Genomic DNA, 57671 nt, shown 5'->3' with positions numbered 1-57671 from the left:
TTTTAAGAATCTTGGCTCTCCAACCTGGGCTCGAACCAGGGACCTGCGGATTAACAGTCCGTCGCTCTACCGACTGAGCTATTGGAGAATCTGGAAAAGGATTTTAGGGAGGAAAGAGGGCTGGGTCAAGTCTTAATGACGGAATTAGTCAGAATATCTAATCGTTTGGTTTAAAAATATTCGAAACATTGATTTTATTAAAAATAATAGAAAATTATTAAATGATTAGATAAGAAAAAGCCCGCAATAGATGCGGGCTTTTAGAATCTTGGCTCTCCCACCTGGGCTCGAACCAGGGACCTGCGGATTAACAGTCCGTCGCTCTACCGACTGAGCTATGGGAGATTAGTAGATGGCTCTCCAACCTGGGCTCGAACCAGGGACCTGCGGATTAACAGTCCGTCGCTCTACCGACTGAGCTATTGGAGAATCTGATGCGCATTTTATGGATGAAATCTAAAAGCGTCAATAAGAATATTAAAGAAAATGAATCGTTTGCTTGATTAATATGCTTTTGTTGTATTAAAAATAAAAAAACCACCCAAAATAGGGTGGTTTTTATAAAGAAATAAAATTATTTCTCTACGCCTGCTGGTTGGCCTGCAAGTTTTGCATTTGCATAGTCCCAGTTCACTAGGCTTTCTAAGAAAGTTGCGATGTATTTAGGACGTAAGTTACGGAAATCGATGTAGTAAGCATGTTCCCAAACGTCAATTGTTAATACAGCAATTTGACCATGTGCAAGTGGAGTGTCTGCATTAGAAGTTTTAGTAATAGATAATTTACCGTTTACTTCGTCAGCAACTAACCAAGCCCAACCTGAACCGAATTGAGTTGTTGCAGCAGCAGCAAATTCTTCTGCAAATTTTTCGTAGCTACCAAAAGCTTCTTCAATTTTAGCAGCGATTGCGCCAGTAGGTTTACCACCACCATTTGGCTTCATAGAATTCCAGTAGAATGTATGGTTCCAAACTTGAGCAGCGTTGTTGAAAATACCAGCTTTAGATGCATCACCAGCAGTTGCTTTGATGATTTCTTCTAAAGTTTTACCTTCAAGGTCAGTTCCTTTGATTAAGTTGTTTAAGTTAACAACATAGGTATTGTGGTGTTTATCGTGATGGTATTCTAAAGTTTCTTTACTGATATGTGGCGCTAAATCATCATAGCCATATGGAAGTGCAGGTAAAGTAATGGTTGTCATGTTCCTATTCCTTGCATTTGCTGGGTTATACAATATTAAGTGGCTCTATTGTAAATGATTCTGTTCACAATAGGGCATCGTTTTAAAGAACTATACACAATAAAGATCTAATTAATACGCATAACACAGATTGAAAAAAAGACTTAATTAAATCGGATTATTCAATTCAAAATATTCACTTTCAATAGCGAACTGCTGTGAAATTGCTTGTGCCAATCGCTGAACTCCATAACGTTCAGTTGCATGATGACCACAAGCAAAATAGTGAACACCTAATTCTTTTGCTTCATAGAAAGTTCGTTCACTGACTTCGCCTGAAATATAAGCATCACAATTTTGCAAAGCTGCTTTAGCAATAAAATCTTGAGCGCCGCCTGTACAGAAACCTACTTTTTGAATGCTTTGTTTTCCTGCTGGTAAATGAATCACCTTAAAATCAAAACTGTTTTGTAGTTTTGCTTTAAATTCGTCCACAGAAAGTGCTTGCTCTAAATACCCAATATTACCAATCGGATGTTTCTCGGTTAAATCAAGTGGTTCTAAATTCTGTAAATTTAATTTCTCTGCAATGGCTACATTGTTGCCCAAAGTTGGGTGGGCATCTAACGGCAGATGGTAAGCGACTAATGAAATATTATTTTGAATAAGTTTTTTAATGCGGTTACCGCGCATTCCTGTAATTGGGTACGGTTCGCCTTTCCAAAAATAACCATGATGTACAAGTAATAGATCCGCATTTTGAGCAATTGCTGCATCAATCGCGCCTTCGGAAGCAGTAACCGCACAAACGATACGTTTTACTTCAGTTGAACCTTCAATTTGCAGGCCATTTGGTGCGTAATCTTTAAATTCTGCTGCTTTTAAGGTTTGGTCGCACCACTGAATAATTTCATGCAAATTCGCCATGATATTTCCTGAATTGAGTAGTAAATAATTGCTAAAGCTATAGAAACATATTTTGTTGTGTAACTAAAGCTAGACAAATCTTTTTTGAGTTTTTTGTGTATATCGACATATTTAATTTAAAATGCTTAACTGAAAACTCTTTTTGTTCAATATATTAATTTAATTAAAAACTTCTTTTCGTAGAGGATATAAACGTGCGCCGCACCTTTACATGGTTACCTTGGGTGTTACTTATTATTGTAATTGCCAGTTTTATTGCATGGCAAAAATACCATCAACCGAAACCAACTGTTGCAGTTGATGGGGTACAAATGCCTGCCGAGAAAGTTGAGCCATTGGTTGATACTTCACGAACGGGCGGGGTGGTGTCTTATAGTGCTGCGGTAAAAGTTGCAGCGCCGGCAGTTGTTAATATTTTTACGACCCAAAAAGTTAAACAAAATCATCCATTGTTAAGCGATCCAGTATTCCGCGAATTTTTTGGAAATCAGGTTCCTGAACAACAACAGCAAAATGAAAATAGTTTAGGCTCTGGGGTTATTGTACGTGCTGATGGTTATATTCTTACCAATAATCATGTGATTGCTCAAGCTGATCAAATTGTAGTTGCATTACGTGACGGACGTCGTGCGGAAGCAACGATTGTTGGAACGGATCCAGATACAGATTTAGCAGTCATTAAAATCGATTTAGATAAATTACCTGTGTTGCCATTTAAGTTAAGTGGTAATGAAGTGGGTGATGTTGTCTTAGCGATTGGTAACCCATTTGGTGTAGGGCAAACGGTAACTCAAGGTATTATTTCTGCCACTGAGCGCTCTGATTTAGGCATTAATACCTATGAAGACTTTATTCAAACCGATGCCGCAATTAATCCCGGTAACTCAGGTGGTGCATTAATTGATGTTGCTGGTAATTTAATTGGGGTAAACACAGCTATTTTCTCTCAGTCAGGTGGTTCTTTAGGTATTGGCTTCGCAATTCCAGCTAAAATTTGCCAACAAGTATTAAACTCGATTTTGAAAGATGGTCGTGTAGTTCGTGGATGGTTAGGCATTAGTTTAGTACCACCTACACAAGACGATGTCTTGGCACCAAAACAGCAAATTGGTGTAGTTGTTGCTGATGTATTAAAAAGTGGTCCAGCGGCTTCAGCAGGTATAAAAGTTGGCGATAAGATTGTTCAAGTAAATAATGAACCAATCACATCGGCATCTCATTTGATTAATTACGTTGCATTACAAGCGCCTAATAGCGAAATTAATGTAGTGGTTGAGCGAGCTGGGAAGCAAGAAAACTTTGTAGTAACAGTTGGCGAAAGAAAAAACCAAAATAGTCAATCTCAATATATACCGTTACCTAAACAGTAAAATAAAAAAAGCCTCGTAATGAGGCTTTTTTTATTAGCTTAAATTAAGAATGTGTGGGTGTCTGATGTTGATGTTTGAACTCAGTTAAAGCATCAATGCGGTACTGAATTAACATTTCGCCAATTTCAGCACCCTTAATATTTTCTGGTAAATCCTGAACCTTAATAGAGCGAACCACTTGCATTGCATCTAACATATATTGAGCTTGAGGATAAGGGCGATCTTCTAGACCTAGTCTTCCTCTAGCATCGCACTCACAGGCCTGTACAAAAGCCTCGACTCTTTCAGGACGGCGTAATACATCAAGGCGTTGTAATAAACGCCATACTGTTCCTGGTTTTAAAGACATAATTTGATGACATTTTAAATGCTCTTTACACACCGATAATGCCAACTGTCGAGTTTGAGTTGGAACTTTTAAACGTTCGCATAGTTCGGTAACTGGTTTCACGCCACGCTCTTCATGCATGATATGGCGCGGAAGTTCGTTAACTGGCGTTAATGCTTTACCCAAATCATGTACTAAAACAGCAAATCGAACATCAAGCGAGTAGTTTGACTTACACGCTTGTTGCAAAGACATTAGAGTATGTATGCCGCAGTCTACTTCAGGATGATATTCAGGGCGTTGTGGTACACCAAACAGGGCGTCAATTTCTGGGAAAAGATGTTTTAACGCACCGCAATCTCGTAATGTCTGAAAATAAATATCTGCCTGATCTTCTAAGAGTGCACGTGAAGTTTCTTTCCACACACGTTCTGGTGTTAATGCATCAAGTTCACCTGATTCGGCCATCGTTTGCATGAGTTGTAAGGTTTCAGGTGCAATATGAAAACCATATGCAGAATATCGAGCTGCAAAGCGTGCGACACGTAAAACACGTAAAGGGTCTTCAGCAAAAGCTTCTGAAACATGTCGTAAGGTTTTATTTTCTAAATCAGTTTGACCGCCATAGGGGTCATATAATTTGCCATCTTGATCCATTGCTATGGCATTGATGGTTAAATCACGGCGAATTAAATCTTCTTCTAAACTTACTGTGGTATCAGTAAAAAACTGAAAACCGTGATAACCCTTACCGGACTTTCGCTCAGTACGTGCAAGTGCATATTCTTCTTTCGTTTCAGGATGAAGAAACACAGGAAAATCTTTGCCTACAGGTTGAAAACCTTGGGCGAGCATATGTTCAGGTGTTGCTCCGACCACAACATAGTCTTTTTCTTGATAGGGATGCCCAAGTAGAGAATCTCGGACGGCACCGCCTACTAAATACACTTGCATGAAAAAACCTCTATTCTTCAAGCAATCATGCTACAGAATAGAGGTTTTCTCAAGTCATTAGACAGGCTTTTCGTAAAAAGCTCTTTCTAAATTACTTTTCTTGTTGTTGGATTTCCGCAACAGTTAAAGCAGTCATATTGATAAGACGACGAGTCGTTGCTGTCGGTGTCAAAATATGAACAGGTTTTGCTGCGCCAAGCAAAATTGGACCAATAGTAACGTTGTTACCAGAAGTCGCTTTCAACAAGTTAAATGAAATATTTGCTGCATCTAGGTTTGGCATAATGAGCAAGTTTGCAGAACCTTTAAAACGTGAACCAGGGAATGCAAATTGACGAATGCTTTCGTCTAATGCTGCATCACCATGCATTTCACCTTCAACTTCAAGCTCAGGAGCTTGCTCAGATAAAATACGATAAACTTCACGCATTTTTTGAGCACTTGAATCAGTTTGATCACTACCAAAACTTGAATGAGAAAGAAGTGCTACGCGTGGAGTAATACCAAAACGACGTACTTCTTCAGCTGCCAAAATAGTCATTTCAGCAAGTTGTTCAGCGGTCGGGTTAGTATTTACATAAGTATCTGCAATGAACAAATTACGATCTTCAAGCATTAATGCATTTAATGTGAAGAAGTTGTTCATGCCTTCTTTAAGACCGATAACATTGCGTACAAAGTCAAGGTGAATGTTATAGCTACTGTAAGTACCACATAGCATACCGTCTGCTTTACCGAATTTAACCAGTAGAGATGCAATTAACGTTGAACGACGGCGAGCTTCACGTTGAGCATATTCAACAGTAATGCCTTTACGTTGCATAGTTTGATAGTAGTCTTTCCAAAACTCTTCATACATCGGGTTTTGTTCTTGATCTACAATCTCAATATTTACGCCATGTTGTAAACGTAGGCCTAATTTTTTGATATTTGCTTCAATTACAGCAGTACGACCTACTAAAATTGGTTTAGCTAAATCTTCATCAACAGCAATTTGTACTGCACGTAATACGCGCTCGTCTTCACCTTCCGCATATGCAATACGCTTTGGATCAGCTTTTGCTTGAGCAAAAATTGGTTTCATCAAGAATGCAGAGTTATATACAAACTCAGACAATTTTTGACGATATACAGCGAAATCTTCGATAGGACGAGTTGCTACACCTGAGTCCATTGCAGCTTTAGCAACTGCTGGTGCAATTTCTAAAATTAAACGTTGATCAAGTGGGCGTGGAATTAAATAGTCACGACCAAATGAAGCAGATTTTTCACCATATGTTGCAGCATCAGCTTCAACATGAGCCATACGTGCAATTGCATGTACACATGCAATTTTCATGTCTTCATTAATCGTAGTTGCGCCAACGTCAAGTGCACCACGGAAAATGTATGGGAAACATAATGCGTTGTTTACTTGGTTTGGATAGTCAGAACGACCAGTTGCCATAATGACGTCAGAACGTACTTCATGTGCATGTTCAGGTAAAATTTCTGGATCTGGGTTTGCCAAAGCAAAAATAATAGGGTTCTCAGCCATCTGTTTCACCATTTCTTTGGTGAGAATACCAGCAGCAGAAAGACCCAAGAACATATCAGCGCCAGCCATTACTTCATGAAGCTGAGATGCTGAAATATCTTGAACATAACGTTTTTTAGATTCGTCTAAGCCTTCACGTGAAGTGGTTAATAGACCACGAGAGTCGGCAACAATGATATTTTCTTTTTTAGCACCAAGCGCACAAAGCAAGTCTAAACATGAAAGTGCTGCTGCACCTGCACCTGAAGCTACAATTTTGATTTCTTCAATTTTCTTATTTACAAGTTGCAATGCATTGAGCAAAGCAGAACCTACAATAATACTTGTACCATGTTGATCGTCATGGAATACAGGAATCTTCATACGTTCACGAAGTTTCTTTTCAATATAGAAACATTCAGGCGCTTTAATATCTTCGAGGTTGATACCACCGAAAGTTGGCTCAAGAGAGGCAACGATATCTACAATTTTATCTGGATCGTTTTCTGCAATTTCGATGTCAAATACATCTACACCAGCAAACTTCTTGAAGAGAACGCCTTTACCTTCCATTACAGGTTTAGAAGCCAATGGGCCAATATTACCTAAACCAAGAACAGCGGTACCGTTCGTTACTACAGCAACCAAGTTTCCGCGAGCTGTATATTTAGCAGCAGTTGAAGGATCACGTTCAATCTCTAAACATGGCGCAGCAACTCCGGGTGAGTAGGCTAAAGCCAAATCTCGTTGGTTGACAAGTTGCTTACTTGGGGTAACGCTGATTTTCCCTGGGTTTGGATATTCATGGTAATTTAAAGCGGCCTGTTTTAAAGATTGATCGTCCATCTGAGTCTCTATTTGATACAAAAAAGCAAACTAGTCAAATCACTCATTCAGGGGGAAGGCAACTCAGTTCTTTTACTATGCTTTAATTTTTACCAATTAAGAGAATAGTAGACGAATTGCCAATAGCCCTGTAGTGAGCTAAATGCTAAAGAATATAACACTACTTCTTTATTTCTCACAGTCAAAAACGCTCATTTTTGGAAAAAGCAGCATATGTAAAAATAGAGAGTTGGAACAATTAATAAATATGCGAATCTGTTTGTAGATAAGGAATAATCTGCTCAGCTGGGATAGGGCGGCTAAAGAAATAGCCTTGTAAAAAATCACATTGTTGTTTTTGCAGATAGGCAACTTGTTCTTCTGTTTCCACACCTTCGGCAACCAATTTAAGACCCATACTTTTACCCATTGCAATCATGGCATTTACAATCGCTTCTTGTTTGTGATCACCAATTTTCGAAATGAAAGCACGGTCAATTTTTAGTACATCAATTGGATACTCTGTCAGGTAAGCCAAAGAGGAGTAACCTGTACCAAAGTCATCTAGAGCAATTGAAATATCTCGTTGTTTTATCGCATGTAATAGTGTTTTGACGTTATCCGTATTGTCTAATAAAGCCGACTCAGTAATTTCAAGTTCAAGATCAGAACCTTGTATATTATATTTTTGCAAAACTTCATCTAGATCATTAAGTAATAAGCCACGATGTATTTGCTGAGCGACAATATTTACAGAGACTTGAACGTTTGTGTAGCCTGCGTTTTTCCATTCTTGTAATTGTTTTCCAACTTTATCTAAAACGACTTTGCCAATATCTGAAATCAGGCTACTACGCTCAGCAAAAGGTATAAACATATTTGGCATGACTAATCCTTTTTCAGGATGTTGCCAACGTATTAATGCTTCAAAACCTATAATAGATTGATCTAGTAGATTAATTTTGGGTTGGTAATAAATGACAAATTCATCATTTTGAATGGCTTTACGTAACTCTTGTTCTAAATCAGCAGTTTTATATGGATGTTCTGCTTTATTGCAATAGTAAGAAATGGTGTTGCCCCCTAAGCGCTTTGCTTCTGAAAGTGCTTGCTCTGCATGGTTATTAAGATGGTCAATTTGTCGGCCATGCTCAGGAAAGCATGCCACACCGATAGATGCTGTAATAAAATATTCGTGATTATCAATATAAAAAGGTGCGTTGAGCGCTTGCAGGATGTTTTGGCAATATTGCTCAATATTTGGATGAATTGGAGAGATTTCATAAATAATTGCAAAATCGTCGCTATTTAAATAGGCAACCAAAATTGCATTAATATTGATTAAGCGTAATCGTTGTGCGAACTGTTTAAGAAGTTCATCACCACTATCATTATTTAAAAATTCATTAAAAGCGCGGAAACGGTCAATATTTACTCGTATCAGTGCTAAATTTTTAATGTTATATGAAGGGTTTACAAGATATTGATGCAATTGATTGTAATAGTAAAGACGATTAGGCAAGTGGGTGAGACTATCGTAATTTTTTAAATAGGATAGATGTTGTTCCTGACGTTTTTGTTCAGTGAGGTCACGTGCAAATCCAATATAATTTGTAATTTGATGGAACTCATCTTTGACCACATTGATGTGTAACCACAAATAGACGCTTTTGCCAGAACTAAATTTTTCATCAAATTGACCCATATATTCCCCAGTCTCGAGGAGCTGTTGGGTAATTGAAGTGTGAAATTGTTGTTGTAATTCTTTTTGATTAATCGCAATGCTAAATAATTCTTTATTTAGAAGTTCTGATTTAGAAAATCCGGTTAATTTTTCGTAGTAAGGGTTAATATCAATATAGTTTAGGTGTTCATCTAAAATGAATATGCCTTCGGCTGCTTGTTCAAGCACAATTGCCGATAGTCTTAAGTGTTCTTGGTCTTTTTTCTCTTGATGTATATCTCGGGTCATCCCAACCATACGAAGCGCTTTTTGTGTTTTGGGATCTCTGGTAATGACACGACCTACATCATGAATCCATCGCCATGAACCATCTCGACGTAAAATCCTGAAATTGATATTAAAATGATCTGTAATTCCTTCCAGATGTTGCTTTAAACGCTCGTTAAACAGTTTTTTATCACTTGGATGTACGCGGTCTAAAATAGTATTGAGATGAATAACGGTCGTTTGTGTCTGCTTTTGTTGATCAAAAAACGTAATTTCTAATTTTTGATTTTCAATATCCCAGTCCCAAGGTCGAATGCCTGCCGTTTCATTTGCAAAAGCTAAATTGTAGTGGTGGCTTTCGAGTTGCTCATTCATTTTAGTGAGATCGTATGTGCGTTCACGTACCTTTTGTTCTAGTAAATGGTTATTAAATTGAAGTTGGGCTTCAATATCTTTCGATTTATTCACTTCTTGTTGAAGTTGTACACATAACTCTTCAGCCCACTGGGTATGTTGTTCTGAAATTTGAATGAGCTGTTTATTTCTAAATAATAGTTGAGAAATTTTTTGATAGTTACGTTGAGTTGCGTATGCACAGAGTATGGTAGCTATGAAAGCGATGTTATAGGCGAAATAAAAAGGCAGCTGAGTAATTGGGGTATGTGTAAATTGAGCGATTAATAACGGTAATGTACTGGGAATAAATAAGAGATAAAAGTATCGAGGTTGTTGCGTTAAAAAAGTCAGTCCAATGATATGGGCAGAAGTGATAAACAAAGCAATTAAAATATGAGCATCGGGTAGGGTAACTAGCTCTTGAGGAAGATAAAAATGAATAACCGTAACGGTTGCCCCTAGTAAAACTCCTGAAATAAAACAAATACTTTGTAAGATAAGATCAGCTTTTTTAATAAAATTAATAGTACGATAGTGCGTTAAAATATTTGGAACAAATAATAGGCAGGTAAGAGATGCAATAGTCAGGCCCATAGACCAGTTAAATATTGTTATTGAAGATAAAAAATAATAAGAAAAAATAGCGTATGAGATGAGACATAGCAGTATTAAGCTAACTAAATACCAGCGTATATATTGAATTGAAAGTTTTAGCTGCTCAATTTTTGTTTGATGCTGTAAATATTCTTCCTGAAGCCCAGACATAAGATTTTTCTATCCTATTTTTTTACATATATACAGAAAGAATCTGATTTATCAGTGATAAAGAATTTGAAATTTTATTCATACAATAAAAGTAAATTAACTTTAAATAGCGATTTAATCAATGTTCAATGAACTTAGGTGGATAAAAACCGATAATTTAAAATAGATAAGGCGACGACTGGCGCAGTTTCTGTACGTAAAACACGGTCACCAATACACCAGTTCATAAAACCAGCTTGATTGGCTTGAGTAATTTCATTCTCGCTTAAACCGCCTTCTGGTCCAATTAACAAGGCAAGTTCAGGTTGTATGCCTGCTAATACATCTTTTTGTTCTTTTTCTGGCGCTAAAACGAATTTAGATTGAGGAAGTTCTGAAGAACTTAACCATTCATTAAGAGAAATAGGTGCTAATACTTCTGGGACTAAGTTCAAGCCACATTGTTCGCATGCTGCAATTGCAACAGCTTGCCAGTGATCTAATTTTTTTTGATCTCGGTCGTATTTTAAGCGCATTTCACAGCGGTCGCTTGTAAGTAACTGAATTTGACTTACACCAAGTTCAGTGGCTTTCTGAATGGCATAATCCATTCGGTCGCCTTTACTCATGACCTGACCCAGAACTGCTTTAAATGGGGCATTACGGTTATTAGGGTTGAAATTCTCAATTGTGACAAACGCATTTTTTTTATTAATTTCGCTCAGTGTCGCGAGATATTCGCCACCTTGGCCATTAAAGAGAGTCGCTTGTTCTTGTAATTGTGCACGTAAGACACGCACCCAATGATGAAATACTGATTCAGTTAGTTGAATAGTTGAACCAACTGTAAGTTCAGTTTCGATAAAAAAACGATTCATTGGGTACGCCTTACAAAATTAATTTAAACCAAGATCAACAACGAGTTGATGAGTTGGTTCGACTTGATTCATTGAATAGAAATGTAAGCTTGGTGCACCACCTGCGATCAGGCGTTCACATAGCTTCACAACAACTTCATGACCAAAAGCTTTAATACTCTCGCTGTCATCACCATAGGCTTGTAATTGTTTACGGATCCAACGAGGAATCTCTGCACCAGTACCATCAGCAAAGCGAATTAAATTGCTGGCATTGGTAATCGGCATGATGCCAGGAGCCACCGGAATATTAACTCCAGCTTTTTCCAGACGCTCAATAAAATAAAAGTATGAGTCTGGATTAAAGAAGAATTGTGTAATTCCTGCATTAGCGCCAGCTTGTACTTTTTCAATAAAACGTTGGATATCTGAATCAAGGTTTTCAGCTTGAGGGTGCATTTCAGGATAAGCTGCAACTTCAATATGAAAATGATCACCTGAGTGCTCACGAATAAAACGTACTAAATCTTGAGCATAAGGAAGTTCGCCAAGCCCGACTTGACCAGAAGGTAAGTCACCGCGTAAAGCGACAATACGGTTAATGCCTTGGGTTTTATATAAATCTAGTAACTCAGCAATACGCGCTTTATCATCACCAATGCATGAAAGGTGAGGTGCAACTGGTGTACCTTTACCATTGAAATCGTCAATAGCAGCAAGAGTACGTTCGCGAGTAGAACCACCAGCACCATATGTAATCGAGAAGAAATCTGGATTTAATAGTTGTAATTCTTGATGAACAATACGAAGTTTTTCAGCACCGGCATCAGTTTTCGGTGGGAAAAACTCAAAAGAAATGGGTATACGTTTAGTCATGTCAAATCCTTGTAAACAGCGAAACAATATTTTTAGAAAAAAGGGCAGTCGGTTCACCGTCTGCCCTTAAGTTCTTAGTATTTGTAAGCGTCAGACTTGAATGGTCCCTCAACAGCAACACCTAAATAGCCAGCTTGCTCTTGAGTTAATTGAGTAAGTACACCACCAAAACCTGCAACCATTGCCGCAGCAACTTCTTCGTCAAGTTTCTTCGGAAGAACTTCTACACGAATTTTTGCAGCTTTTTCACTTGCAGGAAGGTCAGCAAATTTCTCTTGGAATAAGTGAATTTGACCTAGCACTTGGTTAGCAAAAGAACCGTCCATCACGCGTGATGGGTGACCAGTTGCATTACCTAGGTTTACAAGGCGACCTTCAGAAAGAAGAATGAGGTAGTTATTTTCATCTTCAGAACGATAAACTTGGTGAACTTGTGGCTTAACTTCAACCCACTTATAACCACGTAAATAAGCTGTGTCGATTTCTGTGTCGAAGTGACCGATGTTACATACAACTGCACCAGCTTTTAAGCTATCTAACATTGCAGCATCACATACGTGGTAGTTACCAGTAGTCGTTACAACAAGGTCAGTGTTGCCAAGTAAGTCGTGGTTAATATCTTCTTTTTTACCTGTTTGTACGCCGTTTTTGTATGGAGATACAACTTCGTAGCCGTCCATACATGCTTGCATTGCACAAATTGGGTCAACTTCAGTTACACGAACAATCATGCCTTCTTGACGTAAAGATTGAGCAGAACCTTTACCAACGTCACCGTAACCGATCACAAGCGCACGACGACCAGATAAAAGCATGTCAGTTGCACGTTTGATTGCATCATTTAATGAGTGACGGCAACCATATTTGTTGTCATTTTTAGATTTAGTAACTGAGTCATTTACGTTAATTGCAGGTACTTTCAAAGAACCGTCTTTCCACATTTCAATAAGACGTTGAACACCTGTAGTCGTTTCTTCAGTAATACCGTGAATGCGTTCTAAAAGAGCAGGGTATTTTTCATGAACAAGAGCAGTTAAGTCACCGCCATCGTCCAAAATCATGTTGGCATCCCAAGGTTGACCATTAACATTCACTTGTTGTTCAAGGCACCATATATATTCTTCTTCAGTTTCGCCTTTCCAAGCAAAAACAGGAATACCGCGAGCAGCAATTGCAGCAGCAGCATGGTCTTGAGTCGAGAAAATGTTACATGAAGTCCAACGAACTTCAGCACCTAATTCAACAAGCGTTTCAATAAGAACCGCTGTTTGAATGGTCATGTGAATACAACCAAGGATTTTTGCACCAGCAAGTGGTTTAGACGCTGCATAACGCTTACGTAAACCAATTAAAGCTGGCATTTCTGCTTCAGCAAGTTTGATTTCTTTACGACCGTAGTCAGCAAGAGAGATGTCAGCAACTTTATAATCTGTAAATGAAGCATTAACCGCGTTCATCAGGATCTCCTAGGGAAAAAATAGTATGGATCGTTCTGTTCGCGGATGCCGTTGTTGGTTAAAACGAGTGTTTAACCGATTGTCGAGCCTGGCAAATTGATCTTTAGTGCCGATCATTTGTCGCAGCATCCCTCGACTAGCGAAACATTGTACTTGGAAAAGCTTTTAGTGCCAATCCAGTTTTGTTTATTATCTGCCTAATTATCCTTATAGATTCAAATTATGGCAGTAAATATTCCCCAAGCTCTAGCAAACCTCGAAGCAAACTGTGGTGTTTTTGCGGTTTGGATGGTGCTTCAACATCATGGAGTACAAATTGATGTTGCTGAGTTGATTAAAGTTTGCCGACACGACGAAGGGGGTACCTATACTATTGCCTTAGCCGTTGCTTTAAAGAAATTAGGATTTGAAGTGTCATTTCATTCAGATGAAGATTCTAATATTAGGCCAAGCGAACGAATTAGTTATAAAGAAGCAAAGGTATTGAAAATACCGACAGGACCTGCGTTAAGTTATCAGGATATTCAAGCTGAAATTCAAAATGGCAAAATGGTGATTGTCTATTACGATACTTTAGAAGGTGTTGGAAATCAGTCACTCATCTATTCTATTGACCAAAAAGAAATCTGCTTTTTTGATAATTTTGAACCTATGTCTGCGGCAGTTTTTGAAAAGCAACGTCAAGTTGAAGGGATTTGTCGTCAAGCTATCGTGATTGATGACCGTAATTTTCAGATACATCCGACTAAATTGAATTAGATTAAAAAGAGCCAGTAGAGTTCTGGCTCATATTGAAATTATTTTTGTTGATATTCTTGAATCACTTCTAAAGCAGCACGAAAAGCTTCTTGTGTAGCAGGCGCGCCACAATATGGAAGGCTGTGCAATAAAGTTTCTTGAATCTCTTCAACTGTACAGCCATTGTTAAGTGCACCACGAACATGGCCTTTGAGTTCTGTGGGTGACTTAAGTGCAGTTAACATTGCCAAAGTAATTAATGAACGATATTTACGTGGTAATACGCCTTCACGCTGCCAAGTCGATCCCCATGCATGCTCGTTAATCCAGTCTTGTAAAGGCTGAGTAAAGGGTACGGTGTTTTCTTGGGCGCGTTTTACAAAAGCTTCTCCCATCACTTCTGTGCGAACTTTTAATCCATTTTCGTAATCTTGCTTAGACATTAATTTCTCCTAAAAATAAAAGCGTCGATTGACGCTTTTATGGCTGTTTATTAATTAATGCGAATCAAGTGTGATTGCAATAGTGAATTAGTGGAGGCATCAGTCACTAAATTTGATGAGGGTTCGATAAAGGCAGGTCTTTATTTAAATCTTTATCAAATACATCTGTAAGCATGCTGTCAAATCGAATTGCATTGTATTGCAATAATTGTTGAGCTTCGCTTTCAGTAATAAAATCTTCTTTTATTGCTTGTGCAATATTCTCTTCGAAAGTCAATCCTGTAAATTTACCTTTAGATTCAGCTTTTTTGAACTTATCCCAAAGTGGTTCAAGGGTTCGTAGAATTTGAAAAGTATGCTCTAAACGTCCAGTCACATCATCGGCTTTGGTTGAATAAAATACGTGATGCTTAAGCTGCTCTCTAAAAGGATGCTCTTGCATCATAAGTTCAGCGACTTGCTGTTTTAACTCATCGTCAGGTTTTGAAATGACACGACCAAGAGGGAAACAGATCCATTTTACAAATGCCGCTGGAAGTTTAGCTGGGAAGTTTTCAAATAATCCCCAAAATGCTTCCTGAATATTCAAGAACGCTTTTTGTAGAGCTAATTTAGCGTGAAGTTGTTCAGCTTCAGTTTTTTGGCCAGCTTCATAAAATTTTAAAATCGCAGTAGAAATAAAGAGGTGCGCGTGAATATCTGCTAAGCGTCCTGATAACATTTCTTTGCGTTTTAAGTCGCCTGCAAGTAAACCAAGTGACATATCCGAAACAAGCGCGAAGTTAGCACTAAAACGGTTAATCGTCTTATAGTAACTGGCAGTAAATTGATCTACTGATTGAGGGGAATCGTTTGAGCCACCAGTCCAACCATAAGCAAATGATTTTGCCCCACGGTTAAAGGTATAGGCTAAATGTTTAAATAATAAATCATCGAATTTTTGAACCGCATTAGCTTTATCTTCAGATTGAAGAAGTTGCAATTCTTCAAAAAGATAAGGGTGACAACGCATTGAACCTTGACCAAAAATCATCAATGAACGAGTCAAAATATTTGCGCCTTCTACCGTAATTGCAATTGGAATCGCTTGATAGGTAAGGGCAAGGAAGTTACGTGGTCCAAGTTGAATTGCACGTCCTCCAGCAATATCCATTCCGTGATTAACGACTTTACGCATCGTTTCAGTTGCATAATATTTTGCCATGGCAGTCATTACCGCAGGTGTTCCACCTTGGTTTAGGCCACATGTCACTAAATAACGGAATGCTTCGAGCATGTAGGCATCGCTGGCAATTTCACTGGTCGCTTCTTGTACGCCTTCAAATTTACCGACAGAAATATTAAATTGTTGACGAATTTTCGCAAAAGCACCAACGGTTAAATAGCTCATTTCACCTGCTGCTGTTGCTAAAGCTGGAAGGGAAATACCACGACCAACACCTAAGCACTCCATTAGCATTCGCCAGCCTTTACCGGCATTTTCTTGCCCACCAATAATCCAGTCAATAGGAATAAAAACATCTTCTCCTTCTACGGTTCCGTTCATAAATGGAGAGCCTGGAAAATGACGCGCTCCTATTTTCACGCCTGCATGACTGGCAGGAATGAGGGCACAGGTAATACCGTATTCTGTTTTGTTTTTATCGCCGAGTAACCCTTCAGGATCATATAGTTTAAATGCAAGACCTACGACTGTGGCAATTGGCGCAAGGGTAATCCAGCGTTTAGAGAAATTCATACGTAGCCCAAGAACTTGAGCACCTTCATGTTCGCCATAGCAAACAACGCCCGAATCTGGAATCGCACCAGCATCGGAACCCGCTTCTGGACTGGTTAAACCAAAACATGGAATTTCTTCACCTTTAGCAAGGCCCGGTAAATATTGTTGCTTTTGAGCATCAGTGCCGTAGTGCATGAGTAGCTCACCCGGTCCCAACGAGTTTGGAACCATACAACTCACTGCAGTGGTGAGTGAGCGTGAAGCAATTTTGCTCATAATACGGCTTTGAGCAAATGAGCTAAATTCTTTACCACCAAATGACTTTGGAATAATAAGACCTAAGAAACCTTTGTCTTTAATAAATTGCCAAACCTCTGGTGGAAGATCTTTTAAGTGATGATGAATTTCCCATTCATTGAGCATGCTACAAAGGAGCTCAACTTCATTATCGATAAAACTTTGTTCTTCTTCTGACAACGTTGGGTAGGGATACTTTTCAAATTGGGACCAATCAGGTGCTCCCATAAACAATTCTTTTTCCCACCAACTGGTACCTGCCTCTAAGGCCTCTTGTTCAGTTGTACTGATACTCGGCATTGAGTTTGCTAATGTTTTATATGCAGGTTTAGTAATCAGGTTAAAGCGTAATGGTGCAAATAAAATAATGATACTAAGGGCAATGAGGGGAATACCTAAAATGAGAGCCCATGGCGTTAATATGAGTGCAGTAAATATAGCTACCGCAATCGTAATTACACTGCCAATGATTCGGTTCAGGTTAAAAAAGAAAATTGCCCATATTGCAAAAAGCTGAATGACGATGCTTAAAACAAAGAGTAGGAAAATCATACTTGCTCCTTGCTAGATAAGCCCTCAAGTTAGAAGTTACGAAAAAAGCGAGGAGAGATTTAAGGCTTAACTAGCTAATTTTAATGCTGTTTAAATTTAATTTTTTATATCGCAATTGATGTATATGCTAGAGCAGGGATATATCGTACTTTTAGGTATAAGATATTTTTCTGTGAAAGTGTAATGGCTTGTTTTATCGATTTGTCAAGAAATGTTATTGATTTTCTTATACAAATAAAAAGCCCTCTGTGTTAGAGGGCTTTTATAGAAATTTAATTTATTAAGCTTCGACAACTTGAACAGCGATTTTCTTAGCTGGATCTACTTTACGGCGAACTTCTGGTACTGGTTCACCATGGTATTGACGATCAGCAAAGTAACTTGAACGAACCATTGGTGCAGACCAAATATTTCTAAAGCCAAGTTTGCGGCCATGCTCTGCATAACGTTCAAACTCTTCTGGCGTTACAAAGCGGTCAATTGGCGCGTGTTGTTTAGATGGCTGTAAATATTGACCAATCGTCACATAGTCAACATCGTGAGCACGTAAGTCATCAAGCAATGCGATAACTTCTTCTTCAGTTTCACCAATACCGACCATCAAACCACATTTTGTTGGAATATCTGGGCAGTATTCTTTAAACATTTTTAATAAGGTTAAAGAATGCTGATAGTCTGAACCTGGACGCATTGCTTTATATAAGCGAGGCACAGTCTCAATGTTGTGGTTAAATACGTCTGGCGGACATTCAGTCATAATGCGTAAAGCAATATCCATACGTCCACGGAAATCCGGTACTAAAATCTCAAGCAATGTCGTCGGGCTAAGCGCGCGAGCTTCTTTGATACAGTCCACAAAGTGTTGTGCACCGCCGTCAAGTAAGTCATCACGGTCAACCGAAGTAATTACCGCATATTTGAGCTTAAGATTAGCAATTGTCTCTGCCATGTGACGAGGTTCGTCAGCATCGAGTGCATTTGGACGACCATGTGCTACATCACAGAAAGGACAACGGCGTGTACAAATATCGCCCATAATCATGAATGTTGCCGTACCGCCACCAAAACATTCTGGCAGGTTAGGACAAGCAGCTTCTTCACAAACGGTATGGAGTTTTTGAGCACGTAAAGTCGTTTTAATACGCTGAACTTCTTCTGGTGCCGTCATCTTGACACGAATCCAGTCAGGTTTACGCGGCACTTCAACCGTAGGTACAACTTTTACAGGAATTCTTGCGACTTTTTCTGCGCCACGAAGTTTTACACCCTGTTCAGGTTTACGGTGTTCTGACATATCTAACTTTTCCACTCGTTTATAGAGACATTGACATTGTATTATAGCGAAGTTCTTCAGTTAATAGCGGAAAATAACTATTCATATAATAAATGTGGCTATTCAGAAATATAGGGTTGAGAAATACATAAATTCACCGCATATTAGTCATAATCTATTATAAAATATGGTCATTCAAGAGAGGAAGGAGCTTTCAATGCCACGTAAAAAAGAGGTCGTTAGTGGGAATTTCGTTAAATACGATGCGGTAGTTCTCGGTTCTGGACCTGCGGGTGAAGGCGCGGCAATGAAGCTTTCAAAAGCTGGTAAGCGTGTTGCAATTGTAGATGTGCGTGATCAGCTTGGTGGTAACTGTGCACACGTAGGAACGATTCCAAGTAAAGCATTACGTCAAACAGTTTCTAGTATTATTCGCTATCAGCGTGATCCAATGTTTCAAAAAGTAGGTGAATGGAAACAGTTCACCATGAAACAGGTTCTGCGTAATGCACACAAAGTGATTCAACAACAGGTTGATACACATACACGTTTTTATGACCGTAACAAGATTGGTGTCTTCCATGGTCGTGCATATATTCAAGATAAAAATACAGTCTTAGTTTTTAGCCATGAGGGCATTAAAGAGACAATTATCTGTAAGCAAATCGTGATTGCGACAGGTAGTCGTCCTTATCATCCGCAAGGTCTCGACTTTGATCATCCTCGCGTGTTTGATTCGGACAAAATTCTTGATCTTGATTATTCAATTCAAAAAATCATTATTTACGGCGCGGGCGTTATTGGCTGTGAATATGCCTCAATCTTTATTGGTCTAGATCATAAAGTTGACTTGATCAATACTCAGCAAAAACTATTAAGTTATCTAGATGATGAAATTGCTGATGCTTTGTCATATCACTTACGTGAACAAGGTGTGTTAATTCGTCACAACGAACAAATGGATCATCTTGAAACGTTTGATGACCATGTTGTTTTACACTTACAAAGTGGTAAAAAGATTAAAGCCGATGCCATTCTTTGGTGTAACGGCCGTTCAGGTAACACAGAGGGCTTAGGTCTTGAGAACGTTGGATTAGTTCCAAACAACCGCGGCCAGCTTTCAGTAAATGATCAATATCAAACTGAAGTTGAAAACATCTATGCTGCTGGTGATGTAATTGGCTGGCCATCACTTGCTTCTGCTGCTTATGACCAAGGGCGCTGTGCTGGCGCAAACATGAGTGGTGAAGATGCGAAGCCAGTACGTGACATTCCAACTGGTATCTATACCATTCCTGAAATCTCATCAATTGGTAAAAATGAACAGGAATTAACGGAAGAAAAAATTCCGTATGAAGTGGGTCAAGCTTCTTTCCGTCATTTAGCTCGTGCACAAATTACTGGTGATACAGTGGGTGAGTTAAAAATTCTTTTCCACCGTGACACTATGGAAATTTTAGGTATTCACTGTTTTGGTAATAACGCTGCCGAAATTATCCACATTGGGCAAGCAGTTATGCACAGCCCAAATAATACCTTGAAATATTTCGTTGAAACGACATTTAACTATCCAACAATGGCTGAAGCATATCGTGTAGCTGCACTTAACGGTATGAATCGCTTGTTTTGATTTTAAATAAGTTTTCAATAAAAAAGCCTGCAAATTTGCGGGCTTTTTTATTTTCATTACACCACAGGTTTTTTATATTTTTATGACAATCCAAAATATGATTTCAGCTTTTCATCATACTAGTGTGGACAAAATGCTTGGTTAAAATATTCAAATAAATCCGGTGTTTGTTTCCATAAAATGATTGAACAGGCCAGCAGAGTAATCACTAGCAAAGTCATAATTGTTTTCAAAAGTAAGGTATTATGCGTCATGAATAACAGCCTCCTCATTCACAAAGAAGTGTACGATCACACCTACTATACTTAATGCTATAGAACATAGCCAAATTGCATTGTAATTACCTGTTAAGTCATGGTTGACACCGCCAAGCCAACCGCCAAAGAAAGAGCCGACTTGATGAGTGAAAAATACAATACCGCTCAGCATTGAAAGATATTTAACACCAAACATATTTGCCACAATACCGTTTGTGAGCGGAACAGTGGAGAGCCATAGAAGGCCCATAATGACTCCAAAAGCATATACCGTATAAATGCTTAAAGGTAATAACAAGAAGGCAATGATCGCGATGCCACGGCTGCCGTAAAGCGCCATTAATAATTTAGGTTTTGAGAAGCGGTCTCCTAACCAGCCAGCACCATAAGTCCCCACAATATTAAATAGTCCAACTAGTGCCAGAAACACAGTTCCTGTAGCTGCATCAAAGCCGTGGTCGATTAAATAGCCGGGTAAATGTACACCTAAGAAAACAACTTGGAATCCACATACTAAGAAACCTAAAGCTAACCACCAAAAGGGTTTATGTTTTCTGGCTATATTCAGTACTTGTTTAAATGTAAGCTGAGGTTGTGCAATTGCTTTTGGTGTTTGATTGCTTGGCCCTTTTAACATCCATGCAAGGGGAATAATAAGAGCAATTAACAGCGCACTGACCATTAGGGCTGACGACCATCCAACATTTTTAAGTAAAAGAAGGGTAGATGGCAACATAATAAACTGACCGAAAGAACCTGCTGCACTTGCAATCCCCATTGCCATACTTCTTTTTTCTGGAGGGGCAGCTCGGCCTACTGCACTAAGTAAAACCGTAAAGGAAGTTGCTGATAAAGCTAAACCAATAATAAGACCTAGGCTTAAATTCAAAATGAGTACACTTGAACTAAAAGCCATTAATAGTAAGCCGAGGGCGTAAAGTAATCCGCCAACAGCAACCACAATTTTACTGCCATATTTATCTGCGATTGCGCCAGTAAAAGGTTGAACTGCACCCCAGATCAGGTTCTGCATGGCGATTGCAAGACTAAAAACATGTTGACCCCAGCCAAACTCATGGCTCATTGGGACCAAATAAAGTCCAAAACCATGCCTAACACCTAAAGAAAGAGCCAAAATAAGGGCACTACCAATCAGCATATAGATAAGCGGCTGGGAAAAGTTTTGAGTAGTTTTAGTCATCGTTAATGGAAAATTATAATAATGTGGTCATTTATTGTAGAAGATATATCGAAAAATATCGATATAGATGGCAAGAATATTTAAGAAGAATTAAAAAGTGAGTGGGGTAAATATTTCATGATAAGAAATTTGAAGAAGCAGACACCATTTTGATCTCTGCTTCTTATAAAAATTAAGCTGTTGAATTACGCTCAAGTAATGCTTGCTCAAAAAGAACTTGTTCTTTTTCTTTATGTTCAGTTGTGAAGCGAATCAAAATTACGCTACAGCCTGCGACCATAACCAGACCGCCTAAAATAAACAGGCAAGTTTGGACATCAAGTAAACCTTTGAGTAGGAAACCTGCTGCCACAGCACCAACATTACCACCCGCGCCAATAATTCCTGCAACTCCACCTAATGCAGTGCGATCGATAAATGGTACGAGAGCGTAAGTTGCTCCACATGCCATATGCGTAAACAATGCAAAAATAGTCATGGAAATAATAGCGAGCGCAACAGCATTCATTTGCGAGAAGAGGATTAAGAATAAACCTTCACCTAAAATCATGAGCACAAGTACTTTCGTGCGGCCATCTAAACCTTTTTTGAGTGCAACTTTATCGGAAATGATACCGCCTAGCGCTCGAGCGAATAATGCTAAAAGACCAAAGATTCCGGCAGTTAGTCCAGCCGTTTTTAAATCCATTTTAAATTGATCGACATAATACATTGCTGCAACGTTATGGATAAAAATCTCAATACCAAAACTTGCACCATATGCCAAAAATAAAATCCAGACACGATAGTTGCGAGCGGCTTGCATTAAAATGGCAGTACCACCTTTTTTACCACTTCCGACCTCAATACCTTGCGCGCGAATTTCTTTAAAGTTTCCTTGAGGGCAATCTTGAGTTAATTTCCAATAAAGAATGCCAACAATAACCATCATTACGCCAGGTACGATTAATGCCACGCGCCATCCCATGGTTTGTTCAACACCAAACATCACAATGGCACCGAGCAATAAAGGCATTAAAGCTTGTGTTGCTCCACCACCAGCATTTCCCCAGCCAGCCGTTGCCGCATTTGCTGTTCCTACAACGTTAGGTGCAAACATGACACTTGTATGGTATTGAGTAATGACGAAGCTTGCCCCAATCGCACCAATAAGTAAGCGAAAGAATAGAAAAGATTCATAACTATTGGCAGCAGCTACACCAAATACTGGAATGCTGCCAACTAGTAGGAGAGTGGTGTACGTAATACGGGGGCCATATTTGTCGCAGAGTGGTCCAACAATAAGCCGAACTAAAATAGTAATAGCAACAGCAGCAATATTAATATTAGCAATTTGATCTTTTGTTAGGCCAAATTCACCTTTAATCACGGGCATTAATGGTGCACACGCAAACCATGCAAAGAAACATACAAAGAAAGCGAGCCATGTCATGTGGAAGGCACGCATTGCTGGAGTTGAAAAACTGAATAATTTAATTTCAGTTGCTTTTTTTGCATCTAATTGGATATTTGAAGACATACGCCGTCCCTCTGAACTGAACGAAATTTAATTTGCATGGCAATTTATTGCCTATCTGCAGACCGATCAGAGCGGACATCGTTGGCCGTCTTTGTTTATTCATTGAATCATCATTGATTCATCATGCTCTGAATAAAGCAAAGCTTGTGCCAAAAAATGAATTTTACTAAAAGGGAAAAATTACTTTCTAATTTTATTGAATTAGTTTGTGAATAGAAAAATAATAAAAAAAATGGAAAAATAAGAGGGTAGTAATAAAAGTTTGAGAAGGTTTCTACAGCTGTATTTTTTATAAAAAATGCTCATTTTTTTAGCATTTTGATTTAAAAAGAAGCAATTTTTAGGTGAAATAGAGTGAAAGAAAGCTATAGAAACTTATACAAGTCTTTATAGCTTTTCATGATGCAGAAGTTAGAAGCGGTAACCGACACCGGCGTAACCTAAAATTGGGTTAATTTCGATATCTGCTTTTGCATTGATTAATTCACCATACTTAGCATCATTTACTGTAATCGTCGTATCTGTTTTTAAGTGAGCATAGGAAACAGAGCCAACGGCATACCATTTATCATTAAAGTCGTAGGTGAAACCTAAAGTCGCTACAGGAGCAATAGCATCTGAAGCTTCAAGTTCTACTTTAGGATCTCCTGAGCTAGTTTTTCTTTCTAAAGCAGCACCTGCTTTACCATCTTTAATATTCACAATCATATGACCAGCATTGACTAAATCTTTCTCAATTTCTGGATTCATTTCTAATTCACTGAAATAAGCGTACATGACCCCTAGTCCAACATAGGGTCTAAATTTATTTACACCAGTTTTGCCGAAGTGATATTGAAATTCAAATGCTGGCGTCCAAGCACGTGCTGAAGCGGCACTCCCATGTCCTTCAAGATCTGTAATGAAAAGATTATTTTCAAGTTCCATAGATCCAAGAATCCCACCAGCGGGTTTTGCTGTGGCTGAAAAAGGCGCATAAATTTTCCCTTTTCCTTGTAAGTCAACTTTAGGTGGAATCCCAGCTTTTAACTCTAATGAAAAATTATCTGTAAAAAAGTAATTACTCATCAATCCTAAGGTGGTGACATCATCGGCTTCTAAACCTGTTTTGTCAGCATCCCATTGACTTAGACCGCGCACCTCAGCTGTTCCGCTTAGCCAAGAAGGAATCGTATCTGTACCTAAACCAATAACATCAATGAGCTGTTCAAGAACGACATTACTATTACTGTCTGAAATGTTGTCTTGAATCGTTTTAACTTTAATATCTCCGACTTTAGATTGCTCATTTTCTTTAACAGAAGTATTAATTCTAAAAGGCTGAGCATTACCAGTCGGTTTAACATATAAAGGACCAGCAGAGACTGAAAAACGTTTGAAACCATCACCATCCTTTAAACTAAAATATGGTGAAGCGGCGTTAGTGATTGTTGGCAGGGCAAAAAAGGCAGCTGTCATACAAAATAATGACTTTTTCATCATAAAAGGACTCCATGTCCGAACATTTGTTTACTGATTTTTATTGAGCCAACCATACCGCGTTTTATTAAAATGATTGTTTATTAAAAATTAATAATTGTAATTTTTTTGAAATATTTGTTTATATTTGGAAATATTTATTAATAAAAAATACATAATAAATAATAAAAGGCTACATAAAGTAGCCTTTTATTTAAGTTTGTTAAACTATTAGTTGAAGCGAGATAAGTCCTCTTCAGGGCGTGCAGTTAAAACTTCAATGCCCGTTTGAGTCACTAAAATAGTATGTTCATATTGAGCTGAAAGTTTATGGTCTTTAGTTACAACAGTCCATTTATCGCCTAATAGTTTAGTTTGCCATACGCCAGCATTTACCATAGGTTCAATAGTAAAAGTCATACCAGCTTCCAGACGCATACCTGTTCCAGCTTGACCATAATGTAATACTTGAGGTTCATCATGGAAAACGGTACCAATACCGTGGCCACAATATTCACGTACTACACTAAAACGCTCTGATTCGACATATTTCTGGATTGCATGGCCAATATCACCTAAATATGAACCATCTTTAACAGTTGCCATTCCACGATACATCGCTTCTTGGGCAACTTTACATAGACGGTTGGCTAAAATAGACGTCTCACCACCGACGATATACATCATGTTTGTATCGCCGTGATAACCATCTTTAATCACAGTCACATCAATATTTAAAATATCGCCGTTTTTTAACGTTTTATTTTCAGAAGGAATGCCATGGCAGACAACATGGTTAACCGAAGTACAAATAGAATGCTGAAAAGCAGGGCGTCCAGGAGCGCCACCATAGCCGACACAGGCAGGAATAGCATGTTGTACATTTTCAATGTGATTACGGCAAATGGTATCAAGTTCAAGTGTACTTACACCCGCCTTGATATACGGCTTGATCATCTCTAGAACTTCAGCCGCCAGTCGTCCTGCAATGCGCATTTTTTCAATTTCATCTGGAGTTTTGATTAATCGACGTGGAGCTGTATAAGTACTGTTCATGATCTCTAAAAACTTTTGGTAATTTACAAGTGTCTATGGTATAAATAGCCGCCCATTTTATCAAATGCTTTTCGTGAATATCTTTTACGAACAAATTTGATAGGTGGAGTAAAAAATCCGCACATATATCGTCACATTACTCTGGGTGCCTGTAAAAGGGTGGAGAATGCGGATATATGGAGGCCTAACCCAACTTTTAAGGTAAAGAAAATGGCAGATTACAACGTAAGCATGCGTGACCTTCTTCAAGCAGGCGCGCACTTTGGTCACCAAACTCGTTTCTGGAACCCAAAAATGCGTCAATACATTTTTGGCGCGCGTAACAAAATTCACATCATCAACCTTGAGCACACTGTTCCTGCGTTAAATGATGCTTTGAACTTCGCTAACCAATTAGCAAGCAAAAAGAACAAAGTTTTGTTCGTTGGTACAAAACGTGCTGCTTCTAACATCATCCGTGAACAAGCTCAACGCGCTGGTCAACCATATGTAGATCACCGTTGGTTAGGTGGTATGTTGACGAACTGGAAAACACTTCGCCAATCTATCAACCGTTTAAAAGATCTTCAAACTCAATCTCAAGACGGTACTTTCGCTAAGCTTACTAAACGTGAAGCTTTAGAACGTGCTCGTGAGATGGAAAAACTTGAGCGTTCTTTAGGCGGCGTTAAAAACATGGGTGGTTTACCTGACGCATTATTTGTAATCGACGTTGATCACGAAGCGATTGCAATCAAAGAAGCGAAGAACTTAGGTATTCCTGTTATCGGTATCGTTGATACAAACTCTAACCCAGACAACGTTGATTACGTTATTCCGGGTAACGACGATGCGATCCGTGCAGTAACTCTATATGCTTCAGCTATGGCTGACGCAATTCTTGCTGGTAAAGAATACGCTCAATCTCAAGCGAACGCTCAAGCAAAAGGCGATGACGCTGCGAAAGACGCTTCTGAGGCTTAATGCGTTTTGACGCAGGCTTGTCATTTTTGCGACATGTAATGGTGGCAAATTAAGCGTCGAGAGTGCAAACGGCCCAGAGTTTCTTTGGGCCGTTTTTGTTGAAAAGATTTATTTTCTACCGATTTTAGGAGATCAACATGACTGCAATTACTGCAAGCATGGTAAAAGAATTACGTGACCGTACTGGTCTTGCAATGATGGAATGCAAAAAAGCATTAACAGAAGCGAACGGTGACATCGAGCTTGCTATTGATAACCTTCGTAAATCTGGTCAAGCTAAAGCTGCTAAAAAAGCTGGTAACATTGCTGCTGACGGTGCAATCACAATCGTTCAAGAAGGCAACAAAGCAATTCTAGTTGAAGTTAACTGTCAAACTGACTTCGTTGCTAAAGACGAAAACTTCTCTAACTTCTCTAAAGCTGTTGCTACTGCTGCTTTAGCTGCTGGTGAAACTGATGCTGCTAAAATCGCTGAATTAAAATTAGCAGACGGTCAAACAGTTGAAGAAGCTCGTATTGCGCTTGTTCAAAAAATCGGTGAAAACATCCAAGTTCGTCGTGCGAAAATCGTTGAAGGCGAAAACTTGGCTATCTACAAACACGGTTTAAAAATCGGTGTTGTAGTTTCTTATACTGGTGATGCTGACACTGGTAAAGGTATTGCAATGCACGTTGCTGCATTCAACCCAGTAGCTGTAAATGCTGAAGCTGTTCCTGCTGACCTTATCGCTAAAGAAAAAGAAATTGCTGAAGCGAAAGCGTTAGAATCTGGTAAGCCAGCTAACATCGTTGAGAAAATGGTAACTGGTTCAGTTGATAAATACTTGAACGAAGTTGCTCTTGATCGTCAAATGTACGTAATCGACAACGACAAAAAAGTTGCTGATGTATTAAAAGCAACTGGTACTACTGTTGCTAACTTCGTACGTTTCGAAGTTGGTGAAGGTATTGAGAAAAAAGCAGAAATGAGCTTCGCTGAAGAAGTTGCTGCTGCTCAAGCTGCTGCGAAGTAATTCGTATCACAATAAAAAAAGCCCCATTGGGGCTTTTTTTATCTCAGTTAAATTAAGGGTAGACAATGACAAATAAAAAAAATCTCAGTATTGGTGGTGTCATAATTTTATTGATTGCTGCATATTTTGGTCTGGATTTATCTGGGCATAAGCAAAATCAATCGCCATCATCAGTCATGCCCGAAGCTCAGCATACTGAAACTACACTTTCAAATAATGGGGTTGATACAATAAAAGCTGCTTATCAGCAGAGACAAAGTAATGTTCAAGTGCAGGGAAGTGGCCGAGTAAAAGCAATTTTAAGAGATGATAATGATGGGTCGAGACACCAGAAATTTATTCTTGTACTAAAAAATGGCCTTTCAATTTTAGTCGCACATAATATTGATTTAGCACCTAAAATTCCTAATTTGAAAAAAGGTGATGCAGTAGAGTTTTACGGTGAATATGAATATAACCCAAAAGGCGGTGTATTGCACTGGACTCATCGTGATCCACAAAATCGTCATGAAAGCGGTTGGCTCAAACATGATGGGCAAATCTACCAATAAAGCCGAATAAACAAATAAAGAGATTGTTTTTATAGAGCAATTTTATTCTATTCAGTTTCTTAAAACATGCTATGGTTTTTTTATTGAATAGATGAGACGTATTTATGCAGCGGGAGCAAGCCGATTATCTGCATGTGCGAGAGCTGGGCGGTTTAGAGTTACTAAAAGCACATTATCACCAAACACAATTTTCGAAGCATACTCATGAAGGATACTGTATTGGTGTGATTGAAGAGGGAGCACAGTCTTTTTTTAGGACAGGCCAGCTGCATGTAGCTCCTAAAGGCGACATTATTTTAGTAAACGCTGACGAAATTCATACGGGTTCATCTGCGGTAGAGTCAGGCTGGCGATATCGGGCAATTTATCCTACACCTGAAATGTTGGCAGAAGTCAGCCAAGATTTTTTTGAAAATTCACGTGGGGCGCCATGGTTTCCTCAAGCTGTCATTCGTGACTTAGGTTTGGCTCAGCAACTTTGTTTACTCTTTGATTTATTAGAACAAAAAGATAATTTTTTACTCAAAGAAACGATGTATTTATCGACTTTAGCCTGTCTAATGAAGCGACATGGTAAATCAAATCATACTTTTTGTGAGTTACCAGAGGCATATTCAAAAATATTAAGAGTTAAAGAATTACTGGTAGAAATGCCCGAAACAAATTTTTCTTTGCAAGATCTGGCTGACATGGTGGGTCTAAGTGCATGGCATTTCTTAAGACAATTTAAAAAATATGTGGGCTTGCCACCTCATGCTTGGCTTGTTCAAGCACGCTTACAAAAAGCAAGACAATTATTAAAACAGGGTGACCAAATTGCGATGGTGGCACAGCAATGTGGTTTTTCTGATCAAAGCCATTTTAATCGTCACTTTAAAAAAGCAATGGGAGTGACGCCTACTCAATATGTAGCTAGCCTAAATAACTAGATTATTAACAGTTTATTTACAGCAATTTTATTCAATATAAATCAACTCTCATTACGCATTTTATAGAGAGATCTTTTATCTTGGATTTTTATATATGAATATTCAGCTTCATCAGTTGGTGAGGTTTCCAAAAAATAAGGCATCCTATCTTTTTTTACGTGGTGCAATGGATATTTTGCCCTTGTCAATTTCCGTTATTCCGTGGGCAATTTTGGCAGGCTCTATGGCAATTCATGCAGGTTTATCTTTTTATAAAGCCCTTGTGATGTCGGGAATTGTTTTTGCTGGAGCAGCTCAATTAGTTAGTTTAAGCATGGTAATGGAAGGGGCATCTATTTTTACAATTTATGTGACGATTTTCTTTTTAACGGCTCAGCATTTTATTTATGCATTAACTTTAAGAAATGACATTTCTGCTTTGTCTCTTTCGAAACGGATAAGTTTAGGTTTTTTATTAACGGATGAATTATTTGCGGTGTGTGCATCCGGTGAAAAAAGACAGCCAGAATATCTGTTAGGTGCAGGTCTGTCTTTTTATTTATTCTGGGTGGTTTTTAGCTTGGTTGGAATACTTTTGGCAACAGTGATTCCAGATCTACTAAATTATCATTTAGATTTTTCAATTGTGGCTATTTTTATTGCCATGATAGTGCCGCTATGTAAGGGAATGCCTGTAATTGCTGGTGTGCTAATGACTTGTTTAAGCGGATTTTTCTTTAAATTATATCAAGTTGAAGGAGCGATTTTACTTTCAGGATTAATCGGTATGTTGGTTGCAGTGTTAACTGAAAAAATAGGTAAGGAGTAATAATATGTCTTGGTTTATGATTTTAGGTTTGGCAGCAATCGTCTTTTTTAATCGTTATTATTTTTTGGAACCCACTGTTAAAATTAAATTGCCGCTTATTATGAATAAGATGCTTAATTATTCTGCACCTTGTTTATTAACAGCAATTTGTATTCCAGTTGTTTTTTTTGATGGCGATAATTTAAAAGGAATTATTGATAATCCCTATATTTATGCAGCAATCTTTTGTATTGTGATTGCCTTTTATCTGAAGAAAGTGCTTTTAAGTGTTATCGCTAGTTTGGTTTTTTTCTATTTTATAAATTTTCTAATAAATTACTAAAATGTAAAAGCTGAATCGAGATGATCCAGCTTTAATTGAACAATTAGGATATAGCGTGTTTTTGTCTACTTTTCCATTTGGGTAAGATTTTTCCTAGATAGGCATCCATGCACCAGACGGGGCCAATGAGTAAAAATTGTAAATCTTTAAAGAACGATGGCTTTTTGCCCTCAATTTTATGACCATAGAACTGTCCGATCCAAGCAATCACAAAAATAGCAATATAAAATCCTACTCCTACAGGTAGGGTGTAAATGAGCCATGCCATAACAACAAGTAAAGCTGCCATTGCAACAGCAAGTATAAGATCTAAACGAGCATAAAATACTAAAGTGAGTACAAGTAGTAGAGCAGTGAGCAAGGTGCTGAAATGGGCAATGATTCCAATAATAGAAAATAAAATGGCAGGAACGCAGAGCCAGTGAATTTGTTTATTGGTTGGGTTTTGATGGCTTTCGCTATATTCGTCAAACCATTCTGTAACGGATTTCATTAATGGCACACTCCTTGTCTTAACTTTGATTTATTTTTTCTGGATATATTTTAGCCTGTTCTGGAGGAATTCGACAAGAAACCAACACTATTCAACTATGGCGATTTGGCAGTAAAAACTGAGGAGGGGGTAGATGAAAAAAATAATATGGCGCTGATTGAAAAAATAGTCCATTTGAACTCAAAAAAGGGTGCAATATTTCATAATATTTTTTCTGTGTTGCTCAATGATGAAAACATCAAAAAAAGTGTAATTTTGAGATGGGTGGGAAAATTGTGTGAAAAAGCTCTACTCATCTACTCTAAAAACGCCATAAATAGCCCTTATTTTATAAAAATGGTACTAGGGTAGCGCAAATTTATTAAAGTCGCTCTAAGCGCAATTTAGAGGCGAAATAGACTTTGATAAAATAAATGCATTTTTTTGTTCGAAAAATAATCAAAACTGGGGTTGGAGAAGGGTTAAAAAAGATAATTTTTTTACCCTAAGCTAGAAATTATTTTCATAGTTTAAAACATAAAAAAGCCGCAGAAAAAATTGCGGCTTTTTACATGAGCTCTAGAGTCTATAACTTATGAAGTTGGACCATCAACGCGCTCAATATTTACTTTTGCAGTTCCAGCATTGGTAATACCAAGACGTTTAGCTGCACCATAAGATAGGTCAAGTACACGATTGCCATGGAAAGGACCACGGTCGTTTACTTTTACAACCACACTTTTACCATTGTCTTTATTCGTTACTCGGATGTAACAGTTCAACGGTAGGCTACGGTGAGCAGCAGTAAGAGCATTCATATCGAATGTGTCACCACTTGCTGTTTTGCGTCCATGGAATTGACGACCATACCATGAAGCCATGCCAGTTTGGCTAAACTTACGAACAGTGTTTGAAGCTACTGTGTTAAGTTTTTCAATCACTGAAGGCTCATCTTCAGGGATTTCAATTTTTGCTGCGATAGCTTGACGACGGATTTGATCGCCAGAACGTTCAGTGATTGAAAGACTGTTAATGTTAGAAAAACGAGAATTAAAATTTTGAGTATCTTTACTCAATACACGAGCTGCTAAATTAGAACCATCTACATCACTATTTAATGATGAAGATTGCACCATTTCAGCGTGCAATGGGGCTATGCTTAAACTAGCCGTCAGTGCAAGAACGTATTTCAGCGATAACTGCATTTGTATAAACTCCTGAGAACATGTACTTTTTTCTTTCAGCGATTGACTGAAATTTAAAGTGAACATGTCTTATTATTCACTTTTGCAATTGCTACATTGGGGTGGATAATATTCATCGCTTACGGAGAGTGTCTAGTCTTTAACGAGAAATAGTTACAAAAAGGGCAAAAACTTACAGTTCTAGGTTGAAAAATGATCAAAAGTGTAACAAAATATTAAATTTGTGCGTATTGTGATCTATTTAACAAAAATATTTATTGACTTTTACATAACTTATAAAAAAGCTAGCCTATCGGCTAGCCACTTCAGTGCCTAATAACCATACAGCAGTAGCATACATACGGCTCTTATTATAGGTCGTAATCACTTGAAAATTCGGGTAAGTCAAATAGTAAATTGGACCATTATAGTCTTGTAATTGAATAACATTCACCATATCCAGATCATCAATTTTAACTAAAGGATTTAAAGGTGAAACCCCGAGTGTCTTTAATGCACCATATGGAAAAGGTTGAGTTAAATCTTTAGCAATAACACTGTCTGGATTTGACCCTGTGTAACGTGCCATAAACCCGATAGGTTGATCGCGTTGCCATCCTTGTTTTGCTAAGTAGTTTGCGATTGAACCGATTGCATCTTCTGCAGAATTTCTTAAATCGATGTGTCCATTACCATCATAATCGACCCCATATTTACTAATATTACTCGGCATAAATTGTGGATAGCCAATTGCACCTGCATAGGAACCTACAATACTACTTGTTGGGTAACCTTCTTTATAAGTCCATGCAATAAGAGCAGCAAGTTCATCACCAAAATATTCAGCACGGCGAGGGTAGCCAAAAGCAAGTGTGGCTAATGCATCACGTGTAATAAATGAACCTTTATTTGCGCCATAACCTGTCTCAACACCCAAGATACCTAAAATAACAGCTTGAGATACACCATATTGTTGTTCAGCACGGTTTAAAGCATCTGCATATTGGTTTTTAAAACGGACACCACGTTGAATTGTCCCTTCAACCAAAAACATAGAGCGATAGTCATACCAAGGTTTGCTTTCACCTGGACGAGTCATAATATTTAGAATGTTTGGTAAATTTTTTGCACCATTCATAGCTGCATCAACTTGATCGCCACTTAACCCATAAGCGCTCATCGTTTTTTGTTTAAAATTTACATAATCAGGATGTGTTGCAAAATCGTTGGCCTGAGCGAAGTGACTTGTACTGATTAAACCAGTACATAAAGCAAGCATTTTTAAAGTTTTATTTAAGTGTTGAGACAACATATCGTTTTAAAATTCCAGATTATCGATGTGTATGAATGGACATGACTAAACCAAAGGTGGCCATTAAAGTAATAATAGCTGTTCCGCCATAACTCATAAAAGGTAAAGGAACACCTACTACAGGTAAAATACCACTGACCATTCCCGCATTTACAAATACATAAACAAAAAAAGACAAACCAAAGGCGCCAGCAACTAAACGTCCATAGTTATGGAAGCTTTGTAAACCGATTTGGAATGTTCTAAAAATAATAGCAAAATAAAGAATCACTAAAATAAGTACACCGATGAGCCCAAACTCTTCGGAGTACGCAGCAATAATAAAGTCGGTATGACCTTCAGGTAAAAAGTGCAAATGTGATTGGGTACCTTCAAGAAATCCTTTACCTGAAAAACCACCAGAACCAATTGCAGTTTTAGATTGAATAATATTCCAACCTGTACCGAGCGCATCTGCCTCTGGATCAAGTAAAGTTAAAACCCTTTGACGTTGATAGTCGTGTAAAAGAAATTCCCAAGCAATCGGAATGACCACCGCAGCACAGGCTCCTGCAGCACCGATCATACGCCACGATAGTCCACTTAAAAATAAAACAAATATACCGCTTGCTAATACTAAAAGTGATGTCCCTAAGTCAGGTTGTTCTGCAATCAGTAAAAAAGGAATACCAATTAACATTAATGATAAAACAACTTGTGAAAAACTAGGGGGAAGTGGTTTACGTGCTAAAAACCAGGCAATCATCATGGGCATGCCGATTTTCATGAATTCACTGGGTTGGACACTTCCGAAACCGGGAATATCAATCCAGCGCTGAGCACCCATTCGGACTTCACCAAATATCATGACTGCCAAAAGTGAAAATAAGCCAAATAAATAAAAATAGGGTGAAAAAGCTTGATAGACCTTTGGCGGAATTTGGGCTAGACCAAACATCACTAAAAAGCCAATACCAAAACTCATGGCTTGTTTACTCACTAACCCCACATCTTGTGCAGAAGCACTATATAGTACGGTTAAACCTAATAGCGCATTTAAGAGCAGAAATAGGCATAGCCAAGGGTCAACATGGAGTTGTTGCCACTTTGAAGGTTGCATAGCAGTGCTAAGACCATCTCGAGGAGCTTGGCGTAAAAATTTATATTGCGGACTAGGAGACATGCGGCGTTAACTAAGGTCAATCAGTGCTTGGCGCATGCTAACATAAACTTGGTTAATGGCAATGTATATCAATATTTTGCAATAAAAAAACCTAGCTCACGCTAGGTTTCCGATAGTCTATTTTTTATTAGTTAAAGAATAAACCATCATGGTATTCAGCCATCGCTTTAAGTTCAGTACGATTTAAGCTTGGAATCAGTTTGTCGATTGCAATGTGGACTGCTTTTGTTACAGCTGCTGCACCAATATCTGCTGCTTTACGCTTAATCATGCCAAGGTCTAATGTTTTATTAAAATCAGACATGAAGTGTTTGATCATTGCATCGCCGAATTGTTTATATAATTCAGCTAAAGCAGCTTTATTAATGTCATTTCCTGCTTCAAGCTCAGTAAAGTTATGCTTAAGGTTAGTTACTAAACCTGCATCTAAATTTACGCCTACTTTGTATTGACCTTGTGGGTCTTTAAATAAGCTTTTTTCAGAGAACTCAACTGACTGTTTAACTACATCGTTAGGTGCTTTGCTTAACAGTTGCTTTAAAAGAACAGCAACGGTTGATTTGACATAACCTGCTAGTTTTTCGGCAGTATCGCGCTTTTCACTTGCAGGAAAATGCTGAACTAACTGAATCAAGACATTATCAATAATTTCTTCATTAAGTTGTAAAGCAATCTTATCGCGAAGTGGATATAAAGGTTCACTAGAATTTTTATTCGCAATTCCAGCCTGCATATCGTTCAATAAGCCTTCAGAAGGGGTAAAACCAAAAAACGGCATGGTGTATCCTCAAATTATTCGTTTTATTGTCGTGCCAATCGAATCGGTTTTGGCATCCATGAAAGATCCGATACTCGGCAAGGGTTAATATCAAGTCCGCCGCGACGAGTATAAGTTGCATAAACCATCAGCTTTTCAGGCTGTAGATTTTGCCAAATATCGGCAAAGATCTGCTCAACACACTGTTCGTGAAAGCCGTTATGCTGACGGTACGAGATAATATAAGCTAAAACACTACGATAACAAGGTTTTTTGCCTTTAAAACGAATAAAAACTGTACCCCAATCCGGTTGTCCGGTGACTGGGCAGTTACTTCTTAAAAGATGAGAATACAGCTCAATTTCGACTTCTTCACCAGAATCATCGAGTTTTAAAAGAGTGGCATCAGGATGCTGTTCTAAACGCTCTGGAGTGAGGTCATCAACACAAATGCCTTGAGGCTTAGAAATCTCTAAATCATCAACCTGAAATAGGGTTAACTCAACTTTTGCACCTGCCGCCGCCGAGAGGTCTTTTTCAACCGTTTCAATAAATGATTGTTTAGACTCAAACTGAGTGAAGTTAAGACTATTGAAGTAAAGTTTTAATGACTTAGATTCAATCAAATTTGGTGAAGATGCAGGTAGCGTAATTCTGCCAATCGCAACTTGTGGAATACCATGAGCGTTTAACCATGAGATTTCAAAAACATGCCACCAATCTTTACCTTGAGTAATGCCTTCAATATGTGAATAGCTTTCACGAGACTGAGCACGGGCAATTGGAAATAAAACATCAGGTTGATAATTAGTTGGATATTGGGTTTCTTTACCCAATAAAGACTGTTCGACACTCATTCACGCATTCCTGAACCACGAGCAAGTAAATAGTAAGCAATTCCGTAAAGTACAACACAGCATGATGTCACAATGATTAAAGAGAATGAGACATTCACATCACTATGACCTAAAATGCCGAAACGGAAAGCATTAACCATATAAACAATAGGGTTAATTAAAGAAAGTTTTTGCCAAAAAGGACCAAGTGCACTAATGGCATAAAACACACCACCTAAATAAGTTAAGGGTGTAAGAACAAAGGTGGGAATAATAGAAATATCATCAAATGATTTTGCATAGACTGCATTAATAAAACCACCTAATGAGAAAAGAACCGAAGTAATTAAGACTGTATATATAGTTACGAACCAGTTGTGTATGAAAAGGTCAGTAAAGAACATGCTCATTGCAGTCACAATTGCACCTACTAATACACCACGGCAAATACCACCAATTACATAGCCCCATAAAATGATATGGAGTGGAACGGGACTCATGATGAGTTCTTCAATACTTTTTTGGAATTTCACACTAAAGAAACTTGAAGAAACGTTGGCATAACTATTGGTAATGACCGCCATCATAATTAAGCCGGGCACAATAAATTGCATATAGCTCACGCCACCCATTTGTCCAATGCGTGAACCCACCAAATTACCGAAAATCACAAAGTACAAACTCATTGTAATTGCAGGTGGTAATAAGGTTTGTGGCCAAATGCGTAGAAAACGGCGTACTTCTTTACGAACTATGGTCCAGAGAGCAATTTGCAGTTGGCTAAAATTCATTTTGCCTCTCCTTCAAGATTTTTCTCGACCATTTTGACAAATAACTCTTCTAAACGGTTCGATTTATTACGCATACTACGAACACGAATACCTTGAGATTCTAATAGCTGGAATAGGTCATTTAATGTATGCGCTCTATCCATCGTTACTTCTAATGTATTGCTATCGATTAAGTTAAACTTTACACCAATAATATTTAACTGAAGCGGCCCAATCGGTTCGGCTAAATCGAAGATAAATGATTCTTCATTGAGCTGATTAAGGAAGTTCTTCATGCTGGTATCTTCTTTAATTACACCGCGGTCAATAATCGCAATTTGACGACACAACATTTCTGCTTCTTCTAAATAGTGGGTCGTTAAAATAATAGAAGTACCGCTTTCGTTCATTTCAGTCAGAAAGTCCCACATAGAACGGCGTAATTCAATATCTACACCAGCAGTAGGTTCATCTAAAATAAGAAGTTTAGGCTCATGCATCATGGCACGGGCAATCATTAGACGACGCTTCATACCACCAGACAGCATACGTGCTTGTATATTACGTTTTTCCCACAGGCCGAGCTTTTCTAAATAATGTTCAGCACGTTTTTCTGCAATCTTTTTATGGATGCCGTAATAGCCAGCTTGAGTGACTAAAATATCGAATGTTTTTTCAAACTGTCCAAAGTTAAATTCTTGAGGAACGACACCAAGCTGCTGCTTTGCCAGAGATGGATGTGTATCGAGATTATGCCCAAAAATCTCAACTGTTCCTGAGGTTTTTTTCGTGAGGGAGCTGATAATACCAATGGTTGTTGATTTGCCGGCACCATTTGGGCCTAACAACGCATAAAATTCACCTTCAGGCACAGTGAGGTTAATACCTTTTAACGCCTGAAAACCATTACGATATGTTTTGGACAAATCTCTTAAAACCAAAGCATCAGTCATGAAATTCTCACATTATGAAAGAGGGGTATATTTTGAGCGATAATGATTAATAAACCAAGTAAAATAGTCGGAATTTTATAAAATTGAGATAAATTTATGAAGTTATTATATAAAAGCTGGTGCGCCCGGCGGGGATCGAACCCACGACCCCAGGTTTCGGAAACCTGTACTCTATCCAACTGAGCTACGAGCGCATGCGTGGGGCACATCATAGGAAAAAAACACTGGCAGGTAAAGCACGAAATACGTGCCAAGTGACTTTAATGCTTAATTAAACAGCAAGTTGTTCAATATTTTATATACTTTCTTGAAGAAGCTGAATTGAATAGTTAATTGTACGTAAAGCACTTGCAAGTTCCTGAGGGGGAATGCGTGATTCTTGTAAATTTGTAATCCAGTGTATCTGATATAATTTAAGTTCTTGTATTGTAGTCGTTTTCTCTATTCTTTGAACAAGTGGTTTAGTCATTAGTCCGCAATAACTGCTAAGCGTTTTCATCATTAATAGTTGTATTTCTTCGAAAGAAAGAGCCTTAGAAGATATTACTGGTTGAAAATATGTAGTACTGGACTGATCTAAAGTTTTTTGCTCGGAAAGCTGGATTTCTCCAACAAGATTCGGGGAATGTGCTATGGAGCTACCAATAGATTCTTTTTGATTTTCTTCTACTTTATTTATTTGTGAGGTTTTTAAAATAATTTCTTCATCAGTTAATGTTTCTGTAGAGGCAGCTGGGGCAATAAGTTCTAAGTCGACAAGTTGTTGAATCAATTCCGGAGAAGCAATGCGTTTTTTAAATTCACCATTTAAGTTTTGAAAATCCTCATGGTCTATCAAGAGTAATAAACGCCTTTGTTTTGCATTTAAAACAATATTGCGTTGTTGAAGTGCAACTCTTCCTAAATTGGTTCTATAAAAACCAGCCATTATGTTTCCCCAATATATACATAAATCAGACTGTTCAATTTTCTGAGTTGAACAGTGCTGTTTTTAATAAAATATAAATGGGGTTAACCATAAAACTCAAAAATGACAATATGATGAAGAATTGATGAATATCATCTATTTAAGTCATTAAAGTACACTTTCTAATGCTTTGCGAAGGTAAATATCAAGCTCATCTTGGCGTAATAACCATTGAATATAGTCTTTAGGAAGTTCAGCAATTGCTGTGCCTTTATGCTTACCAAAGTTAACCGTTGTGGGGATACGTGCTTCTTCAGAAACTCGGTATAGCTCTTCAATATCTTGAATATTTAAATGATAGACAATATGCATCAAAATATTAGCAGTCAAAATAATATCTGCATCGGCACGGTGTGCACCTTTGAGTAATTCACGAGCTTTACTGCTGCCTTGAGAAATCATATAGATGAGGGCGGAGATATTATGTGCTTCTGCTTCAGGCCAAACTTTACGCGCTAAAGCTAAAGTACAAATCGGTTTAATATTCGATACATCTACACCGCAACGCGCAATTGCGGCAATATCGTAATCAATATTGTGACCAATAATATAAGTCGTGCTCTCTGGTAATTTAAACGTTTTATAGTGAGGCTGGTTTTCTAAATCTGACTCTAATATATGGTGAACTGCCATAGCGGCGTAGGAAATAGGGGCACCGACTTGATAGAGCTGATCAAACAATTTGCTTTTATCTAAGGTGAGCTTGCCTTCATTAATTTCGATCGGGGCATATGCAATTTCAATAGGCAAACCATTTAGTGTATGTGTTTCTGTATCTAAAATAATGGTTTGCATAACTGGCCCTTTAAACAATAACAAGTAGCTATGAATGGTAACAGTTGGCTATCTACTTTAAAACATGAAGTGAGGCTATAAAGTAGCGAGAACGTCAATTTATATTAAAAATAAAGTTTTCATAGATTAATTTCATCCAATAGAACTTGCGAAAAATAAAGATTAGGCGTAATTGTTTTTAAGACATTAGAAAATGTTGATTAAAAAACTAAAGCAAAACAAAAATGGAATTTAAGGGAAGATATACCAATGAAAATGAAACTGTTCATGACCAGTGTTCTTAGCACAAGTTTATTGTTGACGGCATGTGGTGGAGGAAGTAGCGATGACAGCCCAGTAAGTACTAATCCATCTGGTACTCCAACCAATAATATTCAAAACCCAGTGGTTAAAGTAGATGCTTACACGAGCACCAACCTAGGATCAGTTGCTGCTGAAAGTAGTATTTTGACCTATAAAATGTTAGGTCAAAGTGGCCAAGAAGTACAGGCAACTAGTTTGGTATTCACACCAAATACACCAGCACCAGCAGGCGGTTGGCCAATTGTCGTTTGGGCACATGGCACTACGGGTGTTGCAGATGCTTGTGCACCAAGTAAAGCAGCTTTAACAGACAGTACAAAAGATTTAATTAGTAAGTTACTTGCAGCTGGTTATGTTGTTGTTGCACCTGACTATGAAGGTTTAGGCACAGCAGGTATACATCCATTTTTAAATGTTAAAAGTGAAGCTTATTCAATTACTGATGCCGTGGTTGCAACACGTAACTATTTATCACAGCGTAATTTATTAACTTCAAAAAAATGGCTGACAGTCGGACATTCACAAGGGGGACATGCTGCGTTGAGCGCTGCACAATATGCAAGTCGTGCTCAGCTAGACTATAAAGGTACAGTAGCGGTAGCACCTGCTTCTAATTTAGGTTTTATTTTAGTGGCTGGAGAGGCACAAGTTGCGAATCAACCAATAGGGGTTAAAATTGGAACCTATGCACAGCTTGATACCTATACGGCTTTGGTTACCGCAGGTATTCGCAACACACAGCCGAGCTTTGATTATGGACAAGTATTTACTTCACAAATTTCAGGTATTGCCGCACAAGCAGAAACAATTTGTGCTGGGCCTTTGGAAGATGTTTTTAAAAAAGCTATGGATGATTATAAAAAAGCTAATGGTGGGACACTTGATGGTTACACACGTACGCAACCTAACTTTATGGCAGTACCCTTGGTTAAAACATTCTTAGATAAAGATTCTCAACCTTTACAGGCAAAAGTATCTACACCAGTCATCATTTATCAGGGGCTAGCAGATACAACAGTTCCTAAAGTAGCTACAGATATTTTGATATCTAATGCCACTGTCGTAGGTACTAAAATTAATAGTTATGTGACTGGTAACTGGGACCATAATACGGCGATGAGTAGTAATGTAGACAACATTGTTGGAAATGTTCAGACTTTGCTAACAGCACAATAGAGTTATTGATATTTAAAGTATTTTTAACCTTCTTGTAAGCTAAAGTGAATGATGAAAAAGTTTAAAATATAAGCTTTAAAGCAGCTTTTTTATTGATTTATAAACAATGGCTCATTTTTTATAAAACTTGAGCCATTTTTATTTAAAACTGAGCTAACTTCATTCTGTTTAATTATAAAGTTCATGCTACAATATGTCGCAATCTTAGCACGGCTTAAAAGCCCTAATTTTATAGGACCCCCGCTAATGTTTGCCAATATTTCCATTTCTGAATTTGATCCAGAATTAGCTCAAGCAATTGCTTCTGAAGGTGAGCGTCAAGAAGCACATATCGAGTTAATTGCTTCTGAAAACTATTGCTCTCCTGCTGTGATGGAAGCGCAAGGATCAAAACTTACGAATAAATATGCAGAAGGTTATCCAGGTAAACGCTATTATGGCGGTTGCGAATATGTGGATATCATTGAGCAAATGGCGATTGATCGTGCTAAAGAACTTTTTGGTGCAGATTACGCAAACGTTCAACCACACGCTGGCTCACAAGCTAACTCTGCTGTTTATCTAGCACTTCTTAACCCAGGCGATACTGTTTTAGGTATGAGCTTGGCTCACGGTGGTCACTTGACTCACGGTGCTAAAGTAAGCTTCTCTGGTAAAACTTATAATGCAGTTCAATATGGTCTAAACGCTGAAACTGGCGAGATCGATTATGAAGAAGTTGAACGCTTAGCATTAGAGCACAAGCCACGTATGATCGTTGCTGGTTTCTCTGCTTACAGCCGTGTTGTAGATTGGCAACGTTTCCGTGACATCGCGGATAAAGTTGGCGCTTACCTTTTTGTTGATATGGCTCACGTTGCAGGTCTTGTAGCTGCTGGCGTATATCCAAACCCAGTTCAAATTGCTGACGTAACTACAACTACGACTCACAAAACACTTCGTGGTCCACGTTCTGGTTTAATCCTTGCGAAAGCGAATGAAGAAATCGAGAAAAAACTTCAATCAGCTGTATTCCCTGGTAACCAAGGTGGTCCATTGATGCATGCGATTGCTGCTAAAGCAATCTGCTTCAAAGAAGCAATGTCTGATGAGTTTAAAGCTTACCAACAACAAGTTGTGAAAAATGCTCAAGCTATGGCTGAAGTGTTAATTGCTCGTGGTTATGACGTTGTTTCTGGTGGTACAGAAAACCACTTATTCTTGTTATCTTTAATCAAGCAAGATGTAACTGGTAAAGAGGCTGATGCTTGGTTAGGTGCTGCTCACATTACTGTGAACAAAAACTCAGTTCCAAATGACCCACGTTCTCCATTCGTGACTTCTGGTATCCGTATCGGTACTCCAGCGGTAACAACTCGTGGTTTCGGTGAAGCTGAAGTTCGCGAACTTGCTGGTTGGATCGCTGACGTGATTGACAGCAAAGGTGACGAAAAAGTTATTGCTGATGTAAAAGCGAAAGTTGAAACTGTTTGTGCAAAATTCCCTGTATACGCACAATAAGTTGTAAATATAAAAAAAGCGCCGTATGGCGCTTTTTTTATATCAAGTTAATTAGATAAGAATTAACTTTCAGATTTTACCGATGACGCGAAACTATGCCAGCCACCACCTAATACGCGGATTAAATTTACACTAGCCATCATTCTAGCGCCGTTAAGCTGTGCAGAAAGTTGCTCTTGTTGCAAAATAGTCCGATCCGAGTCAATCACATCAAGATAGCTAATAGCACCTTCTCGATAACGTAGATGAGAAAGCTGATTTGCATGACGAGAAGAAGATAGCGCTTGGCTTTGAGCCTGAATTTGCTGATCGAGAATTCTTTGATCAGATAAACCATTTTCAACTTCGCGAAATGCATTCAATACAGTTTGGCGATAGTTTGCGACGCTTTCTTCATAGGCAGCTCGCGCTTGAGCGACTCCTGCTTTACGTTGTCCGCCGTCAAATAATGGCAAAGATAAAATAGTGCCTGCGACTGGACCAAGTAAGAATGTACGGCTCGACCATTTACCTAAATCACCTAAAGTTGATGATTCATAACCGAGTGCCCCTGTCAGGTCTAGTTTTGGGAAGAAAGCAGCACGTGCAATTCCAATACGCGCATTATCTGCTGCCATCGCACGCTCGGCAGCAGCAATGTCAGGTCGTCTTTCAAGTAAAGCTGAAGGTAAACCGGCTGGCAAACGGAGGCTGTTTGCAGTTAAAGGTTCAATTGCCAAGCTAAAATCAGCAGGTGTTTTGCCTAACAATACTGCAAGTGCATGCTCTGCATTAGCTCGATTACGAGCAATGTTCAGTGCATTGGTTTGGGCGGTAGCCAGTTCAGTCTGTGCGCGAGAAACATCTAATTCACTGACTAAGCCATTTCTAAAACGTGTTTGAACTAAGTCACGTGTCTCGCCAAGCAATTTAATAGTGCGATTATAAATTGCTTGTTCAGCATCAAGCTGACGAATGAGAAAGTAACCTTGGGCAACATCTGCTTGTAAAGCTAAAAGTGCCGACTGATATAAAGCTTCTTGTTGCTGTACATCAGCTGTTGCTGCATTGACACTACTGGCGATACGACCAAATAAATCGAGCTCATATGAAACATTCGCTTGAGCACGCCATAAGGTTTGTGCAGATGTATGAGCGTTATCATCTAAACCCAATGAAGCAGGAGAGGGTTTTTGACGAGTTGGGCCAAAGCCAGCACCAATACTTGGTAAACGTTCAGCTTGTGCTGCGGAACGTAATGCCCGTGAAGCCTGAATATTGGCCGCTGCCGCTTTAAGACTCTGATTTCCAGAAATGGCTTGTTGTTCTAGCTCATTCAATTTAGCATCATTAAAAACACGCCACCACTCACCTCGAATCTGCTGATCGGCAGGTTGGGCAATTTTCCAGTTATTATCCTCAAGTTTAGGGTCAGACTCTTTAAATTTGACGGGAACTATTACCTTTGCTGGTTGATATTCCGGAGCCAAAGAGCATCCTGCAAGCAGCAGGCTTCCCATGAGTGAGGACAATAACAAGCTTTGTTTTGCTGTAGCCATTAAATGTCCTCCTTAATGATCATGTGGGGTAGATAAAGGCGCTTCATGAACTGCCGCCGAATGCAATTTATGTTTGCTATTCAATGTACGAATCAGGACATAAAAGGCAGGAGTCAGGAATAAACCAAAGAAAGTTACCCCGATCATTCCGAAGAACACAGCCACACCCATGGCATGACGCATTTCAGAACCTGCGCCAGTTGAAGTAACCAGTGGGACTACACCCATAATGAATGCGATAGAAGTCATTAAAATTGGGCGTAAACGTAGACGACTTGCTTCAACTGCTGCTTTAAAGGCAGTCGCACCTTGCATTTCAAGTTCCCGCGCAAATTCGACAATTAAGATGGCATTTTTACAGGCCAGCCCGACCAGTACCATCAGACCAATTTGGGTAAAGATGTTGTTATCTCCACCTGTCAGCCAAACACCCGTCAGAGCTGCCAGGATTCCCATCGGTACAATTAAAATTACAGCTAAAGGCAAAGTTAGACTTTCATATTGAGCGGCTAAAACTAAGAACACCAGTAAAACGCTAATTGGGAATACCCAGAGTCCTGCATTACCAGCCAAGATTTTTTGGTAAGTTAAATCTGTCCATTCAAACTTAATACCACGTGGTAGAGTTTGAGCAGCAATACGTTCAACCGCAGCTTCTGCTTGGCTAGATGAATAACCCGGTGCAGGGCCACCGTTAATATCGGCTGATGTGTAACCGTTATAACGAACTACCATTTCTGGACCATAGGTTTGAGTTACATTCACCAATGAAGATAAAGGCACCATTTGTCCCGCACTGTTTCGGGTTTTAAGCTGCAAAATATCTTCAGGATTAGCACGGAAAGGGGCATCTGCCTGTGCTCGAACCTGATAAACACGTCCAAAGCGGTTAAAGTCGTTAACGTACTGAGAACCTAAATAAATCTGCATGGTGTTGAAAACATCAGTCACAGCAACACCTTGTTGTTTGGCTTTTACACGGTCCAGATCTACGTTCAGCTGAGGTACGTTAATTTGATAACTTGAGAACATTGGACCCAGTTCAGGGGCTGATTGTGCTGCTTTCATAAAGTTTTGTGCAGCATCATTCAATGCTGAATAGCCTAAGGCACCTCGGTCTTCGAGTTGAAGTTTAAAGCCGCCCATGGTGCCTAAGCCCATCACTGGTGGGGGTGGGAAAACCGCAATATAGGCATCTTGAATGGCTGAATATTTCTGGTTGAGCGCACCAGCAATTGCATTTGCAGATAAGTCTTTGGCCTTACGTTCATCGAATGGCTTTAAGGTCACAAAGACAATACCGGCACTTGAGCTATTGGTAAAACCGTTAATTGATAGGCCAGGGAAGGCAACTGCACTTTCTACACCAGGCTGTTTAAGAGCAGTGTCACTCATTTTACGAATGACAGCTTCAGTACGATCTAAAGACGCGCCATTTGGTAATTGAGCAAAGCTAATCAAATATTGTTTGTCTTGAGCGGGAACAAAGCCACCCGGAACAATATAAGAAATACCAACGGTTAAGCCTAGAAGAGCAGCATATACACCCATTGCCGATGCTTTATGAGAGATAACACGACTTACGCCTTTACCGTAGTTGTCTGACGCTCGGGTAAATACGCGGTTAAACAGCGCAAAGAAACGTCCAAATACACGGTTCATAAGGCGGGTTAATGCATCAGGTTTAGCATCATGTCCTTTCAGTAACATGGCTGCTAAAGCAGGAGATAGAGTAAGGGAGTTAAATGCCGAAATGACTGTTGAAATGGCAATGGTCATGGCAAATTGTTTATAGAACTGGCCTGTTAAGCCTGTCATAAAGGCGAGTGGAACGAATACGGCAACAAGCGTTAAAGCAATGGCAATAATCGGTCCGCTCACTTCTCTCATCGCGCGATAAGTTGCATCTCTTGGGCTTAAGCCTGCTTCAATATTCCTCTCGACATTTTCGACGACGACAATGGCGTCATCGACCACAATCCCGATGGCAAGTACCATCCCGAACAGAGAAAGCGCATTGATCGAGTAACCAAAAGCAAGCATGAGCGCGAATGTACCAATAATTGAAACTGGTACAGCAAGTAATGGAATGATTGAAGCACGCCATGTTTGTAAGAATAAAATCACAACCACAACAACTAGTGCAATCGCTTCAAGCAAGGTATGAACAACCGCTTTAATACTGGCACGTACGAACTGGGTTGGATCGTAAACAATGTCGTATTTAATTGAAGATGGAAAATCTTTTGAAAGTTCTTTCATCGTGCTACGCACTTGATCCGAAACTTGCAAAGCATTAGCGCCTGGCGCTTGGAAAATTGGAATAGCAACCGCTTGTTTATTATCGAGTAATGAACGCAAGCCATATTGTGAAGCTGCAAGTTCAACGCGTGCAACATCACCTAAGCGGGTAACAGCGCCATCAGGAGCAGTTTTTAAAATGATATCTGAGAATTCTTGCTCAGTCGTTAAACGCCCTTGAGCGTTCACTGAAAGTTGTACAGGAGAATTTGTTGGCGATGCACCAATGGTACCTGCTGCAACTTGAATGTTTTGTTCACGGATTGCACTCACAATTTCAGTTGCTGTGAGATTACGTTGCGCTACTTTTTGTGGGTCGAGCCATACACGCATTGCGTAGTCACCCGAACCAAATAAACCGACTTCACCTACACCTTGTAAGCGTGCCAAACGGTCTTTTACGTTGAGCACCGCGTAGTTACGTAAGTAGGTCATGTCATAGCGATTATCTGGTGAAGTCAGATGTACAACCATAGTTAAAGTAGGTGAGCTTTTTAACGTAGTGACACCTAAACGCTGTACGTCTTCAGGTAAGCGAGGCATGGCCTGAGATACACGGTTTTGAACCAATTGCTGAGCTTTGTCTGGGTCAATACCAAGCTTAAAGTTCACCGTAATGGTTAAGTTACCGTCACTGTTTGCCTGAGATTGCATATACAGCATGTCTTCAACGCCGTTGATGGATTCTTCAAGCGGAGAAGCAACAGTTTCAGCAATTACTTTCGGGTTTGCACCCGGATATTGAGCACGTACCACCACAGATGGTGGAACAACTTCCGGATATTCTGAAATAGGTAATTTAAATACCGACAGTAAACCGGCAAGTAGAATCAATACTGATAACACACCAGCAAAGATCGGCCGATCAATAAAAAATTTAGAAATATTCATATGTGATTAACCTTTTGCCGGAGTTGATGTTTTTTCTGTTGGCTGAGGTTGAGGAGTAGTGCTGCTCGCAGTGATTTGTGCATTTGGCATTGGAACAAGATGCGGGGTAACAGGGTCACCCGGACGAATCCGCTGTAAACCATTTACAACAATACGGTCACCCGCTTGTAATCCGCTATTTACGATTTGCAAGCCATCTTGTTGTGTGCCAAGTTTTACTTCACGGTAAGCGGTCTGATTTTTAGCGTCGACTACCACAACAAAACGCTTATCTTGATCGACCCCGACCGCGGTTGGACTAATCAAAATTGCTGAACGAGGTTGACCACCACCCAGACGGATTCGAGCATATAAACCCGGTAATAAAACTCCGTTTGGATTGTCGAAAGTTGCGCGGACACGAATCGTACCTGAGGTTGTATCTAGGTTATTGTCGATTGAGTTGATGACTCCTTCACGAGAAAACCCAGTTTCATTGGCAAGTCCCATATAGACAGGAACTTGTGCTGAATTACGTTGATTACTGATGTATTTGAGGTAAGTTTGTTCATCAACATCGAAAGATGCGTAGAGGCGAGATACAGACACCAAACTTGTTAAAACCTGTGCTCCATTACCCGCAGAGACCACGTTGCCCACAGTCACTTCGGCACGAGAAATTCGACCACTGACTGGTGCAGTAATGCGGGTGTACTCAAGATTTAAACGGGCAGATTGAACGGCTGCTCTAGCGGCTTGCAGGTTGGCACTGGCTGAGCGTGCATCATTTTCAGCTAGATCTAACTCTTGACGAGATACAGCATTACTTTGAATTAAACGTTGAATACGAGAAAGATTAGAACCTGTATAAGTCACTTGTGCTTCAGCTGAAGCAAGTTGAGCTTGGGCACGATTGAGTTCTGCTTCGAAAGGACGCGGATCAATGGTAAAAAGTAATTCGCCTTTTCTAACCAGACTGCCATCTTTGAAGTGTACGGAAATGAGTTTACCTGAAACCTGTGGCCGAATATCGACTTGATCAATGGCTTCTAAGCGACCGGAATATTCTTGCCAATCGGTAATGGTTTTGCTGATGACATTAGAAATATCAACAGTAGCAGCTTGTTGAGCTGTGGTCGGTGCAGCTTTTGCATCGGCATTTTCATGTAAAAACATAAAACTGCCACCCGTTGCCAAAATGGCGACAAAGATGGCAGACAGCGCAAACTGTTTGCGGGAAAATGACATGAGGTGCTCCTACTTATTTGGATACCTGTTTTCAGACTTTTAATTATGGTCCGTATGGGAGAAACAGGGTTTATGGGATGAACGGAGCATAAAAGTTTGTCAATTACGAATAAATATATTAAATTCGATAACACTATTCGTATTTTTATAACAATTGATGTGTTTGAATGAAAAAATGCATTAATTGATAGGAGTGTGCGTGTGGATCTATTTCATGCCATGAAAGTATTTAACAAAGTTGTCGAAACAAATAGTTTCAGTTTAGCGGCTGACAGTTTAGGCCTACCGCGTGCTTCTGTGACTACAACCATTCAGGGTTTAGAAAAACATTTACAGGTTCGTTTATTAAACCGAACCACCCGTAAACTCAGTTTGACACCTGATGGTGCGGTTTATTATGAACGTACTACACGAATTTTAGCCGATGTCGAAGATGTTGAATCGACTTTTCATGATTCAGAACGTGGACCTCGAGGACGACTGCGCATTGATGTTAAAGCTTCAATCGGGCGGTTGATTCTGATTCCGATGCTGTGTGATTTTCATTCTAAATATCCTGATATTGATTTGGTGATTGGAATGAGTGATCGCCCCGTAGATCTGGTGCAAGATGCTGTGGACTGTGTCATTCGTATTGGTCAGTTGAAAGATTCAAGTTTGGTGGCACGTCGTATCGGAACAATTCAGTGTGTGACGGTTGCTGCACCACGTTACTTGGCGGAACATGGCGAACCAAAAACTATTGATGATCTACAAAAACACCAAGTCGTGCATTACTTTAATAGTCGTACCGGACGCAATATCGACTGGGATTTTATGGTTGATGGGGAGATTCACAGCGTTGGCGTGAAAGGGCGCGTTTCTGTCAATGATGGTGATTCATATATTGATTTGGCTGTACAAGGTTTTGGTCTAATTCAATGTCCATATTATATGGTGGCGAAACATTTAGAGTCTGGTGCGCTTAGGGAGGTATTGACTGAATGGTTGCCTGCTCCTATGCCAATATCAGTCGTTTATCTACAAAACCGTCATTTATCGCCTAAAGTCCGTGTATTTGTAGATTGGGTAGCCGAATTATTTGCAGGTTGTCCATTGCTGAGTGGTTGCTCAATGTCATTAGATCAAAAATGTGAATTTGCCAGTGCCAAAGAACACAACCATGAATACACCATTCGGACATTAGTTCAAAATGAAAATATGGCAGAGGCTTACACACTCAAAAACTAACTTAAAATTTGAGTGATTTTTCAACATTTAATGAGGTAATACGACCAGCTGTTTTGATATCTTCATAAATCCTTAATTTACTGGTATAGAAATTGCAATTATTTCGGCAGAAGAGTAATTTAGAAATTACTCAAGTTTTTATCACCTTATTTGGATTTTAAGGAGAAGCTTCAAGATGGCAAGCTTTATGAAAAAAATGTTCGTTTCAACAACCTTAGTTTTGGCTGCTGTTGCAACGAATGTTCAAGCAAAGGATTGGAAGGTGATTCGTTTTGGTACTGAGTCCTCTTATGCACCATTTGAATATAAAACACCAGATGGTAAGTTAACTGGTTTTGACGTTGATTTGGGTAATGCTATTTGTGCAAAACTCAAAGCCAAATGTGTTTGGGTTGAAAACTCTTTTGATGGGATGATTCCAGCACTTAAAGCGAAAAAATTTGACGGTATTCTTTCATCAATGACGGTGACTGATGAACGTGCGAAACAAATTTTGTTTAGTAGCAAAATCTACAACACACCAACACGTATGGTTGCAAAAAAAGGCTCACCGTTATTACCAACAGCTGCATCATTGAAAGGTAAGCGTGTAGGGGTACAACAGGGCACAATTCAAGAAACTTATGCTAAAACCTATTGGGCAACAAAAGGTGTAACCGTTGTACCTTATCCTGTCCAAGATTTGATTTATCAAGACATGATGTCAGGTCGTTTAGATGCAACTTTACAAGATGCGATCATGGTTGATGGCGCTTTCTTAAAACAACCAAAAGGCAAAAACTTTACTTTTGTCGGCAGCAATGTGGTTGATGCAAAAACACTGGGTGTAGGTGCAGCGATTGGTTTACGCAAAGAAGATGCAGATTTGAAAGCAAATATTGACAAAGCTCTCGCAGCAATCATTGCTGACGGTACATACAAGAAACTCGAGAAAAAATATTTCTCCTTTAACATTTACTAATGATGTGAAAAATGTCGGCTTAGTGCCGACATTTTAAAATCTATTCTCATCTCATCAATATTAGATATTGTTTTTAAGGAGAAGATGAGTCATGTTTTTATCTGGCTATGGGCCACTCCTTCTCAGCGGAACATGGATGACCATACAGCTTGCGCTGTTGTCACTTTTGCTTTCTGTCATTATTGGCTTAATTGGTGCGAGTTCAAAACTCTCTAATATTAAAGCTTTACGCTATATTGCGACTGCCTATACCACGCTCATTCGTAGCGTGCCCGATTTGGTGATTATGCTGCTGTTATTTTATAGCTTGCAGTTAGGTTTGAACCAAATTACTGAAGCACTGCAAATGGACCAGATTGATATCAACCCATTCGTGGCTGGTGTGATTACTTTAGCGTTCATTTATGGTGCATATTTTACCGAGACCTTTCGTGGTGCATTTCAATCGGTTCCAACGGGTCAAATTGAAGCAGCAAAGGCCTATGGTATGACCCCTTGGCAGGTTTTTCGACGTGTTTTATTCCCTCAAATGATGCGTTTTGCATTGCCTGGCATTGGTAATAATTGGCAAGTTTTGATTAAGGCAACCGCACTGGTTTCAATTATTGGCCTGACTGATATTGTGAAAATTACGCAAGATGCGGGTAGAAGTACCATGCAACTGTTCTTTTTCAGCATCGTGGCTGCTGCGATTTATTTGGCAATTACTACCGTGTCGAACTTGATTTTAATGTGGCTTGATCGTCGTTATTCTGCTGGTGTGAGGAAGGGACAATTATGATTGAAATCCTTCAACAATATTGGCAAGCATACCTTTGGACCGATGGCCTACAAATGACCGGTGTCGCGATGACTGCTTGGTTATTGGTACTTTCTATTGGTATTGGCTTTGTGCTTGCTGTGCCTTTATCACTTGCACGAGTATCAGAAAATCTTTGGTTGCGTGGTCCTGTTTGGTTGTTTACCTACGTTTTTCGTGGCACACCACTGTACATCCAATTGCTGATTATTTATTCAGGTATTTACAGCTTTGATTACGTCCATGAACATCAGACGCTCGATGCATTTTTTCGAGAGGGCATAAATTGCACCATTTTGGCATTCGCGCTCAATACTGGTGCATATACGACTGAAATCTTCGCAGGAGCGATTCGTTCTATTCCACATGGCGAGATTGAAGCCGCCCAAGCTTTTGGAATGTCAAAATGGAAACTCTACACACGTATTATTATTCCATCGATGTTACGTCGTGCTTTACCATTTTACGGCAATGAAGTCATTTTGATGTTGCATGCAACAACCATTGCATTTACAGCAACTGTTCCTGACATTTTAAAAATCGCGCGTGATGTAAATGCGGCAACCTATGACACTTTCAATGCTTTTGGAATTGCCGCGGTGTTGTATGCAGTGTTGGCATTTATTTTGATTTGGATATTTCGTAAGTTGGAAAAACGTTGGTTGGCATTTTTAAAGCCATCGAATCATTAGGAGACATAAATGGAACACGTTGCAAAACTAGTGATTCGTGATTTACACAAAACATTTGGCGATCATGAAGTACTGAAAGGGATATCACTTGATGCAAATGCTGGCGATGTGATTAGTATTATTGGTTCATCCGGTTCAGGTAAAAGTACCTTGCTGCGTTGTATCAACTTTTTAGAGCAACCGAGCAATGGCACCATTAAACTCAATGGTGAAAAACTACGCACAGTCTTTGATAAAAAAGGCAATTTAAAAGTGGTTGACCCAAAGCAACTACAGAAAATGCGTACTCAACTGATGATGGTGTTCCAGCACTTTAATTTATGGTCACATATGACAGTGCTTGAAAATGTCATTGAAGGGCCAATTCATGTGCTTGGAGTAAAACGTGCTGAAGCAGAAGAGTGTGCACGGAAATATCTACGTAAAGTTGGATTGCCTGAAAGTGTTGAAAGTAAATATCCGGCATTTTTATCTGGTGGTCAGCAGCAACGTGTAGCAATTGCTCGTGCTTTGGCAATGGAACCGGAAGTGATGCTATTTGATGAACCCACCAGTGCACTTGATCCGGAGTTGGTAGGTGAAGTACTCAAGGTCATGCAGAGTTTGGCTGAAGAAGGGCGGACCATGATTGTGGTGACACATGAAATGGGCTTTGCACGTCATGTGTCTAATCAAGTGATTTTTTTGCATCAAGGAAAAATTGAAGAGCAAGGTCATCCTGATGAAGTGCTCAACAATCCGAAAAGTGAACGTTTAAAGCAATTTTTGACGGGTAGTTTAAAATAAGCTGTTCATACCGAGTATGGTGGAATTTTTAAAAAAAGGATTCGCATCGTACTCGGTTGCTTTTTAATTATATTTATAGATGAGTATTTTTAGAAAACACATTAATAATCACAATACCTGCAATCATTAAAGTAAGACCAATGCATGCAGCTAAGTCTAAATGCTGTTTGTAAAATATCCAGCCTATTGCAGAAATTAAAATAATACCTGCGCCCGACCAAATAGCGTATGCGATCCCGATCGGAATTGTTTTTAGCGTAAGAGATAATAAATAAAAAGCAATTGCATAGCCCACAACAGTAACGATGGACGGAATGGGAACAGTAAAACCTTGAGATGCTTTTAAGGCTGAAGTTGCAACGACTTCACAAGCAATCGCAATTGCTAAATAAAGATAAGACATGGGAAGCTACGCCAGAAAGAGTTTTAATCAATCTATATGAAATGTTGAAATGGTTAGATCAGCTTTAACGATTATTCAATTTTTTTGGTACCAAGACACCGTTAAACCAAACTGATCATTTGATTTTATCATTAGCAAAGTGGTCTCAGCTATTTATTCGTTTATTTATTCATTGAGCAGCTTAGTCATTGAAGAGGATCAGCAACTTTAGCCTGATCCTCGATAGTCTTTTAAGAAATAGATTCGCCGAGTATATTTAGACCCTTAAATTTCTCTAGCAGTTGCTCTTTGTTTTCAATATGCGCAGGATCTGGTTTTATGCAATCGATAGGGCAAACTGCCTTACACGTAGGCGTATCGTAAAAGCCTACACACTCGGTACAACGGTGTGGATCAATTTCATAAACTTTGCTCCCTTCAAAAATGGCGATGTTCGGGCATTCTGGTAAGCACATATCACAATTGATGCAGTCACTCGTAATCAAAAGTGCCATGTTTAACTCGCTGAATAAGCTAATATAGATGCAGTAATACTTTCTTTCGCATGCGGCAAATTGCGTACGAGTAGGGCATAACTGATATCAACATTTTGTGAGAGTGGAATTTCAACAAAATACCCCGAGCCTTTAGCATCTGTAATTGGGTTACCTTTTAAATCACGCATTTCGGCTAAGGTAAAGGTGATGTTGCCTTGAGGCGTCATCAGCTCAAGTGAGTCGCCAACTAAAAAACGGTTTTTAACTTCAATGCGAATATAATCACCGTGACGTTCTAAAACCTCTCCACAAAATTGTTGATAGTCAAAATGTGATGAACCATCAGCATAATTTTGATATTCGCTATGCACATGACGTCTTAAAAAACCTTCGGTATAACCGCGATTTGCCAACCCTTCGAGCTGAGTCATTAAGCTTGGGTCAAAGGGTTTACCTGTTAAAGCATCATCAATGGCTTTTCGATAAATTTGAGCAGTACGGGCACAATAAAAATACGATTTAGTACGGCCTTCAATTTTCAGTGAGGCGATGCCCATTTGGGTTAAACGATCTACATGCTGTACAGCACGTAAATCTTTGGAGTTCATAAAATAAGTACCGTGTTCATCTTCTTCGGCAGCAAACATTTCTTCATCATTGCGTTGTACGAGCAAAGTTTGATTCGAAGTTGTCTCTGATTGTGCTGATGAGCAGCAAGACTTCTCTGATATGTTGAGCTGAGTGACTGGAATTACATCACCGTTTGCATCTTCTTGAGTCTCATGCAACTTATAGTCCCAACGGCAAGCATTAGTACAAGCGCCTTGGTTGGCATCACGTTTGTTCATATATCCAGAAAGTAGACAACGACCTGAGTAAGCCATGCATAGTGCGCCATGTACAAAAACTTCGAGTTCAATGTCTGGCACATGTTGCTGGATTTCTTCTATTTCTTCTAATGACAACTCACGAGATAAAATCACACGGCTTAAACCGTAATCTTTCCAAAATTTAACAGTGGCCCAGTTAATGGCATTGGCTTGAACCGATAGATGAATTTGGACCTCTGGGAAATGTTCTCTCACCATCATAATTAAGCCTGGGTCAGACATAATGAGCGCATCTGGCTGCATCGCTACAATAGGTTCAAGATCACGAATAAAGTTTTTTAATTTGCTGTTATGTGGCTGAATATTTACCACAACATAAAACTTTTTACCCAAAGCATGCGCTTCATCAATTCCAATTTTTAAGTTGTCATGATCAAAAGCATTATTACGCACACGTAAACTGTAACGTGGTTGGCCGGCATATACAGCATCTGCACCATAGGCAAATGCATAGCGCATGTTTTTAAGTGAACCTGCGGGAGAGAGGAGTTCAGTTTTCATAAAATAAAAGGCATAAAAAATATATGGTTTTATTTTATTAACTCTATATTTTGGATTCAACCTACTGAATTAGTAGGGATTTGGCCTATATCTCTTTGTGCGGGTAGCATATTTTTTGCTAACTCTCCTAAGCGCATCAAAGCATTTAGCATTTTAGGGTTTAATTCGAAACACGCAGCTATACGTAAACAATGACTAAAACGTTTATCAGCCGAACATAAAATTCCCGGCATACATAAGATTTTTTCATCCATTGCCTGATGAAACAGTTCTAGTGCATCAATGGATTCGGGGAGCTCTAACCATAAAATAAATCCTGCTTGCGGACGACTGACTCGAGTACCGAGTGGAAAATAACGACATATATAAGATTTGATGGTGTCAATTTGTTGTTGATAGCGTTTTTTAAGATGCCTTAAGTGCAGATCATATCCGCCATTTTCTAAAAAAAGTCCCAACGTTTCTGTGAGTAAAGCTGGTTCGGCAACAGTGGTTGTAAATTTAAGCTGCTGCACAATATTACGGAAGCGTCCAGCTTCTAACCAACCAATTCGATAGTCAGGTGCTACAGTCTTGGTATAGCTACCACACACCAAAACCCATCCATTTTGGTCAAATGCCTTAATGTTGGGTAAGAGTGGTTCAGTCAGTTGCAATTCGGCGTACATTGCATCTTCAATGACAGGAACTTGAAACTGATTAGCAAGCTCTGCTAAACGACGGCGGTTGTTTTCAGGGATGCTAAAACCGAGAGGATTATGTCCTGTTGGAATAGTTAATATGGCTTGTACATTTTTAGATTTTAATAGTTCTTCAAGAGCATCTAGGCACATACCTGTGTGCGGCGAGGTCGGCACTTCTACAATTTTTCGGCCTAAATTATGAAGGAGTGGGTACAGATTGTGAAATGTAGGGATCTCAAGTGCAATACTGTCACCCGCTTGAGTGGTCGCCATAATCGCGAGACTTAAAGCCTCCATCGTGCCATGAGTGAGTACAATATCATCTGCTGAAAGAAACATACCAAGCTGTAAACTTCGCCTCGCAATTTGTGTACGTAAACGTATAGAGCCAGGCGGTAAAGTGTAGTTTTTAAAAATGTCTGGCTGTGTCCGTAAAACTTGTGAAGTTAAGCGTTTTAAGCGTTCAATTGGATAGAAGTTTTCACCTGTAGGGCAAGCCAGAGCCAAATTGACATAGTCGGGATCCATCTGCTTTTTAACAATTTGTGCGAGAAAACAGCTAATTCCTGAAAGTGATACTTTTTCTTCACTGACATAACGTTCTTCGAGCTCTAGTAAGTTTGAAGGTGCATGACAAACATAGTAACCAGACTGTGGACGAACAGAAATCAAACCTTGGTCTTCAAGCTGACGATAAGCTTCTTTTACGGTGTTAATACTGACCTGATAATGATTTGCGCAGTCGCGAATTGATGGTAAGCGTGAACCAATAGGCTGCCTGCCATTCTGAATTTGAAGGGTGAGGTCATCACTCACTTTTTTATATTTGTACATGTCAATTCATTAAAAAGCCAAAGCAATGGATACACTTTATCGTGATCTTTTATTTAACTCAAATATTGTGATTGCTTCTAATTGGTTCATTTAACACAAATCTAAACTTAAAGACTGTGTCTATTATTTTTCATATTAACTGATACTGTGACCATTAAAAATAAATCAGTAAGATCAAAAAATGGTAAGGACTTAAAAGCCATATTTTTTAATTTTAAAATCAGTAGGAGTGGTCTATGTCTGTTGTTGCATTTAAACAAGTTGATGTTTTTACTTCACAAGCATTTAAAGGGAATCCTGTCGCAGTCATTATGGACGCCAGTACCTTAACATCTGAACAGATGCAGGAAATTGCGAATTGGACGAATCTTTCTGAAACGACATTTGTGCTCCCTGCGACCGATTCGCAAGCTGATTATCAGGTTCGAATTTTTACTCCACAAAGTGAGTTGCCATTTGCAGGACATCCTACAATTGGTACTGCCTATGCTTTGCTTGAAGCAGGCCTCGTGACAGCTCAAAAAGGTAAGCTGGTACAGCAATGTGCTGCGGGTTTGGTAACGCTTACCGTGAGTGACTCAGGGCATATTTCATTTGAACTCCCTAAGCCTAAAATTACTCCACTTGATGCAATGCACACTGAGAAATTAGCAGAAATTTTAAAATGTGAAATTAATACTCAATGGAATGCTACATTGGTTGATGTAGGCGCACGTTGGATAGTATTACAAGCGGTGAATGCTGAAGCTGTTTTAGCGACTCAACCAGACTTTGCAGCCTTAAAACAACATGATTTAGAAATGAAAGTTACGGGTGCGACAGTTTTTGGTTTTTATGAAAGTAATGATGAGCAAAAACACATAGAAGTTCGTTCATTTGGACCTGCTTGTGGAATAAATGAAGATCCTGTTTGTGGCAGTGGTAATGGTAGTGTGGCGTCTTTCATTCGTCACTATGGTATTTTACCAGCACAAAATGACACAGTTCTTTCTTCACAGGGGCAGGCTTTAGGCCGTGACGGACAGCTTCAACTTGAATTGCATCAGGATAAAATTTTAGTGGGTGGAACGGCTGTTACCTGCATTGATGGCACAATCAAGTTATAAAACAGATATAAAAAACCGAGGACTTTGCCTCGGTTTTTTAATTAGAAAAATCTTA

General features: G+C 39.1%; 50 protein-coding genes, 4 tRNA genes and 1 pseudogene (1 of these 55 only partly in view). 17 read left to right on the top strand and 38 right to left on the bottom strand.

What is annotated here, in order from left to right:
- Positions 1-12 precede the first annotated feature (12 nt).
- From AC1PJP_RS05140 to AC1PJP_RS05120, 5 genes are all read right to left on the bottom strand, one after another.
- Positions 13-88, bottom strand: a tRNA-Asn gene (locus tag AC1PJP_RS05140).
- 181 nt (positions 89-269) lie between these two features.
- A tRNA-Asn gene (locus AC1PJP_RS05135) sits at positions 270-345 on the bottom strand.
- An 8-nt stretch (positions 346-353) separates the two neighbouring features.
- Positions 354-429 (bottom strand) — tRNA-Asn (locus AC1PJP_RS05130).
- Between the two features lie 145 nt (positions 430-574).
- On the bottom strand, positions 575-1201 hold the full coding sequence (locus tag AC1PJP_RS05125; protein ID WP_003650584.1) for a superoxide dismutase: 627 nt from the start codon (positions 1199-1201) through the stop codon (positions 575-577).
- A gap of 147 nt (positions 1202-1348) precedes the next feature.
- Positions 1349-2107, bottom strand: coding sequence for a Nif3-like dinuclear metal center hexameric protein (locus AC1PJP_RS05120; RefSeq protein WP_005307172.1), 759 nt, complete (start codon positions 2105-2107; stop codon positions 1349-1351).
- 194 nt (positions 2108-2301) lie between these two features.
- On the opposite strand from AC1PJP_RS05120, the gene AC1PJP_RS05115 reads away from it, so the two are divergent.
- A complete protein-coding gene (locus tag AC1PJP_RS05115) occupies positions 2302-3477 on the top strand; it encodes a S1C family serine protease (RefSeq protein WP_013197197.1) in 1176 nt (391 codons plus the stop codon).
- Positions 3478-3520: 43 nt separating this feature from the next.
- On the opposite strand, the gene AC1PJP_RS05110 is transcribed toward AC1PJP_RS05115, so the two are convergent.
- The 6 genes from AC1PJP_RS05110 to ahcY form a co-directional block, all read right to left on the bottom strand.
- Positions 3521-4759 carry a multifunctional CCA addition/repair protein gene (locus tag AC1PJP_RS05110; RefSeq protein WP_479766611.1) on the bottom strand — a complete coding sequence of 413 codons (1239 nt, stop codon included), beginning with the start codon at positions 4757-4759 and terminating at the stop codon, positions 3521-3523.
- 91 nt (positions 4760-4850) lie between these two features.
- On the bottom strand, positions 4851-7121 hold the full coding sequence (locus AC1PJP_RS05105) for an NADP-dependent malic enzyme (protein ID WP_005307164.1): 2271 nt from the start codon (positions 7119-7121) through the stop codon (positions 4851-4853).
- 238 nt (positions 7122-7359) lie between these two features.
- Positions 7360-10212: a putative bifunctional diguanylate cyclase/phosphodiesterase gene (locus AC1PJP_RS05100; protein ID WP_479766610.1), complete on the bottom strand. Its 2853-nt coding sequence runs from the start codon at positions 10210-10212 to the stop codon at positions 7360-7362.
- Positions 10213-10346: 134 nt separating this feature from the next.
- Positions 10347-11069, bottom strand: coding sequence for a 16S rRNA (uracil(1498)-N(3))-methyltransferase (locus tag AC1PJP_RS05095; RefSeq protein WP_151822852.1), 723 nt, complete (start codon positions 11067-11069; stop codon positions 10347-10349).
- 18 nt (positions 11070-11087) lie between these two features.
- Positions 11088-11924 carry a methylenetetrahydrofolate reductase [NAD(P)H] gene (gene metF / locus AC1PJP_RS05090; RefSeq protein WP_198306955.1) on the bottom strand — a complete coding sequence of 279 codons (837 nt, stop codon included), beginning with the start codon at positions 11922-11924 and terminating at the stop codon, positions 11088-11090.
- A gap of 74 nt (positions 11925-11998) precedes the next feature.
- A complete protein-coding gene (ahcY, locus tag AC1PJP_RS05085) occupies positions 11999-13381 on the bottom strand; it encodes an adenosylhomocysteinase (RefSeq protein ID WP_479766609.1) in 1383 nt (460 codons plus the stop codon).
- Between the two features lie 222 nt (positions 13382-13603).
- On the opposite strand from ahcY, the gene AC1PJP_RS05080 reads away from it, so the two are divergent.
- Entirely contained in the window at positions 13604-14140 is a 537-nt protein-coding gene (locus tag AC1PJP_RS05080) for a cysteine peptidase family C39 domain-containing protein (RefSeq protein WP_479766608.1), read from the top strand.
- 38 nt (positions 14141-14178) lie between these two features.
- Here AC1PJP_RS05080 and AC1PJP_RS05075 read toward each other — a convergent pair whose 3' ends face one another.
- The 3 genes from AC1PJP_RS05075 to lipA form a co-directional block, all read right to left on the bottom strand.
- Positions 14179-14562 carry a carboxymuconolactone decarboxylase family protein gene (locus AC1PJP_RS05075; RefSeq protein WP_000043120.1) on the bottom strand — a complete coding sequence of 128 codons (384 nt, stop codon included), beginning with the start codon at positions 14560-14562 and terminating at the stop codon, positions 14179-14181.
- 106 nt (positions 14563-14668) lie between these two features.
- Positions 14669-17131: an acyl-CoA dehydrogenase gene (locus AC1PJP_RS05070; RefSeq protein ID WP_479766607.1), complete on the bottom strand. Its 2463-nt coding sequence runs from the start codon at positions 17129-17131 to the stop codon at positions 14669-14671.
- A 280-nt stretch (positions 17132-17411) separates the two neighbouring features.
- A complete protein-coding gene (gene lipA, locus AC1PJP_RS05065; protein ID WP_005307143.1) occupies positions 17412-18425 on the bottom strand; it encodes a lipoyl synthase in 1014 nt (337 codons plus the stop codon).
- Positions 18426-18621: 196 nt separating this feature from the next.
- Between lipA and sthA the strand changes: the two genes are divergently transcribed.
- Positions 18622-20034, top strand: a complete 1413-nt coding sequence (sthA, locus tag AC1PJP_RS05060) for a Si-specific NAD(P)(+) transhydrogenase (RefSeq protein WP_004790990.1) — start codon at positions 18622-18624, stop codon at positions 20032-20034.
- Positions 20035-20277: 243 nt separating this feature from the next.
- On the opposite strand, the gene AC1PJP_RS05055 is transcribed toward sthA, so the two are convergent.
- From AC1PJP_RS05055 to map, 4 genes are all read right to left on the bottom strand, one after another.
- On the bottom strand, positions 20278-21492 hold the full coding sequence (locus AC1PJP_RS05055) for an MFS transporter (RefSeq protein WP_479766606.1): 1215 nt from the start codon (positions 21490-21492) through the stop codon (positions 20278-20280).
- Positions 21493-21664: 172 nt separating this feature from the next.
- The gene (locus AC1PJP_RS05050; protein ID WP_479766605.1) at positions 21665-23011 is read right to left on the bottom strand and encodes an MFS transporter; all 1347 of its coding nucleotides are present in this window, start codon (positions 23009-23011) and stop codon (positions 21665-21667) included.
- Positions 23012-23422: 411 nt separating this feature from the next.
- Positions 23423-24493, bottom strand: a complete 1071-nt coding sequence (locus AC1PJP_RS05045) for an OmpW/AlkL family protein (protein WP_144731841.1) — start codon at positions 24491-24493, stop codon at positions 23423-23425.
- 207 nt (positions 24494-24700) lie between these two features.
- Positions 24701-25525, bottom strand: a complete 825-nt coding sequence (gene map, locus AC1PJP_RS05040) for a type I methionyl aminopeptidase (protein ID WP_004790999.1) — start codon at positions 25523-25525, stop codon at positions 24701-24703.
- Between the two features lie 210 nt (positions 25526-25735).
- Between map and rpsB the strand changes: the two genes are divergently transcribed.
- From rpsB to AC1PJP_RS05010, 6 genes are all read left to right on the top strand, one after another.
- Positions 25736-26488 carry a 30S ribosomal protein S2 gene (rpsB, locus tag AC1PJP_RS05035; protein WP_002118204.1) on the top strand — a complete coding sequence of 251 codons (753 nt, stop codon included), beginning with the start codon at positions 25736-25738 and terminating at the stop codon, positions 26486-26488.
- A gap of 137 nt (positions 26489-26625) precedes the next feature.
- On the top strand, positions 26626-27501 hold the full coding sequence (gene tsf, locus AC1PJP_RS05030; protein ID WP_004791001.1) for a translation elongation factor Ts: 876 nt from the start codon (positions 26626-26628) through the stop codon (positions 27499-27501).
- Between the two features lie 65 nt (positions 27502-27566).
- A complete protein-coding gene (locus AC1PJP_RS05025; protein ID WP_416716012.1) occupies positions 27567-28052 on the top strand; it encodes a DUF3465 domain-containing protein in 486 nt (161 codons plus the stop codon).
- 104 nt (positions 28053-28156) lie between these two features.
- Positions 28157-28981, top strand: a complete 825-nt coding sequence (locus AC1PJP_RS05020) for an AraC family transcriptional regulator (RefSeq protein WP_049837122.1) — start codon at positions 28157-28159, stop codon at positions 28979-28981.
- A 94-nt stretch (positions 28982-29075) separates the two neighbouring features.
- Positions 29076-29789: an AzlC family ABC transporter permease gene (locus tag AC1PJP_RS05015; RefSeq protein ID WP_479766604.1), complete on the top strand. Its 714-nt coding sequence runs from the start codon at positions 29076-29078 to the stop codon at positions 29787-29789.
- Positions 29790-29793: 4 nt separating this feature from the next.
- On the top strand, positions 29794-30111 hold the full coding sequence (locus tag AC1PJP_RS05010) for an AzlD domain-containing protein (protein ID WP_005307117.1): 318 nt from the start codon (positions 29794-29796) through the stop codon (positions 30109-30111).
- 43 nt (positions 30112-30154) lie between these two features.
- Here AC1PJP_RS05010 and AC1PJP_RS05005 read toward each other — a convergent pair whose 3' ends face one another.
- From AC1PJP_RS05005 to AC1PJP_RS04955, 11 genes are all read right to left on the bottom strand, one after another.
- Entirely contained in the window at positions 30155-30604 is a 450-nt protein-coding gene (locus AC1PJP_RS05005; RefSeq protein WP_199986718.1) for an Mpo1 family 2-hydroxy fatty acid dioxygenase, read from the bottom strand.
- Positions 30605-31176: 572 nt separating this feature from the next.
- On the bottom strand, positions 31177-31788 hold the full coding sequence (locus AC1PJP_RS05000; protein ID WP_004791014.1) for a septal ring lytic transglycosylase RlpA family protein: 612 nt from the start codon (positions 31786-31788) through the stop codon (positions 31177-31179).
- Positions 31789-32077: 289 nt separating this feature from the next.
- Positions 32078-33079 (bottom strand): lytic murein transglycosylase B, encoded by a 1002-nt coding sequence (mltB, locus tag AC1PJP_RS04995; protein WP_004791015.1) that lies wholly within the window; start codon positions 33077-33079, stop codon positions 32078-32080.
- 19 nt (positions 33080-33098) lie between these two features.
- A complete protein-coding gene (rodA, locus tag AC1PJP_RS04990; RefSeq protein WP_005307110.1) occupies positions 33099-34241 on the bottom strand; it encodes a rod shape-determining protein RodA in 1143 nt (380 codons plus the stop codon).
- A gap of 127 nt (positions 34242-34368) precedes the next feature.
- The gene (locus tag AC1PJP_RS04985; protein ID WP_419297057.1) at positions 34369-35019 is read right to left on the bottom strand and encodes a hypothetical protein; all 651 of its coding nucleotides are present in this window, start codon (positions 35017-35019) and stop codon (positions 34369-34371) included.
- A gap of 23 nt (positions 35020-35042) precedes the next feature.
- The gene (queF, locus tag AC1PJP_RS04980; RefSeq protein ID WP_479752250.1) at positions 35043-35855 is read right to left on the bottom strand and encodes an NADPH-dependent 7-cyano-7-deazaguanine reductase QueF; all 813 of its coding nucleotides are present in this window, start codon (positions 35853-35855) and stop codon (positions 35043-35045) included.
- Entirely contained in the window at positions 35852-36625 is a 774-nt protein-coding gene (locus tag AC1PJP_RS04975) for an ABC transporter permease (RefSeq protein ID WP_004791025.1), read from the bottom strand. The genes queF and AC1PJP_RS04975 overlap by 4 nt, the downstream gene beginning before the upstream one ends.
- Positions 36622-37557 (bottom strand): ABC transporter ATP-binding protein, encoded by a 936-nt coding sequence (locus AC1PJP_RS04970; protein WP_005307103.1) that lies wholly within the window; start codon positions 37555-37557, stop codon positions 36622-36624. The genes AC1PJP_RS04975 and AC1PJP_RS04970 overlap by 4 nt, the downstream gene beginning before the upstream one ends.
- Before the next feature lie 117 nt (positions 37558-37674).
- A tRNA-Arg gene (locus AC1PJP_RS04965) sits at positions 37675-37751 on the bottom strand.
- Between the two features lie 101 nt (positions 37752-37852).
- Positions 37853-38485 carry a hypothetical protein gene (locus AC1PJP_RS04960; RefSeq protein ID WP_005307099.1) on the bottom strand — a complete coding sequence of 211 codons (633 nt, stop codon included), beginning with the start codon at positions 38483-38485 and terminating at the stop codon, positions 37853-37855.
- 147 nt (positions 38486-38632) lie between these two features.
- Positions 38633-39319: a 3'-5' exonuclease gene (locus AC1PJP_RS04955; RefSeq protein WP_005307096.1), complete on the bottom strand. Its 687-nt coding sequence runs from the start codon at positions 39317-39319 to the stop codon at positions 38633-38635.
- Between the two features lie 249 nt (positions 39320-39568).
- On the opposite strand from AC1PJP_RS04955, the gene AC1PJP_RS04950 reads away from it, so the two are divergent.
- Complete coding sequence (locus AC1PJP_RS04950) at positions 39569-40798, top strand: alpha/beta hydrolase (protein ID WP_005307091.1); 1230 nt, start codon at positions 39569-39571, stop codon at positions 40796-40798.
- A gap of 23 nt (positions 40799-40821) precedes the next feature.
- On the opposite strand, the pseudogene AC1PJP_RS04945 reads toward AC1PJP_RS04950, so the two are convergent.
- A pseudogene (locus tag AC1PJP_RS04945) lies at positions 40822-40983 on the bottom strand (hypothetical protein).
- Between the two features lie 61 nt (positions 40984-41044).
- Here AC1PJP_RS04945 and glyA point away from each other — a divergent pair.
- The gene (glyA, locus tag AC1PJP_RS04940; protein WP_013197218.1) at positions 41045-42298 is read left to right on the top strand and encodes a serine hydroxymethyltransferase; all 1254 of its coding nucleotides are present in this window, start codon (positions 41045-41047) and stop codon (positions 42296-42298) included.
- A gap of 62 nt (positions 42299-42360) precedes the next feature.
- Here glyA and AC1PJP_RS04935 read toward each other — a convergent pair whose 3' ends face one another.
- The 3 genes from AC1PJP_RS04935 to adeF are packed head-to-tail and all read right to left on the bottom strand — an operon-like array spanning position 42361 to position 48255.
- Positions 42361-43836: an efflux transporter outer membrane subunit gene (locus tag AC1PJP_RS04935; protein ID WP_479766603.1), complete on the bottom strand. Its 1476-nt coding sequence runs from the start codon at positions 43834-43836 to the stop codon at positions 42361-42363.
- A gap of 12 nt (positions 43837-43848) precedes the next feature.
- Positions 43849-47028, bottom strand: a complete 3180-nt coding sequence (adeG, locus tag AC1PJP_RS04930) for a multidrug efflux RND transporter permease subunit AdeG (RefSeq protein ID WP_267530804.1) — start codon at positions 47026-47028, stop codon at positions 43849-43851.
- 6 nt (positions 47029-47034) lie between these two features.
- Positions 47035-48255, bottom strand: coding sequence for a multidrug efflux RND transporter periplasmic adaptor subunit AdeF (adeF, locus tag AC1PJP_RS04925; protein WP_013197220.1), 1221 nt, complete (start codon positions 48253-48255; stop codon positions 47035-47037).
- A gap of 201 nt (positions 48256-48456) precedes the next feature.
- On the opposite strand from adeF, the gene AC1PJP_RS04920 reads away from it, so the two are divergent.
- The 5 genes from AC1PJP_RS04920 to AC1PJP_RS04900 all read left to right on the top strand — a co-directional run bounded on the left by AC1PJP_RS04920 (position 48457) and on the right by AC1PJP_RS04900 (position 52723).
- Positions 48457-49485: a LysR family transcriptional regulator gene (locus tag AC1PJP_RS04920; RefSeq protein ID WP_199986724.1), complete on the top strand. Its 1029-nt coding sequence runs from the start codon at positions 48457-48459 to the stop codon at positions 49483-49485.
- Positions 49486-49660: 175 nt separating this feature from the next.
- Positions 49661-50446 (top strand): ABC transporter substrate-binding protein, encoded by a 786-nt coding sequence (locus AC1PJP_RS04915; protein WP_005307073.1) that lies wholly within the window; start codon positions 49661-49663, stop codon positions 50444-50446.
- Between the two features lie 91 nt (positions 50447-50537).
- Positions 50538-51227, top strand: a complete 690-nt coding sequence (locus AC1PJP_RS04910) for an ABC transporter permease (protein ID WP_267530802.1) — start codon at positions 50538-50540, stop codon at positions 51225-51227.
- Positions 51224-51937 carry an ABC transporter permease gene (locus AC1PJP_RS04905; protein WP_111854367.1) on the top strand — a complete coding sequence of 238 codons (714 nt, stop codon included), beginning with the start codon at positions 51224-51226 and terminating at the stop codon, positions 51935-51937. Before AC1PJP_RS04910 ends, AC1PJP_RS04905 begins: the two co-directional genes overlap by 4 nt.
- A gap of 9 nt (positions 51938-51946) precedes the next feature.
- Positions 51947-52723, top strand: a complete 777-nt coding sequence (locus AC1PJP_RS04900; protein WP_005307066.1) for an ABC transporter ATP-binding protein — start codon at positions 51947-51949, stop codon at positions 52721-52723.
- 73 nt (positions 52724-52796) lie between these two features.
- On the opposite strand, the gene abeS is transcribed toward AC1PJP_RS04900, so the two are convergent.
- The 4 genes from abeS to AC1PJP_RS04880 all read right to left on the bottom strand — a co-directional run bounded on the left by abeS (position 52797) and on the right by AC1PJP_RS04880 (position 56516).
- Positions 52797-53126: a multidrug efflux SMR transporter AbeS gene (gene abeS, locus AC1PJP_RS04895; RefSeq protein ID WP_017402972.1), complete on the bottom strand. Its 330-nt coding sequence runs from the start codon at positions 53124-53126 to the stop codon at positions 52797-52799.
- A gap of 230 nt (positions 53127-53356) precedes the next feature.
- Positions 53357-53620 carry a YfhL family 4Fe-4S dicluster ferredoxin gene (locus tag AC1PJP_RS04890; RefSeq protein WP_479766602.1) on the bottom strand — a complete coding sequence of 88 codons (264 nt, stop codon included), beginning with the start codon at positions 53618-53620 and terminating at the stop codon, positions 53357-53359.
- 2 nt (positions 53621-53622) lie between these two features.
- A complete protein-coding gene (gene trhP / locus AC1PJP_RS04885; RefSeq protein ID WP_479766601.1) occupies positions 53623-54993 on the bottom strand; it encodes a prephenate-dependent tRNA uridine(34) hydroxylase TrhP in 1371 nt (456 codons plus the stop codon).
- Between the two features lie 56 nt (positions 54994-55049).
- On the bottom strand, positions 55050-56516 hold the full coding sequence (locus AC1PJP_RS04880; protein WP_479766717.1) for an aminotransferase-like domain-containing protein: 1467 nt from the start codon (positions 56514-56516) through the stop codon (positions 55050-55052).
- Positions 56517-56746: 230 nt separating this feature from the next.
- Between AC1PJP_RS04880 and AC1PJP_RS04875 the strand changes: the two genes are divergently transcribed.
- Entirely contained in the window at positions 56747-57616 is an 870-nt protein-coding gene (locus AC1PJP_RS04875) for a PhzF family phenazine biosynthesis protein (protein WP_267530799.1), read from the top strand.
- Positions 57617-57668: 52 nt separating this feature from the next.
- On the opposite strand, the gene AC1PJP_RS04870 is transcribed toward AC1PJP_RS04875, so the two are convergent.
- Positions 57669-57671 carry the 3' end of a ferredoxin--NADP reductase gene (locus AC1PJP_RS04870; RefSeq protein ID WP_005307052.1) on the bottom strand. It continues 777 nt past the right edge of the window, so only the last 3 of its 780 coding nucleotides appear in the window; the start codon falls outside the window, past its right edge; the stop codon is at positions 57669-57671.

This window comes from Acinetobacter sp. V116_7 (genome assembly GCF_056735735.1).
This window is presented reverse-complemented; position numbering and strand designations above follow the sequence as displayed.

Bases quoted from the DNA above. Each gene is read 5' to 3' on its own strand.
- AC1PJP_RS05015 (WP_479766604.1), top strand. From the start codon at position 29,076: ATGAATATTCAGCTTCATCAGTTGGTGAGGTTTCCAAAAAATAAGGCA.
- AC1PJP_RS04960 (WP_005307099.1), bottom strand. From the start codon at position 38,485: ATGGCTGGTTTTTATAGAACCAATTTAGGAAGAGTTGCACTTCAACAA.
- AC1PJP_RS05075 (WP_000043120.1), bottom strand. From the start codon at position 14,562: ATGTCTAAGCAAGATTACGAAAATGGATTAAAAGTTCGCACAGAAGTG.
- rodA (WP_005307110.1), bottom strand. From the start codon at position 34,241: ATGTCTCCTAGTCCGCAATATAAATTTTTACGCCAAGCTCCTCGAGAT.
- AC1PJP_RS04900 (WP_005307066.1), top strand. From the start codon at position 51,947: ATGGAACACGTTGCAAAACTAGTGATTCGTGATTTACACAAAACATTT.
- AC1PJP_RS04955 (WP_005307096.1), bottom strand. From the start codon at position 39,319: ATGCAAACCATTATTTTAGATACAGAAACACATACACTAAATGGTTTG.
- trhP (WP_479766601.1), bottom strand. From the start codon at position 54,993: ATGAAAACTGAACTCCTCTCTCCCGCAGGTTCACTTAAAAACATGCGC.
- map (WP_004790999.1), bottom strand. From the start codon at position 25,525: ATGAACAGTACTTATACAGCTCCACGTCGATTAATCAAAACTCCAGAT.
- AC1PJP_RS04950 (WP_005307091.1), top strand. From the start codon at position 39,569: ATGAAAATGAAACTGTTCATGACCAGTGTTCTTAGCACAAGTTTATTG.
- AC1PJP_RS05010 (WP_005307117.1), top strand. From the start codon at position 29,794: ATGTCTTGGTTTATGATTTTAGGTTTGGCAGCAATCGTCTTTTTTAAT.
- AC1PJP_RS05000 (WP_004791014.1), bottom strand. From the start codon at position 31,788: ATGCAGTTATCGCTGAAATACGTTCTTGCACTGACGGCTAGTTTAAGC.
- AC1PJP_RS05125 (WP_003650584.1), bottom strand. From the start codon at position 1,201: ATGACAACCATTACTTTACCTGCACTTCCATATGGCTATGATGATTTA.
- AC1PJP_RS04915 (WP_005307073.1), top strand. From the start codon at position 49,661: ATGGCAAGCTTTATGAAAAAAATGTTCGTTTCAACAACCTTAGTTTTG.
- AC1PJP_RS05105 (WP_005307164.1), bottom strand. From the start codon at position 7,121: ATGGACGATCAATCTTTAAAACAGGCCGCTTTAAATTACCATGAATAT.
- AC1PJP_RS05110 (WP_479766611.1), bottom strand. From the start codon at position 4,759: ATGCAAGTGTATTTAGTAGGCGGTGCCGTCCGAGATTCTCTACTTGGG.
- AC1PJP_RS04985 (WP_419297057.1), bottom strand. From the start codon at position 35,019: ATGCCGTTTTTTGGTTTTACCCCTTCTGAAGGCTTATTGAACGATATG.
- lipA (WP_005307143.1), bottom strand. From the start codon at position 18,425: ATGTCAGAACACCGTAAACCTGAACAGGGTGTAAAACTTCGTGGCGCA.
- ahcY (WP_479766609.1), bottom strand. From the start codon at position 13,381: ATGAACGCGGTTAATGCTTCATTTACAGATTATAAAGTTGCTGACATC.
- AC1PJP_RS05045 (WP_144731841.1), bottom strand. From the start codon at position 24,493: ATGATGAAAAAGTCATTATTTTGTATGACAGCTGCCTTTTTTGCCCTG.
- adeG (WP_267530804.1), bottom strand. From the start codon at position 47,028: ATGAATATTTCTAAATTTTTTATTGATCGGCCGATCTTTGCTGGTGTG.
- AC1PJP_RS04890 (WP_479766602.1), bottom strand. From the start codon at position 53,620: ATGGCACTTTTGATTACGAGTGACTGCATCAATTGTGATATGTGCTTA.
- AC1PJP_RS04875 (WP_267530799.1), top strand. From the start codon at position 56,747: ATGTCTGTTGTTGCATTTAAACAAGTTGATGTTTTTACTTCACAAGCA.
- AC1PJP_RS05025 (WP_416716012.1), top strand. From the start codon at position 27,567: ATGACAAATAAAAAAAATCTCAGTATTGGTGGTGTCATAATTTTATTG.
- mltB (WP_004791015.1), bottom strand. From the start codon at position 33,079: ATGTTGTCTCAACACTTAAATAAAACTTTAAAAATGCTTGCTTTATGT.
- AC1PJP_RS05095 (WP_151822852.1), bottom strand. From the start codon at position 11,069: ATGAATCGTTTTTTTATCGAAACTGAACTTACAGTTGGTTCAACTATT.
- AC1PJP_RS05070 (WP_479766607.1), bottom strand. From the start codon at position 17,131: ATGATTTTCCTACTCTTTGTTTTAAGCATCGTCATTCAGCTTTTTGCA.
- rpsB (WP_002118204.1), top strand. From the start codon at position 25,736: ATGGCAGATTACAACGTAAGCATGCGTGACCTTCTTCAAGCAGGCGCG.
- tsf (WP_004791001.1), top strand. From the start codon at position 26,626: ATGACTGCAATTACTGCAAGCATGGTAAAAGAATTACGTGACCGTACT.
- AC1PJP_RS05055 (WP_479766606.1), bottom strand. From the start codon at position 21,492: ATGACTAAAACTACTCAAAACTTTTCCCAGCCGCTTATCTATATGCTG.
- AC1PJP_RS05080 (WP_479766608.1), top strand. From the start codon at position 13,604: ATGGCAGTAAATATTCCCCAAGCTCTAGCAAACCTCGAAGCAAACTGT.
- AC1PJP_RS05100 (WP_479766610.1), bottom strand. From the start codon at position 10,212: ATGTCTGGGCTTCAGGAAGAATATTTACAGCATCAAACAAAAATTGAG.
- AC1PJP_RS05120 (WP_005307172.1), bottom strand. From the start codon at position 2,107: ATGGCGAATTTGCATGAAATTATTCAGTGGTGCGACCAAACCTTAAAA.
- metF (WP_198306955.1), bottom strand. From the start codon at position 11,924: ATGACTAAACGTATACCCATTTCTTTTGAGTTTTTCCCACCGAAAACT.
- AC1PJP_RS04910 (WP_267530802.1), top strand. From the start codon at position 50,538: ATGTTTTTATCTGGCTATGGGCCACTCCTTCTCAGCGGAACATGGATG.
- queF (WP_479752250.1), bottom strand. From the start codon at position 35,855: ATGAGTGTCGAACAGTCTTTATTGGGTAAAGAAACCCAATATCCAACT.
- adeF (WP_013197220.1), bottom strand. From the start codon at position 48,255: ATGTCATTTTCCCGCAAACAGTTTGCGCTGTCTGCCATCTTTGTCGCC.
- AC1PJP_RS05050 (WP_479766605.1), bottom strand. From the start codon at position 23,011: ATGTCTTCAAATATCCAATTAGATGCAAAAAAAGCAACTGAAATTAAA.
- AC1PJP_RS05020 (WP_049837122.1), top strand. From the start codon at position 28,157: ATGCAGCGGGAGCAAGCCGATTATCTGCATGTGCGAGAGCTGGGCGGT.
- AC1PJP_RS04935 (WP_479766603.1), bottom strand. From the start codon at position 43,836: ATGGCTACAGCAAAACAAAGCTTGTTATTGTCCTCACTCATGGGAAGC.
- AC1PJP_RS04970 (WP_005307103.1), bottom strand. From the start codon at position 37,557: ATGACTGATGCTTTGGTTTTAAGAGATTTGTCCAAAACATATCGTAAT.
- abeS (WP_017402972.1), bottom strand. From the start codon at position 53,126: ATGTCTTATCTTTATTTAGCAATTGCGATTGCTTGTGAAGTCGTTGCA.
- sthA (WP_004790990.1), top strand. From the start codon at position 18,622: ATGCCACGTAAAAAAGAGGTCGTTAGTGGGAATTTCGTTAAATACGAT.
- glyA (WP_013197218.1), top strand. From the start codon at position 41,045: ATGTTTGCCAATATTTCCATTTCTGAATTTGATCCAGAATTAGCTCAA.
- AC1PJP_RS04905 (WP_111854367.1), top strand. From the start codon at position 51,224: ATGATTGAAATCCTTCAACAATATTGGCAAGCATACCTTTGGACCGAT.
- AC1PJP_RS05005 (WP_199986718.1), bottom strand. From the start codon at position 30,604: ATGAAATCCGTTACAGAATGGTTTGACGAATATAGCGAAAGCCATCAA.
- AC1PJP_RS04975 (WP_004791025.1), bottom strand. From the start codon at position 36,625: ATGAATTTTAGCCAACTGCAAATTGCTCTCTGGACCATAGTTCGTAAA.